52 protein-coding genes and 2 tRNA genes (2 of these 54 cut by a window edge) are annotated in these 57671 nt (G+C 70.7%); 34 read left to right on the forward strand and 20 right to left on the reverse strand.

From position 1 onward, the window contains the following. The 4 genes from BLS56_RS22725 to BLS56_RS22740 form a co-directional block, all read left to right on the forward strand. On the forward strand, window positions 1–2798 hold the 3' portion of the coding sequence (locus tag BLS56_RS22725) for an NAD-glutamate dehydrogenase (protein ID WP_091454550.1). It extends 2176 nt beyond the left edge of the window; only the last 2798 of its 4974 coding nucleotides appear in the window; the start codon falls outside the window, past its left edge; it ends in the stop codon at window positions 2796–2798. 247 nt (window positions 2799–3045) lie between these two features. Then, window positions 3046–3624, forward strand: coding sequence for a hypothetical protein (locus BLS56_RS22730; protein WP_091454553.1), 579 nt, complete (start codon window positions 3046–3048; stop codon window positions 3622–3624). Window positions 3625–3690: 66 nt separating this feature from the next. After that, window positions 3691–4122 (forward strand): acyl-CoA thioesterase, encoded by a 432-nt coding sequence (locus BLS56_RS22735; protein ID WP_091454731.1) that lies wholly within the window; start codon window positions 3691–3693, stop codon window positions 4120–4122. Next, window positions 4115–4747, forward strand: a complete 633-nt coding sequence (locus BLS56_RS22740) for a hypothetical protein (RefSeq protein WP_091454555.1) — start codon at window positions 4115–4117, stop codon at window positions 4745–4747. The genes BLS56_RS22735 and BLS56_RS22740 overlap by 8 nt, the downstream gene beginning before the upstream one ends. A 22-nt stretch (window positions 4748–4769) precedes the next feature. Here BLS56_RS22740 and BLS56_RS22745 read toward each other — a convergent pair whose 3' ends face one another. The 3 genes from BLS56_RS22745 to BLS56_RS22755 all read right to left on the reverse strand — a co-directional run bounded on the left by BLS56_RS22745 (window position 4770) and on the right by BLS56_RS22755 (window position 7866). Continuing rightward, window positions 4770–6365, reverse strand: coding sequence for a glycoside hydrolase family 13 protein (locus BLS56_RS22745; RefSeq protein WP_228771848.1), 1596 nt, complete (start codon window positions 6363–6365; stop codon window positions 4770–4772). Between the two features lie 91 nt (window positions 6366–6456). Beyond that, the gene (locus tag BLS56_RS22750) at window positions 6457–6840 is read right to left on the reverse strand and encodes a globin (protein WP_091454562.1); all 384 of its coding nucleotides are present in this window, start codon (window positions 6838–6840) and stop codon (window positions 6457–6459) included. A 24-nt stretch (window positions 6841–6864) separates the two neighbouring features. After that, a complete protein-coding gene (locus BLS56_RS22755; RefSeq protein ID WP_091454565.1) occupies window positions 6865–7866 on the reverse strand; it encodes a mechanosensitive ion channel family protein in 1002 nt (333 codons plus the stop codon). A 161-nt stretch (window positions 7867–8027) separates the two neighbouring features. Between BLS56_RS22755 and BLS56_RS22760 the strand changes: the two genes are divergently transcribed. After that, entirely contained in the window at window positions 8028–8693 is a 666-nt protein-coding gene (locus tag BLS56_RS22760; RefSeq protein WP_175482986.1) for an HNH endonuclease, read from the forward strand. On the opposite strand, the gene BLS56_RS33100 is transcribed toward BLS56_RS22760, so the two are convergent. Beyond that, window positions 8690–9769 carry a hypothetical protein gene (locus tag BLS56_RS33100; RefSeq protein WP_228771849.1) on the reverse strand — a complete coding sequence of 360 codons (1080 nt, stop codon included), beginning with the start codon at window positions 9767–9769 and terminating at the stop codon, window positions 8690–8692. The genes BLS56_RS22760 and BLS56_RS33100 overlap by 4 nt on opposite strands. Before the next feature lie 527 nt (window positions 9770–10296). On the opposite strand from BLS56_RS33100, the gene ctaJ reads away from it, so the two are divergent. Both ctaJ and BLS56_RS22780 read left to right on the forward strand, forming a co-directional pair. Further along, a complete protein-coding gene (ctaJ, locus tag BLS56_RS22775) occupies window positions 10297–10551 on the forward strand; it encodes an aa3-type cytochrome oxidase subunit CtaJ (RefSeq protein ID WP_091454570.1) in 255 nt (84 codons plus the stop codon). Continuing rightward, window positions 10541–11035: a DUF5130 family protein gene (locus BLS56_RS22780; RefSeq protein WP_175482987.1), complete on the forward strand. Its 495-nt coding sequence runs from the start codon at window positions 10541–10543 to the stop codon at window positions 11033–11035. The genes ctaJ and BLS56_RS22780 overlap by 11 nt, the downstream gene beginning before the upstream one ends. Before the next feature lie 191 nt (window positions 11036–11226). On the opposite strand, the gene pepN is transcribed toward BLS56_RS22780, so the two are convergent. Continuing rightward, window positions 11227–13794 (reverse strand): aminopeptidase N, encoded by a 2568-nt coding sequence (pepN, locus tag BLS56_RS22785; protein WP_091454572.1) that lies wholly within the window; start codon window positions 13792–13794, stop codon window positions 11227–11229. 241 nt (window positions 13795–14035) lie between these two features. Between pepN and BLS56_RS22790 the strand changes: the two genes are divergently transcribed. After that, window positions 14036–14674 carry a DsbA family oxidoreductase gene (locus BLS56_RS22790; protein WP_091454574.1) on the forward strand — a complete coding sequence of 213 codons (639 nt, stop codon included), beginning with the start codon at window positions 14036–14038 and terminating at the stop codon, window positions 14672–14674. 133 nt (window positions 14675–14807) lie between these two features. Next, window positions 14808–16235: an aldehyde dehydrogenase family protein gene (locus BLS56_RS22795; protein WP_091454576.1), complete on the forward strand. Its 1428-nt coding sequence runs from the start codon at window positions 14808–14810 to the stop codon at window positions 16233–16235. 358 nt (window positions 16236–16593) lie between these two features. Here the strand turns inward: BLS56_RS22795 and BLS56_RS22800 are convergent, their stop codons facing one another. Continuing rightward, on the reverse strand, window positions 16594–17388 hold the full coding sequence (locus tag BLS56_RS22800) for an MBL fold metallo-hydrolase (RefSeq protein ID WP_091454579.1): 795 nt from the start codon (window positions 17386–17388) through the stop codon (window positions 16594–16596). Window positions 17389–17524: 136 nt separating this feature from the next. Continuing rightward, window positions 17525–18196, reverse strand: a complete 672-nt coding sequence (locus BLS56_RS22805; RefSeq protein ID WP_091454582.1) for a DUF429 domain-containing protein — start codon at window positions 18194–18196, stop codon at window positions 17525–17527. A gap of 111 nt (window positions 18197–18307) precedes the next feature. Here BLS56_RS22805 and BLS56_RS22810 point away from each other — a divergent pair, with 111 nt between their 5' ends. After that, window positions 18308–18781, forward strand: coding sequence for a ribose-5-phosphate isomerase (locus BLS56_RS22810; RefSeq protein ID WP_091454585.1), 474 nt, complete (start codon window positions 18308–18310; stop codon window positions 18779–18781). Beyond that, window positions 18781–19590: an Fpg/Nei family DNA glycosylase gene (locus BLS56_RS22815; protein ID WP_091454588.1), complete on the forward strand. Its 810-nt coding sequence runs from the start codon at window positions 18781–18783 to the stop codon at window positions 19588–19590. Before BLS56_RS22810 ends, BLS56_RS22815 begins: the two co-directional genes overlap by 1 nt. A 335-nt stretch (window positions 19591–19925) precedes the next feature. On the opposite strand, the gene BLS56_RS22820 is transcribed toward BLS56_RS22815, so the two are convergent. Further along, window positions 19926–19999, reverse strand: a tRNA-Pro gene (locus BLS56_RS22820). 64 nt (window positions 20000–20063) lie between these two features. On the opposite strand from BLS56_RS22820, the gene BLS56_RS22825 reads away from it, so the two are divergent. Together BLS56_RS22825 and BLS56_RS22830 are read left to right on the forward strand one after the other, a co-directional pair. After that, a tRNA-Gly gene (locus BLS56_RS22825) sits at window positions 20064–20134 on the forward strand. Window positions 20135–20344: 210 nt separating this feature from the next. After that, complete coding sequence (locus tag BLS56_RS22830) at window positions 20345–20686, forward strand: NUDIX hydrolase (protein WP_175482988.1); 342 nt, start codon at window positions 20345–20347, stop codon at window positions 20684–20686. A gap of 9 nt (window positions 20687–20695) precedes the next feature. Here the strand turns inward: BLS56_RS22830 and BLS56_RS22835 are convergent, their stop codons facing one another. Next, entirely contained in the window at window positions 20696–21208 is a 513-nt protein-coding gene (locus tag BLS56_RS22835; RefSeq protein WP_175482989.1) for a GNAT family N-acetyltransferase, read from the reverse strand. 220 nt (window positions 21209–21428) lie between these two features. On the opposite strand from BLS56_RS22835, the gene BLS56_RS22840 reads away from it, so the two are divergent. After that, window positions 21429–22190, forward strand: a complete 762-nt coding sequence (locus BLS56_RS22840; protein WP_091454598.1) for a hypothetical protein — start codon at window positions 21429–21431, stop codon at window positions 22188–22190. A gap of 513 nt (window positions 22191–22703) precedes the next feature. Here the strand turns inward: BLS56_RS22840 and BLS56_RS22845 are convergent. Beyond that, on the reverse strand, window positions 22704–23090 hold the full coding sequence (locus BLS56_RS22845) for an SCO5389 family protein (RefSeq protein WP_091454599.1): 387 nt from the start codon (window positions 23088–23090) through the stop codon (window positions 22704–22706). Window positions 23091–23238: 148 nt separating this feature from the next. Between BLS56_RS22845 and BLS56_RS22850 the strand changes: the two genes are divergently transcribed. The 6 genes from BLS56_RS22850 (at window position 23239) to BLS56_RS22875 (ending at window position 29316) form a co-directional block, all read left to right on the forward strand. Further along, on the forward strand, window positions 23239–24255 hold the full coding sequence (locus BLS56_RS22850) for an LLM class flavin-dependent oxidoreductase (protein WP_091454602.1): 1017 nt from the start codon (window positions 23239–23241) through the stop codon (window positions 24253–24255). A gap of 73 nt (window positions 24256–24328) precedes the next feature. Next, the gene (tig, locus tag BLS56_RS22855) at window positions 24329–25702 is read left to right on the forward strand and encodes a trigger factor (RefSeq protein ID WP_091454604.1); all 1374 of its coding nucleotides are present in this window, start codon (window positions 24329–24331) and stop codon (window positions 25700–25702) included. 130 nt (window positions 25703–25832) lie between these two features. Then, on the forward strand, window positions 25833–26441 hold the full coding sequence (locus BLS56_RS22860) for a ClpP family protease (protein WP_091454607.1): 609 nt from the start codon (window positions 25833–25835) through the stop codon (window positions 26439–26441). Window positions 26442–26473: 32 nt separating this feature from the next. Continuing rightward, window positions 26474–27103: an ATP-dependent Clp protease proteolytic subunit gene (locus tag BLS56_RS22865; RefSeq protein WP_091454609.1), complete on the forward strand. Its 630-nt coding sequence runs from the start codon at window positions 26474–26476 to the stop codon at window positions 27101–27103. A gap of 288 nt (window positions 27104–27391) precedes the next feature. Next, window positions 27392–28693, forward strand: coding sequence for an ATP-dependent Clp protease ATP-binding subunit ClpX (gene clpX / locus BLS56_RS22870; protein WP_091454612.1), 1302 nt, complete (start codon window positions 27392–27394; stop codon window positions 28691–28693). Window positions 28694–28701: 8 nt separating this feature from the next. Further along, entirely contained in the window at window positions 28702–29316 is a 615-nt protein-coding gene (locus tag BLS56_RS22875; RefSeq protein ID WP_091454613.1) for an RBBP9/YdeN family alpha/beta hydrolase, read from the forward strand. On the opposite strand, the gene BLS56_RS31690 is transcribed toward BLS56_RS22875, so the two are convergent. Beyond that, complete coding sequence (locus BLS56_RS31690) at window positions 29313–29486, reverse strand: hypothetical protein (protein WP_175482990.1); 174 nt, start codon at window positions 29484–29486, stop codon at window positions 29313–29315. The genes BLS56_RS22875 and BLS56_RS31690 overlap by 4 nt on opposite strands. A 42-nt stretch (window positions 29487–29528) precedes the next feature. Then, complete coding sequence (locus BLS56_RS22880) at window positions 29529–30428, reverse strand: alpha/beta hydrolase (protein ID WP_091454615.1); 900 nt, start codon at window positions 30426–30428, stop codon at window positions 29529–29531. A 214-nt stretch (window positions 30429–30642) separates the two neighbouring features. Here BLS56_RS22880 and BLS56_RS30835 point away from each other — a divergent pair, with 214 nt between their 5' ends. Next, window positions 30643–30852: a hypothetical protein gene (locus BLS56_RS30835; protein ID WP_139190913.1), complete on the forward strand. Its 210-nt coding sequence runs from the start codon at window positions 30643–30645 to the stop codon at window positions 30850–30852. A gap of 227 nt (window positions 30853–31079) precedes the next feature. Here BLS56_RS30835 and BLS56_RS22885 read toward each other — a convergent pair whose 3' ends face one another. Beyond that, complete coding sequence (locus tag BLS56_RS22885) at window positions 31080–32261, reverse strand: CaiB/BaiF CoA transferase family protein (RefSeq protein WP_091454617.1); 1182 nt, start codon at window positions 32259–32261, stop codon at window positions 31080–31082. After that, a complete protein-coding gene (fdhD, locus tag BLS56_RS22890; protein WP_091454619.1) occupies window positions 32258–33079 on the reverse strand; it encodes a formate dehydrogenase accessory sulfurtransferase FdhD in 822 nt (273 codons plus the stop codon). Before fdhD ends, BLS56_RS22885 begins: the two co-directional genes overlap by 4 nt. Before the next feature lie 42 nt (window positions 33080–33121). Here fdhD and BLS56_RS22895 point away from each other — a divergent pair, with 42 nt between their 5' ends. Beyond that, on the forward strand, window positions 33122–33919 hold the full coding sequence (locus tag BLS56_RS22895; RefSeq protein ID WP_091454620.1) for an SDR family NAD(P)-dependent oxidoreductase: 798 nt from the start codon (window positions 33122–33124) through the stop codon (window positions 33917–33919). A 552-nt stretch (window positions 33920–34471) separates the two neighbouring features. Continuing rightward, window positions 34472–34774, forward strand: a complete 303-nt coding sequence (locus BLS56_RS22900; RefSeq protein WP_091454622.1) for an SCO4225 family membrane protein — start codon at window positions 34472–34474, stop codon at window positions 34772–34774. Window positions 34775–34841: 67 nt separating this feature from the next. On the opposite strand, the gene BLS56_RS22905 is transcribed toward BLS56_RS22900, so the two are convergent. The 4 genes from BLS56_RS22905 to valS all read right to left on the reverse strand — a co-directional run bounded on the left by BLS56_RS22905 (window position 34842) and on the right by valS (window position 42118). Continuing rightward, the gene (locus BLS56_RS22905) at window positions 34842–35093 is read right to left on the reverse strand and encodes a mycoredoxin (protein ID WP_091454624.1); all 252 of its coding nucleotides are present in this window, start codon (window positions 35091–35093) and stop codon (window positions 34842–34844) included. A gap of 783 nt (window positions 35094–35876) precedes the next feature. Next, window positions 35877–38258, reverse strand: coding sequence for an FdhF/YdeP family oxidoreductase (locus tag BLS56_RS22910; protein WP_091454627.1), 2382 nt, complete (start codon window positions 38256–38258; stop codon window positions 35877–35879). Window positions 38259–38365: 107 nt separating this feature from the next. After that, window positions 38366–39286, reverse strand: coding sequence for a hypothetical protein (locus tag BLS56_RS22915; protein WP_091454630.1), 921 nt, complete (start codon window positions 39284–39286; stop codon window positions 38366–38368). A gap of 339 nt (window positions 39287–39625) precedes the next feature. After that, the gene (valS, locus tag BLS56_RS22920; protein WP_091454735.1) at window positions 39626–42118 is read right to left on the reverse strand and encodes a valine--tRNA ligase; all 2493 of its coding nucleotides are present in this window, start codon (window positions 42116–42118) and stop codon (window positions 39626–39628) included. A gap of 70 nt (window positions 42119–42188) precedes the next feature. Between valS and BLS56_RS22925 the strand changes: the two genes are divergently transcribed. The 4 genes from BLS56_RS22925 to BLS56_RS30840 all read left to right on the forward strand — a co-directional run bounded on the left by BLS56_RS22925 (window position 42189) and on the right by BLS56_RS30840 (window position 47049). Continuing rightward, window positions 42189–44819 carry a valine--tRNA ligase gene (locus tag BLS56_RS22925; RefSeq protein ID WP_091454633.1) on the forward strand — a complete coding sequence of 877 codons (2631 nt, stop codon included), beginning with the start codon at window positions 42189–42191 and terminating at the stop codon, window positions 44817–44819. A 59-nt stretch (window positions 44820–44878) separates the two neighbouring features. Beyond that, on the forward strand, window positions 44879–46252 hold the full coding sequence (gene folC, locus BLS56_RS22930) for a bifunctional tetrahydrofolate synthase/dihydrofolate synthase (protein ID WP_091454635.1): 1374 nt from the start codon (window positions 44879–44881) through the stop codon (window positions 46250–46252). After that, on the forward strand, window positions 46249–46626 hold the full coding sequence (locus BLS56_RS22935; protein ID WP_091454638.1) for a DUF4233 domain-containing protein: 378 nt from the start codon (window positions 46249–46251) through the stop codon (window positions 46624–46626). Before folC ends, BLS56_RS22935 begins: the two co-directional genes overlap by 4 nt. A gap of 75 nt (window positions 46627–46701) precedes the next feature. Beyond that, on the forward strand, window positions 46702–47049 hold the full coding sequence (locus tag BLS56_RS30840) for a hypothetical protein (protein WP_139190914.1): 348 nt from the start codon (window positions 46702–46704) through the stop codon (window positions 47047–47049). Window positions 47050–47479: 430 nt separating this feature from the next. On the opposite strand, the gene BLS56_RS22945 is transcribed toward BLS56_RS30840, so the two are convergent. Beyond that, the gene (locus tag BLS56_RS22945; RefSeq protein WP_091454641.1) at window positions 47480–47989 is read right to left on the reverse strand and encodes a hypothetical protein; all 510 of its coding nucleotides are present in this window, start codon (window positions 47987–47989) and stop codon (window positions 47480–47482) included. A 149-nt stretch (window positions 47990–48138) separates the two neighbouring features. Here BLS56_RS22945 and ndk point away from each other — a divergent pair, with 149 nt between their 5' ends. Together ndk and BLS56_RS22955 are read left to right on the forward strand one after the other, a co-directional pair. Continuing rightward, window positions 48139–48549 (forward strand): nucleoside-diphosphate kinase, encoded by a 411-nt coding sequence (ndk, locus tag BLS56_RS22950; RefSeq protein WP_091454643.1) that lies wholly within the window; start codon window positions 48139–48141, stop codon window positions 48547–48549. 98 nt (window positions 48550–48647) lie between these two features. Then, window positions 48648–50618, forward strand: a complete 1971-nt coding sequence (locus BLS56_RS22955) for a TIGR03960 family B12-binding radical SAM protein (protein WP_091454646.1) — start codon at window positions 48648–48650, stop codon at window positions 50616–50618. Window positions 50619–50657: 39 nt separating this feature from the next. Here BLS56_RS22955 and BLS56_RS22960 read toward each other — a convergent pair whose 3' ends face one another. Further along, the gene (locus BLS56_RS22960; protein WP_091454738.1) at window positions 50658–52046 is read right to left on the reverse strand and encodes a S8 family peptidase; all 1389 of its coding nucleotides are present in this window, start codon (window positions 52044–52046) and stop codon (window positions 50658–50660) included. Window positions 52047–52263: 217 nt separating this feature from the next. Between BLS56_RS22960 and BLS56_RS22965 the strand changes: the two genes are divergently transcribed. From BLS56_RS22965 to obgE, 5 genes are all read left to right on the forward strand, one after another. Further along, complete coding sequence (locus BLS56_RS22965) at window positions 52264–53019, forward strand: TIGR03936 family radical SAM-associated protein (RefSeq protein WP_091454649.1); 756 nt, start codon at window positions 52264–52266, stop codon at window positions 53017–53019. Between the two features lie 182 nt (window positions 53020–53201). Then, entirely contained in the window at window positions 53202–55961 is a 2760-nt protein-coding gene (locus BLS56_RS22970) for a translation initiation factor IF-2 N-terminal domain-containing protein (protein ID WP_091454652.1), read from the forward strand. A 182-nt stretch (window positions 55962–56143) separates the two neighbouring features. Next, the gene (gene rplU / locus BLS56_RS22975) at window positions 56144–56452 is read left to right on the forward strand and encodes a 50S ribosomal protein L21 (protein ID WP_091454655.1); all 309 of its coding nucleotides are present in this window, start codon (window positions 56144–56146) and stop codon (window positions 56450–56452) included. Window positions 56453–56467: 15 nt separating this feature from the next. Continuing rightward, window positions 56468–56725 (forward strand): 50S ribosomal protein L27, encoded by a 258-nt coding sequence (gene rpmA / locus BLS56_RS22980; protein ID WP_091454656.1) that lies wholly within the window; start codon window positions 56468–56470, stop codon window positions 56723–56725. A gap of 90 nt (window positions 56726–56815) precedes the next feature. Then, a protein-coding gene (gene obgE, locus BLS56_RS22985; protein ID WP_091454659.1) for a GTPase ObgE crosses the window boundary here: on the forward strand, window positions 56816–57671 show its 5' portion. The gene runs 581 nt beyond the window's last position; the window shows 856 of its 1437 coding nt (coding positions 1–856); it begins with the start codon at window positions 56816–56818; its stop codon lies beyond the right edge, outside the window.

The following is a 57671-nucleotide window of genomic DNA, read 5'->3' on the forward strand; positions in this document are numbered from 1 at the left end:
TGGCGCACACGCGCGTGGCCACGGCTTTGGTGCGGCTGTTCGAGACCTGCTTCGACCCGTCGTCGTCCGAGGAGACCCGCAAGGGCCAGGCCGCCACCCAGCTCGCCGAGATCACCGAGCTGATCGACGGCGTGACCAGCCTGGACGAGGACCGCATCCTGCGCAGCCTGCTCACCGTCATCCGGGCGACGCTGCGCACGAACTACTGCGTCCGCGACGCGAACGGAGAACCGCGCCCGTACCTGGCGATCAAGCTGGAGCCGGGGGCGGTGCCGGACCTGCCCGAGCCGCGGCCGCGGTTCGAGATCTTCGTGTACTCGCCCCGGGTCGAGGGCGTGCACCTGCGGTTCGGGCCGGTGGCCCGCGGCGGGCTGCGCTGGTCGGACCGGCGGGAGGACTTCCGCACCGAGGTGCTGGGGCTGGTCAAGGCGCAGGCGGTGAAGAACGCGGTGATCGTGCCGGTCGGCGCGAAGGGCGGGTTCGTGGTGAAGCGCCCGACCGCGCCCACCGGCGACCCGAGCCTGGACCGCGAGGCGCTGATGGCCGAGGGCGTCGCCTGCTACCGCATGTTCATCTCCGGCCTGCTCGACCTGACCGACAACCTCGACGCGGACGTCGTGGTGCCCGCGCCGAACGTGGTGCGCTACGACGGCGACGACACCTACCTCGTCGTCGCCGCGGACAAGGGCACGGCCACGTTCTCCGACATCGCCAACGAGGTCGCCAAGGACTACGGGTTCTGGCTGGGCGACGCGTTCGCCAGCGGCGGCTCGGTCGGCTACGACCACAAGGCCATGGGCATCACCGCCAAGGGCGCGTGGGAGAGCGTGAAGCGGCACTTCCGCGAACTGGGCGTGGACACCCAGTCCGAGCCGTTCACCGTGGTCGGCGTCGGCGACATGTCCGGCGACGTGTTCGGCAACGGGATGCTGCTCTCCGAGCACATCCGGCTGGTGGCCGCGTTCGACCACCGGCACATCTTCCTCGACCCCGACCCGTCCGCGGCGGTGTCCTTCGCCGAGCGCAAGCGCCTGTTCGAGCTGCCCCGCTCGTCCTGGGACGACTACGACCGCGCCCTGATCAGCGAGGGCGGCGGCGTCTGGCCGCGCACCCTCAAGGCGATTCCGATCAGCTCGCAGGTGGCCAGGGTGCTCGGCCTGCCCGCCGACCTGACCAAGCTCTCGCCGCAGGAGCTGATGAAGTCGATCCTGCTCGCCGAGGTCGACCTGCTGTGGAACGGCGGCATCGGCACCTACGTCAAGGCCAGCACCGAGTCGCACGCCGACGTGGGCGACAAGGCCAACGACGCGGTGCGCGTGGACGGGGCCGCGCTGCGGGTCAAGGTCGTCGGCGAGGGCGGCAACCTGGGGCTCACCCCGCGCGGCCGGATCGAGTTCGCGCGGGCGGGCGGCAAGGTCAACACCGACGCCATCGACAACTCCGCTGGCGTGGACTGCTCCGACCACGAGGTCAACATCAAGATCCTGCTGGACAAGCTGGTCCGCGACGGCGACCTGGGCCGCGAACGGCGCGACGCGCTGCTGGCCGAGATGACCGACCAGGTCGGCGACCTGGTGCTGGCCGACAACTACCGGCAGAACGCGGTGCTCGGCGTCAGCCGCGCACACGCCGCGCCGATGCTGCCGGTGCACGCGCGGCTGGTCGAGTCCCTGGAGCAGGAAAGCGGTCTGGACCGCGGCTTGGAGGCGCTGCCCTCCCGCGAGCGGTTCAAGGCGATGGACAAGGCGGGCGAGGGCCTGAGCTCCCCGGAGCTGGCGACGCTGCTCGCGCACGTCAAGCTCTCGCTCAAGGAGCGGGTGCTGGCCAGTGAGCTGCCCGACCAGGACGTGTTCGCCCGCAGGCTGCCGGAGTACTTCCCGACGCAGCTGCGCGAGCAGTTCGGCCCGAGCATCCAGGGCCACCCGCTGCACCGCCAGATCACCACGACGCTGCTGGTCAACGAGGTGGTCGACGGCGCGGGCGTGTCGTACGCGTTCCGGCTGGCCGAGGAGATGAGCGCCAGCGCCACCGACGCCGTGCGGGCGTTCGCGGTGGCCACCCGGGTCTACGACCTGCGGTCGATCTGGCGGGAAATCAGCGCCCTGGACAACGTGGTGCCGACCGACGTCGCCGACGGCATGGTGCTGGAGACCCGGCGCCTGCTGGACCGCGCGTCCCGGTGGCTGCTGTCGAACCGGCCGCAGCCGCTGGCGGTGGGCGCGGAGATCAGCCGCTTCCAGGACGTGGTCCGCGACCTGGTGCCCCAGGTCGGCGACCTGCTGCGCGGCCGGGCCCGCGAAGAGGCCGCGGCCGACGCCGACCGGATGATCCAGGCCGGGGTGCCCGCCGATCTCGCCAAGCGGGTGTCCGCGCTGCTCGACGCGTTCGGGCTGCTCGACATCACCGAGGTCGCCGAGCTCGCCGAGCGGGACAGCGGCCTGGACGAGCGCAGCCCGCTGGAGACCGCGGAGCTGTATTACGCGCTGTCCGAGCACCTGGATATCGATCTGATGCTGACGTCGATCAGCGCGCTGGAACGGGGCAACCGCTGGCACGCGTTGGCGCGGTTGGCGTTGCGTGACGATCTCTATGGGTCGTTGCGGGCGATCACCTTGGATGTGCTGGCGCAGAGTGATCCGGATGAGCCCGCCGCGGTGAAGATCGCCTCGTGGGAGCGCACGAACGCGTCGAGGCTGAGCCGGGCGCGGGCGTCGCTGCAGGAGATTCGCGCGGTCGGCAAGCTCGACCTGGCCACCCTGTCCGTGGCGGCTCGCCAGGTGCGCAGCATGGTCCGCTAACCCGCCGCTCGTTTCCCCAGAGGCCGCCTTCACCGTCGTGGAGGCGGCCTCTGGGGTCAGATGGAGGGCGCGGCGGGTAGCGGCTTCCTGGCCAAGAACGTCCTGGCCGCCTTCGGCAGGAGCAGCAGGGCGATCACGGCGCCCCCGGAGGCCACCGAGAACAGTGTTGCCGGCGAGCGGTGCGAGCAGCACGCTGAGCGCGGCGAGCGCGAGGGTGCTGCACGCCAAGACTCCGGTCTAGACGGTCGTGGCCGAACTCCGCCGCTGGGACGCGCGGTGGACCGCGGTCGTCGCGGGCAGCGGGCAGCCGCCGATCACCTGTATCGAGCCAGAGCCAGAGCCCGAGTCGGAGCCCGAGTCGGAGTCGGAGTCCGGGGGCGAGCCCGAGCCCTCGCCCGCCCGCGGCCGGGTCCGGCTCGCGGTCCTCGCGCTGGCTTCCGCTCTCGCGGGCGCCCTGGCCGCGACGGCGGTCGCCGGGGTGTGGCCGTGGACGGTGTTCGACCCGACCCCGGACCTGCGGGCCGAAGTCGGCAGGCCCAAACCGGGCGGCTCGGCCGAGGGCTGCCCGTCGCGGTCCACCGACGTCCGCGACCGCCGCGACGACTCGGCGGGCTCGCTCTGGTACCGCGAGTGCGCAGACCACCTGGAGTTCTGGCTCACCGACCACATGAAGGACGGCCGCTGCGTCTGGGCGGTGGTGCACTGGTCCAACGGCGCGACGGACACGACGTCGCGGGCCTGTCCCGCTGGCAAGGTGGATCACGACAAGATCCCCCGGCTGACCGATGACTACCGGGTCGAGTTGATCGCTCGGACTACCGGTTAGCGGATAGCGGTCGGTTCGGCGCTAGGGTTGACACCTAAGCGAATCCGCATGTGGGAGGGGCGTCCGTTGGGTGTGTTCGTCGCCGAGGTGCGGCCCCGCTGGTCCGACATGGACCCCTACGGGCACGTCAACCACGCGAACACGGTGACTCTCCTCGAAGAGGCCCGGGTCGACCTGCTGTTCCACGAAGCCGCCCTGCGCGGCGCGGAGGACCTCGCCCGCGGGGTGGTGGTGGCCAAGCTCGCCGTCGACTATCGCGCGCCGTTGTTCGCCAACGGCCGCTCTCTGCGCATCGCCATGGGTGTGCGGGAGATCCGCGCCGCTTACTTCGTTCTCGACTACCAGGTGCACAGCGGGCCGTCGGCGGGTGATCCGGTCGCGGTGACCGCGTCCACCACCCTCGCCCCGTATGACCTGTCCACCGGCAAACCGCGGCGCATCACCGACGTCGAACGCGACTTCCTCGCCGCTTGGCACAGTGGGGGCAACGGTGCCTGAACTGGTCTTCGACGACCCGTCCGAGCGGGACGACCTCGGCGCGTTCGTCGCCCGGGCGGTGCGGCTCGACCAGCAGGCCGTCGTCCGGCTGCGCGGCCGAGAGGGCGGTCTGATCGATGCCTGGGTCGCCACGCCCTTCGACGTCCTGGCCACCCGGACGGCCCGGGGCGTCATCGAGCCGGGTGACATGACCGTCTCCGGCGGTGAGCTGCTTGCCGCCCTCGCGGTAGTCCGCGGCGACCGCCTCGACCCGGGCGCGCCCCGCGACATGATGTGGCGCTCGGCCCTCCCCCCGACCAAGCACTGGCAGGTCGTGGACCGCGTGCCCGCGAGCATGGTCTCCGACCTCGCCGACAAGGGCTTGGCGGTGGCCAAGGAGAACGTCGGCCCGCAGGGCACCCCGCCCGCGTCTCTCTTGGACCAGACAGTGCTGACGGTCAGCGGAGACGGCCTGGAGATCAAGGTCCCCTTGCGCTGTCTGTTCGCCCTGTCCGGCATGGGTTTCCTGACCGGCGGCGCCGACGAGCACATCAGGGTGACCGCCACCGACGCGTGGCTGCGCCTCGACGCCCGCTACGGCGCCGTGGTGCGCCGCAGGCACGCCCTGCTTCCCCTGCTGGTCTGACCCGGCCCGCTTCCCGGGAAGGTCAGACCAGCCAGACCGACGTCTCCGGCGGCAGGTAGTCGCTGTCCATGGGGCCGCTGGCCAGCAGGATGTCGCCAGGCGGCAGCGGCACCGGCGCGCCGGAGGTGTTCAGCGCGCAGATCAGGCCGCCGCCCTTGCGGCGGAACGCGAAGCAGCCGGGGGGCGCGCCGTACCACTCCAGCTCGGTGCCGTCGAACGCCTCGATCGTCTTGCGCAGTTCCAGCGCGTGCCGGTAGAGCGACAGCATCGACGCCGGGTCCTCCAACTGCGCCTCGACCGTCAGCGACGCCCACTCGTGCGGCACCGGCAGCCACGTCCCGGCTGACGACGAGAAGCCGAACGGGGGCGTCTCGCCCTCCCAGGGCACCGGCACCCTGGCGCCGTCGCGGCCGCGTTCGGTGTGCCCGGAGCGTTCCCACATCGGGTCTTGCCGCGCCCACTCGGGCAGGTCGACGTCGGGCAGGCCCAGTTCCTCGCCGTTGTACAGAAACGACACGCCCGGCAGCGCGAGCAGCACCAGCGCCATCGCCCTGGCCCGGCGCACGCCCAGGTCGCCGCCGCCGTAGCGGGTGACGTGGCGGGGGACGTCGTGGTTGGACAGGGTCCAGGTGGGCGGGGCGGGCGAGTCCGCGACCGCGGCCAGCGAGTGGTCGATCGCGCTGCGCACCGTGTCGGCGTCGAAGTCGGCGTCGACCAGCTTGAAGTTGAAGCCGAGGTGCAGCTCGTCCGGGCGCACGTAGCGGGCGAACCGCTCGTCGCTGTCCACCCAGATCTCGCCGACGGCGATCGTGCACGGGTACTCGTCGACGACCTTGCGGATCACGCGGTGGACCTCGTGCACGCCCTCGTTGTCGAACCGAGGGTCGTCGGCCGGGTGCGACTGGGCCCCCCGTATCTCGATCAGCCTCGGGTCCATGTCCGGCAGCCCGGGTGCCTTGGCCATGCCGTGCGCGACGTCGACGCGGAAGCCGTCGACGCCCCGGTCGAGCCAGAACCGCAGCGTGGCGACCAGGTCGGCGCGGACATCGGCGTTCTCCAGGTTCAGGTCCGGCTGCTCGGGGGCGAACAGGTGCAGGTACCACTGCCCGTCCGGCACGCGGGTCCACGCCGGGCCGCCGAAGACGCTGGTCCAGTTGTTCGGCGGGCTGGCGCCGTCGGGGCCTGCGCCGTCACGGAAGAAGTACCGGTCGCGCTCAAGGCTGCCCGGCCCCGCGCGCAGGGCGGCCTGGAACCACTCGTGCTGGTCGCTGCTGTGGTTGGGCACCAGGTCGACGGTGACCTTGATGCCGTGGGCGTGCGCGTCGGCCACGAGCCGGTCGAACGCGGCCAGGTCGCCGAAGAGCGGGTCGACCTCGCGCGGGTCGGCCACGTCGTAGCCGTGGTCGGCCATCGGAGACCGGTAGAACGGAGTCAGCCACAGCGCGTCCACGCCCAGCAACTCCAGGTAGCCGAGGCGGGAGCGGACGCCCTCCAGGTCGCCGACCCCGTCGCCGTCGGAATCGGCGAACGAGCGGACGTAGACCTGGTAGAAGACCGCGTCATGCCACCAGGGCGGCGCGGGAGCGCCATCTTGTCGGGGGTCGGCGGTTCGTCGCACGATTGTTGATCCTGCCATTCGCCGTTGTCGGACTCCCCGAAGTCCGCACCACTGGGCTGTGATCTTGAACTGGGCTGTGATCTCGCCCGCGTCAGATCCAGCTGTTGAGCATTCCGTTCGCCGCCATCTCCAGGTACTGCCACAGTTGGGCCCGGTGCTTCTCGGACAGCCCCGCGTCGTCCACCGCGATCCGCATACAGCGCAGCCACGCGTCGCGCTGCACCGGGCCGATCGTGAACGGTTGGTGGCGCATCCGCAAGCGCGGGTGTCCCCGCTGGTCGGAGTAGGTGTGCGGGCCGCCCCAGTACTGCATGAGGAACAGCCGCAGCCGCTCCTCGGCAGGCCCGAGATCGGGCTCGGGGTAGAGCGGCAGCAGCACGTCGTCCTTGGCTACCTCGGCGTAGAACCGGGAGACGATCCGGCGGAACGTCTCCTCGCCGCCGACGGCGTCGTAGAAGTTCTCGGGAGTGGCCACGTCTCCATCCTCGCTTACGTCCCGTCAGGCGGGGGACGGGGGGAACAGTCGGCCCATCGGCGGCTGGATTCCCGCCTCTTCGATCGCGCCCATCGCCCGCGCGCGCAGCGCCCGCTGCACCGCCCACTGCCTGCCGGGGCGGACCTTGACCGTCATCCGGACCGTGATGCTCTCCGGGGTCACCTTCTCCACGCCCAGCACCTCGGGCGGCTCGATCACGTCGCTGGCGAACGGCTCTTCTCCGGTGACCTCGGTGGCCACCCGGTCCAGCAGGTCGGTGACCGCGTCGACGTCGACGCTGTAGCCGACCGGCAGGTCGACCACGGCCACCGCGAAGCCCTGGCTGGAGTTCCCGACCCGCAGGATCTCGCCGTTGCGCACATACCAGACAGTGCCGTTGATGTCACGCAGCGTCGTGACCCGCAGTCCGACAGCCTCGATGGTGCCGCTGGCCTCACCGACGTCGACGACGTCGCCGACCCCGTACTGGTCCTCCAGCATCATGAAGATGCCGGACAGGAAGTCCTTCACCAGGTTCTGCGCGCCGAAGCCCAGCGCGACGCCGACGATGCCTGCCGAGGCGATGATCGGCCCCAGGTTCAGCCCCAGCTCGCCCAGGACCAGGATGAACGCCAAGCCGTAGACGATGAACGTCACCATCGACTTGAGCACCGACCCTATGGTCCTCGCCCGCTGCGTGCGCCGCTCCGACAGGATCGAGCCCAGCGCCTGCGGCGCGCGCTCCTTGAGCGGTCTGAGCAGCGCAGGTCTTCTGCCGGTGCCCTCGCCAGCGGCGTCCGCCGCGCCGTTGCCCGCGGTCAGGCGGTCGATCAGCCTGCGCGCGAGCAGCCGGATCGCGAACGCGACCACGAGAATGAGCAGGATCTTGAGCGGCTTGGCCACGAGCCAGCCCGCCGAGGCGGCCAACCACTCGTTGTTCGTCAGCCGCCACACCTCTGCGCACCACGACCCGTCCTCGGCGATGCAGGTGGGCGGTTCCATCGTGAAGGGAAGTGTGGGAGTCATCGGCGCCGACGATAGCCACGCCCCCCAACCGGGTCGAGGTGGGGCTGGAAGGGACAAGTTCACCCTGTATTAGCGGGGTGATCCGGGACACGTCACAGATCACACGTGCACTCAGGGCCTCAGTTGTGGTCGACTTAAGCAGCACTGGTGGAGGTGGTCGAGTGCCAGACCGACAACCGACCCGCTTCGGCGCGCCCTCGGGGCCCGCGCCGCGGACAGCGCTGTGCCCGGAACCGGGCCCGACTGCCGCGCCCGCCCGAGCCGCGCCGAGCTGTGCTCCCCTGTCCAACCCGCCGCCCCCGGTGTCGTCCTGGGGCAGACGCAGGGTCCTGCTGCTCAACACCACCTTCGAGCCGCTGACCGCGCTCTCGCTGCGCCGGGCCGTGGTGCTGGTGGTGTGCGGGAAGGCCGAGGTCGTCCACGGGGACCCCGCGGGGATGGTCGTGCATTCGGCCACGTCGAGCGTGGTGATTCCGTCGGTGATCCGGCTCAGCAGCTACGTGCGGGTCCCGTATCGGGGCCGGGTGCCGCTGACCAGGGCCGGGCTGATGCACCGCGACCGCTACCGCTGCGCGTACTGCGGGGGTCGGGCTGAGACTATCGACCACGTGGTCCCACGCAGCCGGGGCGGCCAGCACACCTGGCAGAACTGCGTCGCGTGCTGCGCCAAGTGCAACCACCGCAAGGCGGACAAACTGCTCTCCGAGCTGGGCTGGCGGCTGCGGGTCGTGCCCACCGCGCCCCGCGGGCCGCACTGGCGGCTGCTGGCGGGAGTGGTCGACGCTGACCCGTTATGGCTTCCGTACCTCGGCGAACCAGCGGCCTAGGCGCAGGTGACGCGCGTGCCCCGGGTGACCCTGGTCCCGCGAGTGACGCGCGTGCCGCGCTCGCGGCCGGTGACGCGGGTGCCGCGGTGCTGAGCGGTGACGCGCGTGCCCCGGGTGCCACGGTCCTGGGAAGTGACGCGCGTGCCGCACACTGCGGTGACGCGCGTTCCGCGAGTCACGCGGGTGCCGCGCTGGGCGGTGACGCGCGTCCCACAGGTGACGCGGGTGCCGCGCTCGCGCGAGATGACTCGGTCGTCGCGAGTGACCCGGGTGCCGCGCTCGCGGGAGGTGACTCGCGTTCCGCGCGTGACTCGTGTTCCACGGGTCACGCGGGTGCCGCGCTCGTCGGCGGTGACGCGGGTGCCGCGCTGCTGAGCGGTGACGCGGGTTCCCCTGGTGACCCTGGTGCCGTGTTCCTGGGCGGTGACCCGGGTGCCGCACTGGGAAGTGACACGCGTTCCGCGGGTCACGCGGGTGCCGAGCTGGGAGGTGACGTGGGTTCCCCTGGTGACCCTGGTGCCAAGCCGGGCGGTGACGCGCGTGCCCCGGGTGACGCGGGTGCCCCGCTCCGCCGCGGTGACGCGCGTTCCGCGAGTGACCCTGGTGCCGCGTTCCTGGGCGGTGACCCGGGTTCCCCTGGTCACGCGGGTGCCGCGCTCTTCCGCCGTGACCCGGGTGCCGCGAGTGACCCTCGTGCCGCGCGTCTGCGCGGTGACCCGCGTTCCGCGTTCCTCGGCGGTGACCCTGGTGCCGCGGGTGACTCGGGTGCCGCGTTCCTCGGCGGTGACGCGGGTTCCCCTGGTGACCCGGGTGCCCCGCTCCGCCGCGGTGACTCGGGTGCCACGGGTGACGCGGGTGCCGCGGTCTTCCGCCGTGACGCGCGTTCCGCGAGTGACCCTGGTGCCGCGTTCCTGGGCGGTGACCCGGGTTCCCCTGGTCACCCTGGTGCCGCGTTCTTCGGCCGTGACTCGGGTTCCCCTGGTCACGCGGGTGCCCCGCTCGTCGGCCGTGACCCGGGTTCCGCGTTCCTCGGCGGTCACCCGGGTGCCCCTGATGCCGCGCTCGTCCGCCGTCACCCTCGTCCCCCGGTTAGCCAGAGTGGCGGTGGTGCTGACGGTGACTCGCGTGCCACGATCGTGTGTCGTGACCCGCGTCCCTCGGGTGACGGTCCACGCCCCTGGGGTGACGCAGGCGCGCCGAAATTCGCACCGGCCTTGCGTCTGGTCGTCCATATGGGTGATGATCATTGCCGCGTCGAGGGAAGCAATGGTGTACATGGAGTGGCCTCCTGGGGGCGGTTGCGCATCAAATGAGCGGAAGGTCGACTTCGCAAGGGCCGTACAGGTGAAAGCTATGACCCTGATGCGTAACCGACAAGACGTCAACCCGCTGGAAGGGCTCCGACGTGCGCAGTTGAGGCCGTTCGCCCCCTGGTGATAGGCCCAACGAGCTACGAGCGCGGACGTCAGTCGGCCGATGCGGCTTACCAGGAGAGCACCAACCGCTCACGAAGCGCGATCATGGCCGGTGGCGTCGCTGCCAGGGGCTTCGCGCGGTGGGAGTCGCCGCTGTGGGCGTGGGCTCGTCGGTTACCGTATCGCCTGTGACGCCCGTCGAGACCATTCTCGTCTTCGCGGCGATCCCGCTGGCCATCTACGGTGTGATCGCCCTACTGACACTGCGTGAGAGGTTCGCCAAGAGCCCGCGCTATCGCCCCGGACAGGAGTGGGAGCACCCGCCGGTCTGGTGGACGGCGAATCCCGCCGGACTGGGGGCTGGCCATTCCGCGGCCGCTCCCGCGCAGGACGACCCGGCGCCCCGGCGCACGGCCAAGGGAGGAGCCCGCGGTGGCTGGTGAGGTGATTCGGGCCGACGCCGACCCGACCGTCGAGGACCCGGAGCACGGCTACGGCGCCGCGGTCACGGCCAGCGGCCGGATCTCGGTGGCCAAGCAGAAGACGCCCCCGCCCGCCGGGCTTCCGTTCACCACGGTCCAGCTGACCAGACTCGACGAGGCCTTGACGCTGTCGGCGCGGGCCACCGGCCTCGGGTTCAGCGTGTACCTCGGCGATCTCGGCGAGGACACCCGCGACCGCGCGGAGGAGCTGCACGCGGGCATCGGCGCGGCCTCGGCCGAGTCGGTGCTGATCGCGGTGTCTCCCGGCCAGCGCAAGGTGGAGATCGTGACCGGCGCGGAAGCCGCGCGCCGCCTGCCCGACCGGGGCTGCAACCTCGCCGTGATGAGCATGGTCGCCTCGTTCAAGGAGGGCGACCTGATCGGCGGGCTCGTCAGCGCTCTGCGGATGCTCAGCGACCAGGCGGGCGAAGCGCACCGGCGCTGAGACAGCGCCCGATCGCCCGTTCGCCGAAGCCGGTTAGCCTGAACAGACTATGGCCGACTCGCCGAATAGCAGCGGGTCCGCTGCTCTGAACGCGAGTTTGGTCACCGCTGATCACTGGACGGTAGCCCTCAGTATGGGGTCATGAAAAGTGCCCCCGCCGACCCGGCGGGGGCACTTTCACGTTTCGGTGGTCAGGAGCCGTCGAACTCCCGGGCCGCCAGGGCGCGGACGATGCCCGCGCGGCCTTCGGTGACCAGCCTGCGCAGCGCGGGCGGGTGCTCGCCCGCCAGCCACTCGTCCGCCGCCGCCACCGTGCTCTGGTCGACCGCCCAGGCCGGGAACAGGCCCAGCGCCACCGACTGCGCCCGCTCGCTGGAGCGCCGCGCCCACACGTCGGCGACGTCGGCGAAGTAGCGGGCCGCATACGGGGCCAGCAGCTCGCGCTGGGCCGGGTGGGAGAAGCCGTTGATGATGGCCTCGTTCACCGCGTTGGGCAGCGCGTCGTCGTGCACCGCGCGCCGCCACGCCTCGGCCTTGTCCGCCTCGGTCGGCCGCAGGGAGCGGGCGCGCTCGGCCTGCCGGTGGCCAGCCGCCGTCGAGTCGGTCTTGAGTTCGGCGCTGATCTCGTCCTCGCCCGCGACGCCGTGCGCGACCAGGGCGTGCAGCAGCCGCCAGCGCAGGTCGGTGTCGACGACCAGGCCCGGCAGCGGAGCCGACCCGTCGAGCCACCCGCGCAGCGTGGCCAGCTTCGCCTCGTCCAGCACCGAGCCGGACAGCGAGTTGACGAACGCGAGCTGGTGGTCCGAGCCGGGCTCTGCCGAGCGGGCCAGCTCCAGGATGCGGTCGGTGAAGACGCCCCAGCCCGTCGGAGCCCACCCCGGGTCGGCGTACGAGCCGAGCGCGGTCTGGGCCTGCAGCAGCAGCCGCTGCACGACGCCGACCTCGGTCTCGGCGGCCAGGCCGTGGCAGACCAGGGTGACGAAGTCGCGCGCCTTGAGCTCGGCCTCGCGGGTCATCTCCCACGCCGCCGACCAGCACAGGGTGCGCGGCAGCGGCTCGGTGATGTCGCCGATCCGGTCGATCAGCGTGGTCAGCGAGCCCGGGTCGAGCCGCATCGTGCAGTAGGTCAGGTCGTCGTCGTTGACCAGCACGAGCTTGCCGCCCGGCACGCCGACCAGCTCGGGCACCTCGGTGCGCTCGCCGTCGATGTCGATCTCCACGCGGTGCGTGCGGACCAGCTTGCCGTCGGCGTCGTCGTAGACGCCGATCGCGACCCGGTGCGTGCGCAGCTCGCCCTTGCCCGGCTTCGCGCCGCCCTGCAGCACCGCGAACTCGCTGAACCGGCCCGCCTCGTCCAGGGCGAACCGGGCGCGCAGCGAGTTCAGGCCGGTCGTCTCCAGCCACTGCGCGCTCCACCAGGACAGGTCGCGGCCCGACGCCTCCTCCAGCGCGCCGAGCAGGTCCGCCAGGGTCGCGTTGCCCCAGGCGTGCTTGCCGAAGTAGACCCGCAGGCCGGACAGGAAGTTGTCCAGCCCCACGTAGGCGACGAGCTGCTTGAGCACGCTCGCGCCCTTGGCGTAGGTGATGCCGTCGAAGTTGACCTCGACCGCCTGCACGTCGGGGATGTCGGCGGCCACCGGGTGCGTCGAGGGCAGCTGGTCCTGCCGGTACGCCCACGACTTCTCGATGTTGGCGAAGCTGGTCCAGGCGTGCTTGTACTCGGTCGCGGCGGCCTGGGCCAAGACGCTGGCGAAGGTCGCGAACGACTCGTTGAGCCACAGGTCGTCCCACCAGCGCATGGTGACCAGGTCGCCGAACCACATGTGCGCCATCTCGTGCAGCACCGTCTCGCAGCGTCGCTCATAGGCGTAGCGGGTCACCCGGCTGCGGAAGACGTAGTCCTCCAGGAAGGTGACACAGCCCGCGTTCTCCATGGCGCCCGCGTTGAACTCCGGCACGAAGCACTGGTCGTACTTCCCGAACGGGTAAGCCACGCCGAAGTTGTCGTGGAAGAACGCGAAGCCCTGCTTGGTCTCGGTGAACAGCCGGTCGGCGTCCATGTGCTCGGCCAGCGACGCGCGGCAGTAGATGCCCAGCGGGATGGCGCCGTGCCCGTCGGTGTACTCGTCCGTCCACTGCGCGTACGGGCCCGCGACCAGCGCGACCAGGTACGTCGACATGGGCTTGGTGGTCTCGAACTCGTGCCGGGCCGCGCCGTCGACACCGCCGGGGACGCTGGTCACGGCCGCCGCCGCCGCGTTGGAGATGACCTTCCAGCCGCGCGGGGCGATCACGCTGATCGCGTAGGTGCCCTTCAGGTCGGGCTGGTCGAAGCAGGCGAACATGCGCTTGGCGTCGGCCGTCTCGAACTGCGTGTACAGGTAGACGCTCTTGTCCACCGGGTCGACGAAACGGTGCAGGCCCTCGCCGGTGTTCATGTAGTCGCAGATCGCGACGACGGTCAGGACGTTGCGCTCGGCCAGGTCGGTGAGCGGGAGACCGCCCTCCTGGGTGTAGCCGGACACGTCCAGCGCGACGCCGTTCAGCTCAGCCGACAGCACCGCGCTCGCGACGATGTCGATGAAGGTCGACGCGCCTACCTCGCGGCTGGTGAAGCGCACTGTCGTGCGTGAGGAGAACGTGCTCTCACCGGGCTGGCCGACGCCATCGGTGAGGTCCAGCTCGATGGAGTACGACTCCACCTCCACCAGCGCGGCGCGCTGCTGGGCTTGGTCTCGGGTCAGGTTGGGCGCGGCCACGGAACACCTCGGCGGACTCGTCGGTGGGTAAAGGGCTGGGGAACTGGAGGACAACTTCGGAACTGACAATCGCATCCAATCACGACCTACCTGACGCCGGTGGCGAGGAGGCTCGGGAAGCTTTGCCGTGGGGATGACGTTGCAGCGTCGCGGGGGGACTGGCTGCCCGCCGAGTGGGTGAAGATCCGCGCAAGATGCTGACAAATCTTCGTCGGAAGATCAAAATTTTGGGAGTGAGTCCATGACCGCAGTGCAGGAAGTGCCCGCGTCCGCGCCCCGGACCAAGGTCGACTTCTACTTCGACCCGATCTGCCCGTTCGCCTGGATCGCCTCCCGGTGGATCATCGAGGTCGAGAAGCAGCGGGACATCGATCTGCGCTTTCGGGTGATGAGCCTGTCGGTGCTCAACGAGAACCGCGACGAGCTTCCGGAGTCCTACCGCGAGCTGCTCGCGGCGGGCTGGGGGCCGGTCCGGGTCCTCATCGCCGCCGCGCAGGCGCACGGCGACGAGGTGCTGCGCGATCTCTACACCGCGATGGGCACCCGCTTCCACAACCAGGGACGCGGCGACCGCATCGAGGTGGTCGAGGCCGCGCTCGCCGAGGTCGGTCTCCCCGCCGAGCTGATCGCGGCCGCCACCAGCACCGAGTACGACGAGGCGCTGCGCAAGTCCCACCACGAGGGCATGGACCCGGTCGGCGACGAGGTCGGCACCCCGACCATCCACATCGACGGGGTCGCGTTCTTCGGCCCGGTGCTCACCTCCATCCCCAAGGGCGACGACGCGCTCAGGGTGTTCGACGGCGCGCGCCTGCTGGCGGGCTACCCGGACTTCTTCGAACTCAAGCGCAGCCGCACCGGCGAGCTGGACTTCACCTGAGCAGGGGAGCGGTCACATGCGGCGCGCCCGCGCCGCGTGTGACTTTCCCGGTCGTGCGCCCCGCGCGTTAGGTATGCCACCCTGGCTCGCGGGCCCGGCTTTCCGGTGCCCTACCCCGCTTGTTGGAGGATCAATGGCTGCTCCCGTCACCACCCGCGCGGGCCACGTCATCGGCGGCGAGCTGATCGACACGGCGACCGACCGGATCGATGTGGTCAACCCGGCCACAGAAGAGGTCATCGCCAGCGTCCCCGCGGGCGACGCGGCCGACGTCGACGCGGCCGTCGCCGCCGCCCAGCGGGCGTTCGGCCCCTGGTCCGCCCTCGACCCGATCGAGCGGGCTGCGGTCCTGCGCCGCGTCTCCGCAGGCCTGACCGCCCGCCGCGACGAGCTGGCGGCGACCATCACGGCCGAGATGGGGTCCCCGCTCGCCTTCGCCACCAAGGTCCAGGCGAGCCTGCCCGCGACCATCACCGCCAGCATCGCGGACCTCGTCGAGAGCGGTTTCTCCTTCACCGAGGAGATCGGCAACTCCCTGATCGTCCGGGAGCCGGTCGGCGTCGTCGGCGCCATCACCCCGTGGAACTACCCGCTGCACCAGATCGTGGCCAAGGTCGCCCCGGCGCTCGCGGCGGGCAACACGGTCGTGCTCAAGCCCAGCGAGGTCGCCCCGCTCAACGCGAACCTGCTCCTGGAGATCCTCGCCGAGGCAGGCGTCCCCGACGGCGTGGTCAACCTGGTGCACGGCACCGGCCCGGTCGTCGGCGAGGCCATCTCGGCGCACCCCGGCATCGACATGGTCTCCTTCACCGGCTCCACCAACGCGGGCAAACGCGTCTCGGCCGTGGCGGCGGAGACCGTCAAGCGCGTCGCCCTGGAGTTGGGCGGCAAGTCGGCCAACGTGATCCTCGACGACGCCGACCTGCTCCGCGCCGTCAAGATCGGCTTGGCCAACACCTTCATCAACGGCGGCCAAACCTGCACCGCGTGGACCCGGATGCTCGTCCCCGCCGCCCTGCACGACCAGGCCGTCGAACTGGCCACCGCCGCCGCCGCGAAGTACACCGTCGGCGACCCCCTGGACCCCGCCACCCGCATCGGCCCGATGTCCTCCCCAGCCCAACGCGACCGCGTCCTGGACTACCTCAAGATCGGCGTCGCCGAAGGCGCCACCCTCGCCTACGGTGGAAACACCGAAAACCTCCCCGAACGCGGCGCATACGTCCCGCCCACAATCTTCGCCAACGTCCGCCCCGAAATGCGCATCGCCCAAGAGGAAATCTTCGGCCCAGTCCTCACCATCCTCCCCTACACCGACGAGGACGAAGCCGTGGCGATCGCCAACTCAACCATCTACGGCCTCTCCGGAGCCGTCTTCGCAGGCGACCCCGACCGAGCCCTGGCCGTGGCAAAACGCCTACGCACCGGCCAAATAGACATCAACGGCGGCGCCTACAACCCCCTGGCCCCCTTCGGCGGCTACAAGCAATCCGGCAACGGCCGAGAAATGGGCCGCTTCGGCCTGGAGGAGTTCACCGAGGTCAAGTCCATCCAGCGCTAACCCCACCCCCGAGTCCGGGCCCCTTTCGAGGGATGGCACCCCCACCCCCGGCGTGTCGCGACACCTGCCCGGCGAGTTATCCACAGGCGCGACCTGCCCCCTTCCCTGTGCTGACCTGCGGCGATAGACTGGAGCGGGGTCAGCCCCCAGGGTGGGTGGGGCTTTGTTGTGGGGCTGCGAGGCGGCGAAAGCAGTCGTTGAGGGCTGGTCGGAGCGGTCGGGTGGCCTTGTTGGGGCTTGCTGCTCACCAGGCACACCCGCCCTTCTGCCAGGCCGCGCCTGAGGGCAGCCCGTCCTTCTGCCGGGCGGCACTAGCCCGTCGAGCCAACCCCCAAGCCGACTCCAGGAGAAGCCACGATCAAGCGCCAAGCTCCAGAGCAGGCCGAGTAGCAGCCTCAGAGTAAGGAGAATGCGCGACTGCCTCCTCAACAGTGATGCTCCCGCTACGCACCCCGTCGCAAAGGCTCGCCACAGTCGCCAGCTCCGCCCGCTGCCCACGCACGAACCCGGCGTCCACCGGCTCACCATGGCCGGGCACGACGGTCCGCGGCCCCAAGTTCAGCAGGACGTCCAGAGTCCCAGGCCATTCCAGCGGGAAACTGTCCGCCCCGATCGAGGGCGGTGCCCCCTGCTCGACCGTGTCCCCGGCGAAGACCACCCCCGCGTCCGGCACGTGCACGACCACGTCGTGATCGGTGTGTCCCCGCCCAGGGTGCAGCAGTGTCACCGTCCGATCCCCGAGGTCCAGGTCCGTCGATCCCGGCACGCTGTGGTCAGGAAGCACGACCGGGGCGCGCAACAGCCGGTCGGCGAGGTCGTCGCGGCCGGATTCGCGGTACTTCTCCGCCCAGGTTTTGGTTTGCTCCGCCGCGCCCGACTCCATCGCGGCCAGGCAGCCGGGGTGCGCCCAGACCGGGGCCGCCCCGAACGCCGTGGTGCCCAGGAAGTGGTCCCAGTGCGCGTGGGTGATGACCACCGTCCAGGGCAGGGGGGTGATCTCTCTGATCGCCGCGGCCCAGTCCGCGCCGTGCTGCTCGTCGGTGCCGGTGTCGACGACCAGGCAGCGGTCGCCGCCGACGACGAGCCCCAGCGTCTGGTCCAGTTCGGCGTAGCGGCGGGCGAACACTCCGTCGGCGAGCTCGATCCACGTCATCGCCCGGTTCTACACGACAATCCGCTTCCGCGGCCCGGTGAGTGGTGTCACAGGAGTTCACGGCGAAAGTATTCCGTCAAGAAACGCGGTTTCCGGCCATCCGGGTGCGCTGCATTCCGCCGGAGAATTCGGCCGGCTAAACAATCACGCGCATCGGCCGCTTGGTGACCGGGTCCGGTTCCCCGCCGATGATTTCCGCCTGCCGCGCGGACCAGCGCCGTGCCGACCAGGCCGCCACGAGCGCGTCCAAGGCGTCGTCGGCGCCCGCCCGGGCGGGCGCTGTGGTCAGCGCGCGGGCGGCGTCGACGAACGGCAGCAGGGCCGCGATGCGCTGGCCGAGGCCCAAGGCGGTCTTCTTGGAGACGAAGGCCACGTCCGGTGCCAGCGCCCGGAAACTCACCTCGGGGTGCACCTCGACCACCCGGTCGCCCTCGTCGTGGGCGTCCCAGTCCCTGATCTTGTGCAGGATGCTCCACAGTTGCACGCTGATCCCGGAGCCGGTGACCGCCCGGCTGATCGCGTTCGCGTGCGCGTGGCTGGTCCCGTCGAGCACCGCCCGCACGGGCGCGAAGAACACCGACGAGCGGGCGTTTCCCAGCCGCAGCCGCGCCACCCGGTCGCAGTCGCGGATGTGCCGGTCGGACAGCCCCATCGGGATGTCCACGCCCACCGCGACGCAGTCCCGGGTCTGCGCCAGCACCGATTCCGCGTTCTCGGCGATCCGCCAGTCCACCGAGCCGTCGGGGCGCACGACCGCGATCACCCAGCCGCCCGGCACGCCGTCCACGCCCGCCACCGGGCCCGTCATCGCTCTCCGTCCATGCCCACGCCGTCGGTGATCGACACCGCGGTGTTACCCAGACCACGCCCGCCGCGCCCGTTTGGGCCGAACGGGTGAGGGGATGGCACACTGCCGGTCGTGCGCGTCTACCTGGGTTCCGACCACGCGGGCTTCGAGTTGAAGGCCCACCTCGCCGACCACCTCGCCGCCGAGGGCCATGACGTCGTGGACGTCGGCCCGCACGTCTACGACGCGCAGGACGACTACCCGCCGTTCTGCGTCGAGACCGCGCTGCGCGTCGTGGCCGACGAGGGCAGCCTCGGCGTGGTGATCGGCGGCTCGGGCAACGGCGAGCAGATCGCGGCGAACAAGGTGACCGGCTGCCGCGCCGCGCTGGCCTGGAGCGTGGAGATCGCCAAGCTGTGCCGGGAGCACAACGACGCCCAGGTGATCGGCGTCGGCGCGCGGATGCACTCCCTCGACGAGGCGACCGCGATCGTGGACGCGTTCCTGGCCACCCCGTTCTCCGGCAACCCCCGGCACGCCCGGCGGATCGGCCAGCTGACCGAGTTCGAGCGGACCGGCGAGCCACCCGCCCTGCCCACCGCCTGATGCCGGAGGGCCACACCCTGCACCGGCTGGCGCGGCTGCACCAGCGCCGGTTCGCGGGCGCCCCGGTCGAGGTGTCCAGCCCGCAGGGCCGGTTCGCCGCCGGTGCGTCCCTTGTGGACGGCCAGGTGCTGCGCCGCGCGGAAGCGCACGGCAAGCACCTGTTCCACGTCTACGAGCCGGACAGGGTCGTGCACATCCATCTCGGCCTCTATGGCACGTTCGATGACGCGCCGCTGCCCGCGGCGACCCCGGTCGGCGCTGTCCGGATGCGGATAGTGGGCCGCACCCACTGGGGCGATCTCCGCGGTCCCACAGCCTGCGAGGTCCTTACCGGCGCTGAGGTAAACGCTCTGCGCGCCCGTCTCGGCCCCGATCCGCTGCGCCGCGACGCCGACCCGGACCGGGCATGGGACCGCATCTCCCGCTCCCGCACCCCGATCGCGGTGCTTCTGCTCGACCAGTCAGTGCTGTCGGGCGTAGGCAATGTCTACCGCGCGGAACTGTTGTTCCGCCACGGCGTGCACCCCTTGACGCCCGGCCGTTCCCTGGACCGCGCCCAGTGGGACGAGATGTGGCCCGACCTGGTCGCCCTGATGCGCCTGGGCGTCCGCCGAGGCCGAATAGACACGGTCCGCGACGAGCACCTGCCGTCGGCCACCGGCCGTCCGCCGCGCCAGGACCGCCACGGCGGCGAGGTCTACGTCTACCGCCGCACCGGTCAGCCCTGCCTGATCTGCGGGACCCCGGTCAGGTCCGAGCCCCTGGCCACGCGGAACAACTACTGGTGCCCCACCTGCCAGCCCGCCTGACCCACTGAAGCCACGCACCGTCCCGATAGCACTGTTTACCGGGGACGCACGGTTTCAACCCGCGGATACTTGTTCAAGCGCGGTTGCGACATCGGCGAGCACCAGCAGTTCGACGACCCGGCGCGCAACCGCCTGTTCATGCACCCAGATCACCGCGCTCGTCGTGCTGGCGCGCTACATGCGGATCCCTACCGCCAACCCTACGACCGCGGGGTGGAGTTCGTCGGCGCCGCCTCCCGTCGCCGGTCGCGTGTGACATGGATCGCGCACGACCCGCGGACATGGAGAACCCCGGTCACGTGAACCGTGACCGGGGTTCGTACATCGACACTCTGTCGGGCTGACAGGATTTGAACCTGCGACCCTCCGCTCCCAAAGCGGATGCGCTACCAAGCTGCGCCACAGCCCGGGGTGGTGCGCGCACAGCGTATCCCTACCGCTAAGCTTCCTCTCGCGGCGGGGGACCGTCGTATGCGGGCGTAGCTCAATGGTAGAGCCCTAGTCTTCCAAACTAGCTACGCGGGTTCGATTCCCGTCGCCCGCTCAGCGCGGCCGGGTTCCTGACCGGGAGCCCGGCTGCTTTCTGTGACCGAGTGGCCTGCGACACAGCCAGCCGAGTGATTTCGGCGCTCGGGCGTGAACATCGCGCGAAGGCGCTTGGCGTTGCTACTCGCGAGTCGGTAGTCAGTAGGGCATGGCGCGAACCGGTTTTTCCGAGGCGTCCCCGGATCACCGCACCTTGGTCGGGGCGAGCATGCTCGTTGTGGATGACGCGGGGCTGGTGTTGATGGTGCGCGACGGTGGCGGGCACCGGCTTCCGGGTGGGCCGCAGGCGGCGGGGGAGACGCTGCCGCAGGCGGCGGTGCGGGCGGTGGCGGCGCGGACCGGTGTGCGCGCCGAGGTCAGCGAGCTGATCGGGATCTACAGCGACCCGACGGAGCCGTGGAGCGCGGACCTCGCCGTGTGTTTCCGTGGGCGGCCGGTCAGCGGGCCGCTGCGGGACGGCGCGGTGTGGGTGGAGCCGGAGCGGTTGGGCGAGTTGGGCATCCCGGCGGCGTCCCGGTCGGTGATCGAGCAGGGGTTGGCCGCGGACTGACCGCGCTGGTCAGGTGATTCCGGGCCGCCGCGCGAACTCGATTTCCAGGACCGGCCTGCCGTCGCCGTAGTCGCGCTCGCGGATCAGGCCGGTCTCGGTGTAACCGATGCGCAGGTAGAACCGGCGCGCGCGGGTGGAGCCCGCCAGTGTCCACAGCCGCATCCGGCGGATGTCCTCGCAGTTGTCCCACACGCCGTGCATGAGCGTCTCGGAAACGCCGGTGCCCCAACAACTCGGGTGGGTGTAGAACGCGCGCAACTCGCCGTCGCTCGGGTTGTCCGGGTGCGTGCCGAACCGGGCGAAGGCCACGATCCCGTCGCCGCGCTGGGCGACGAGCACCGAGTCGGCGCCGAGGTCGGCGAACTGGGCTGTCCACTTGGTCCGCCGCTCTTCGACGAATCTGGGCAGCCAGCGGTTCTCGAAGAGATCGCCGTACGCCAGCCGCCACGCCTCGGCGTGGACCTCGCCGATGGCCGCGGCGTCCTCGGCTGTCGCTTCTCGGACCAGGACGGGTGCGCTCACTCTCACGGAGAGCACTCCGGACGCGCGGTGGGGAACCACATGGCGACACCTTATCTGGTGAATCATGCGCGTAAGACGGGAATTCATGCGTTACCTACGGACTCTCGGTAACACCCACATGCCTCCGGCGGGAACCGGAGGGGGACTCGACGGCGTTGTCCCAGTGACGGATTCGGACGGAGTCCGGCGGATCGGCGCAGTGTGCACAGAGGAGGTCGCGATGGACGGCGCTGTCGTGCTGGTGGTGGTCATCCTCGCCTTGGTCGCGATCCTGTTGGTGGCCGCGAGAAACCAGGCAACCGCACGGGTTCGGCGGCTCGACGACGCGAAAGCGGAGGCGCGGCGCTGGGTCGAGCGGCTGGGCGGGCAGGTGATCAACCTGACCGGCTCCGACGAGCCGTCCCGGCAGGCGCTGGCCGACGCGGCGGAGCGCTACACGGCGGCGGGTTCGCAGATGGAGCAGGCGGCCACCGTCGAACAGTGCCGCCTGGTCACCAAGACCGCGATGGAGGGCCTCTACTACGTCCGGGCCGCGCGCACGGCGATGGGGCTCGACCCGGGACCGGAGTTGCCCGCCGACCCGGAGCAGGTGCGCGCCGGGCGGGTCGAGGAGGACCGCAGGGTGACCGTCGAGGGGCGCGACTACGCGGCCTCGCCTGCGCCCGGGCGCGGAACCCCGCACTACTACCCCGGCGGTCGCGTGGCGGGCAGGCCGGTCCCCCAGGGCTGGTACAGCGAGCCGTGGTGGAAGCCCGCGCTGGTGGCGGGCGCGTGGGGCATGGGCTCGGTGCTGCTGTTCAGCGCCATGTTCGCAGGGATGCCCGGGATTCCCGACGCGCAGGCATGGGAGGCGGGCTACGACGCGGGCCAAGCCGACGCAGCGGCCGTCGACGCGGGAGGCGACCCGGGCGCGGACACCGGTGGTGACTTCGGCGGAGACTGGGGTGGTGGCGGCGACATCGGCAGCGGCTTCGACTTCTGAGGCTGCTCGCAGTTGCTCGATGGTTCGGCTGGTCTGCTCGATGGGGTGGAGTGGTTTCTCCGGGGCCCCTGCGAAGGAAGATCGCCCGTGTGAAAGACGGGTGGGAAGCCTTCGGCATCACACGCGCAGCCAGGTTGGCGATCTTGGGGTTGGTGTCCCTGCCGCATGGCAGCGGCTTCGACTTCTGACCCAACCGACTTCTGACCCAACCAGCGACAATCGGCTATTTCGCCGCCCCGCAGCCCCGAAAACAAGCCCCACCCGCCCTGGGGGCCGAGCCCTGTTCCATCCTATCGCCGCAGGTCAGCGGGGCAAAGGGGTAGTGCCGCGCCTGTGGACAACTCGCCGGGCGAGCATGGCGACACGCCGGATCGCAGGCCGCTATCCACACGAAAGTGGCCGCGAAGACGCTGAACGCCCCGAAGCGGGCTTCGGGGCGTTCAGCGGGTGAAGAGGGCAGGGAGGCGGAGCGGGAGGTCGCTTCCCGCGGGGAGTGCCGCGCTCCCTGCCGGGTCAGCAGTCGCGCAGTTCTGGGGACTGGTTGAGCAGTTGGCCCCGGGGCGAGATGAACGCGCGGTAGCGGTCGCTGTCGACGGCGGAGGGGGTGAAGGCCGCGACGCGGTGGCAGTTCTGGAAGGCGAGTTTCACGCCGAAGTGGCGTTCGAGGCCACCGCGGATGGCGTCGGAGGCCAGGGCGCGCAGCAGCTGGCCGCGTTCGGCCTCGCTCGGTGGGGGGACTTCGTTGTCGGCGAAGCCGGAGGAGTCGACCGAGGTGGCGACCTCCGAGATCACCTGCCAGGCGTAGGGCAGGGACTGCCGGACGCAGTCGACGAACTCCGCGTCGTCGACCGGGCCGCGTTCCGCGCGCGCCAACAGGTCCGCGGGCACATCAAGAGACATCGCACCTCCAGGTAGATCTGTCTGTTATTGACTACCGTTTTCTTGAACGCCGAACAAGATCTTAGGGCGCACTCCACCGGTTCGGCCCAGAGGTGATCACCCGGACGCCTCTTGTCCTGACCGGCCGCAGCCAGTAGTAGCCCGAGGAATGCGCCTCGGAGTCTTCGTCCTCGCCCCCCGCTTCCCCGGCCAGACCGACCACGCCGCCCTGGACCGCGCCTTGGGCGTGGTCGTCGCGGCCGACCGCGCCGGGTTGGCCGACGCGTGGGTCGCCGAGCACCACTTCATGCCCTACGGGGTGTGCCCGGACGCCCTGACCTTCGCCGCGCACGCGCTCGGCCGCACCGGACGGATCGCGCTGGGCACCGCTGTCAGCGTCCTGTCCACCACCCACCCGGTCGCCCTCGCCGAGCGGACCCTGCTGCTCGACGCGCTCACCGGCGGGCGCTTCCGGCTCGGCGTGGGGCGCGGCGGTCCCTGGGTCGATCTGGAGGTCTTCGGTTCTTCCCTGGACCGTCTTGAACACGCCTTCCCCGACACACTCGATTTGCTCTTGCGCGCGCTTACCGGCCCCACGGTCTCCGGCGACCGCTGGTTCCCCTTCCGCGAGGTCCCCGTCGTCCCCGCCCCGCGCACACGCCCGCCCGTCCTGGTCGCCTGCACCTCGGACAGGGGCGTCGAGGCCGCGGCGGAACGCGGGCTGCCCATGCTCCTGGGGATGCACATAGGCGACGACGACAAGCGGGCTCTTGTCGAGCGCTACCGGCGGGCGGGCGGCCCTGTCGACGCCGAGCACGTGTCCACTGTCGTCGTCCACATAGCGCGGAGCCGCGAAGAGGCCGTCCGAGAGGTCATGGCCACCGCGCCGGGCTGGCTCAGGGCGGGCCTGGCCGCGCACATCCCGGTGGACGACCGCCCCGGCCCGACCCGCGATCCGGTCGCCTACGCCCGCCTCTTGTGCGACCTGCACCCGGTGGGCGACCCCGACTACTGCGCGCGGCGGCTGCGCGAGAGCGCCGAGCGCAGCGGGATAGCGCACCTCATCGCGATGGTCGAGGCGACCGGCTCGGCGGAGGCCGCCGTGCGGGCGGTGGAATGGCTCGGCGGGCAGGTGGTACCCACCCTGAGCACCCCACTCGGTCCCGAGCACGGCTCGCTCGCCTAGACTCGGGGGTCGTTCCCGACCGCCGTCTCGCGCGGTCGGGCGTCGCCACTGTCAGTCGCACGAGGAGATCACGTTGAAGAGCACCGTCGAGCACCTGAGCCCGACGCGGGTACGGATCAACGTCGAGGTGCCGTTCGACGAGCTCAAGCCGAACTTCGACCGCGCATACCGCAAGCTCGCGAGCCAGGTCCGCATCCCCGGCTTCCGTCCGGGCAAGGCCCCCGCCCGGGTCATCGAGTCCCGCATCGGCCGCGCGCCGATCCTGGACGAGGTCGTCAACGAGGCGATCCCGGCCAAGTACATGGAGGCCGTCACCGCGGGCGAGGTCAAGACCCTCGGCCAGCCCGACATCGAGGTGACCAAGCTGGAGGACGGCGACCACCTCGCGTTCACCGCCGAGGTCGAGGTCCGCCCCGAGATCACCGTCCCGGCCTACGGCGAGTTCGCCGTCACCGTGGACGACCTGGAGCTGACCGACGCCGAGGTGGACGAGCAGCTTGACGAGCTGCGCGCCCGCTTCGGCACCCTCACCGGCGCCGACCGCCCGGTCGAGAACGGCGACTTCGTCTCCATCGACCTCGCGGCCACCGTCGACGGCCAGGACGTCGAGGAGGCCAAGACCAGCGGCCTGTCCTACGAGGTCGGCTCCGGCGAGCTCATCGAGGGCATCGACGACGCGCTCATCGGCACGTCCGCCGGTGAGACCAAGACCTTCACCACCACCCTGGTCGCGGGCGATTTCGCGGGCAAGGAAGCCGAGGTCGCGGTCACCGTGCAGTCGGTGAAGGTCCGCGAGCTGCCCGAGCCGGACGACGAGTTCGCCCAGCTCGCCAGCGAGTTCGACACCATCGACGAGCTGCGCGCCGACCTGCGCGAGCGGCTGACCCGGGTCAAGCGGATGCAGCAGGGCGTGCAGGCCCGCGACAAGGTGCTCGACGCGCTGCTGGAGACCGTCGAGGTCCCGCTGCCGGAGAAGGTCGTCGAGGCCGAGATCGAGTCCCGCCAGCACGACGCGGTGCACTCCTTCGACCACGACCAGGACAAGCTCAACGAGTTCCTGGCCAGCCAGGACCAGACCCGCGAGGACTTCGACGCCGAGGTCCGCGCCGACGCGGAGAAGTCGGTGAAGACCCAGCTCATCCTCGACTCGATCGCCGAGGCCGAGCAGGTTTCGGTCAACGACAGCGAGCTGACCGAGCGCATCATCTACCAGGCGCAGCGCTTCGGCGTGAGCCCGGACGAGTACGTCCAGCGCGCGCAGCAGTCCGGCCAGCTCGGCGCCATCTTCGCCGACGTGCGCCGGGGCAAGGCGCTGGCGTCGGTCGTGCGCCAGGCCGAGGTCACCGACGCCTCCGGCAACAAGGTCGACCTGGCGGAGCTGTTCGGCAAGCCCGCAGAGGAGCCTGAGGAGTCCGCGGTCCCGGCCGAGGAGCCCGCGGCCCCCTGAGGCGAGAAGTCTTTGACGCTCTGAGCGAAAGTGGGCGGTGTCGGGAAGTCGACGCCGCCCGCCTTCGTTAGTGTCGGTCGTGAGATCAGCAGTAGTTCTGGATAGAGACTTTGGGAGAAGGCAGGCAGACGTGACGCAGCACCTCTCGCCCCTGATGCGGTCCGCCACCGCGGGGCTCAACCTGAACGACTCGGTGTACGAGCGGCTGCTCCGTGAGCGCATCGTCTTCCTCGGCTCCGAGGTCGACGACGACATCGCCAACCGGATCACCGCGCAGCTTCTGCTGCTTGCCGCGGAAGACCCCGAGCGGGACATCACCTTCTACATCAACTCGCCGGGCGGCTCGGTGACCGCGGGCATGGCGATCTACGACACCATGCAGCTCATCGACCCCGACGTCGCCACCTGGGGCATGGGCCTGGCCGCATCGATGGGCCAGTTCCTGCTCTCGTCGGGCACTCCCGGCAAGCGCTACGTCCTGCCGCACACCCGCGTGATGATGCACCAGCCCTCCGCTGGCGTCGGCGGCACAGCGTCCGACATCGCCATCCGCGCGCAGGTCTACGCCAAGTGGAAGCACGAGATGGCCGTCATCACCGCCCAGCAGACCGGCCAGACGGTGGAGAAGGTCACCAGCGACGCGGACCGTGACCGCTGGTTCACCGCCGAGGAAGCCAAGGAGTACGGCTTCGTCGACCACGTGGTGAGCCGGGTCAACCAGGCGCCCAACACGAACTGACCGGCCACGGACGCCAGAAACAGGAGTTTCCCGTGAGTGAACTTCACCTCCCGCAGTCCCGGTACGTGCTGCCGTCCTTCGTGGAGCGCACGAGCTACGGGGTCAAGGAGTCCAACCCGTACAACAAGCTGTTCGAAGAGCGCGTGATCTTCGTCGGCGTGCAGATCGATGACGCGTCCGCCAACGACGTGATGGCGCAGCTGATCTACCTGGAGTCCACCGACCCCGACCGCGACATCACGATGTACATCAACTCGCCGGGTGGCTCGTTCACCTCGCTGATGGCCATCTACGACACCATGCAGTACGTCCGGCCCGACATCCAGACGTTCTGCCTCGGCCAGGCCGCCTCCGCCGCGGCCGTGCTGCTGGCCGCGGGCACGCCGGGCAAGCGCTTCGCGCTGCCCAACGTGCGGGTGCTCATCCACCAGCCCTCCACCGAGGGCGTCTACGGCCAGGTCTCCGACCTGGAGATCCAGGCCAACGAGATCCAGCGCGTGCGCCGCCTGCTGGAGACCACCCTGGCCCGGCACACCGGCAAGGACGAGGAGCAGGTGCGCGCCGACATCGAGCGCGACAAGATCCTCACCGCCCAGGAGGCCCAGGAATACGGCATCATCGATGAGGTGCTGCCGTACCGGAAGCTTTCCGCCAAGGGCTGACGAGCAGTCCTGGCGCCCGGCGCGGGCGCGGAGGGCGCGAGAACGACCCGCACGCGCGGCCGAAACGGCCTACCGTGTGCACTAGGTCTTTTCGACCCGATTCGGCCGCGTCGGGCATCCGGTTCTCCCGCGGAGCGGGGGTTGGCGGGTACCGTCGAAGGCAACGGCCGCACTCGGGCCGGAAACGACACACCGGAGGACGTGTCGCGACCGGGCTTCGGGAGCGGTCGGACACACAGCCAGGCGCACTTTCCCCGAGTGCGCCGGAGGGGACAGAGGTCAGCGGTCATGGCACGTATCGGTGACGGCGGAGACCTGCTCAAATGCTCTTTCTGCGGAAAGAGTCAGAAGCAGGTGAAAAAGCTCATCGCCGGTCCCGGCGTGTACATCTGTGATGAGTGCATCGACCTCTGCAACGAGATCATCGAGGAGGAGCTCGCCGAGGCGGGCGACGTCAAACTCGACGAGCTGCCCAAGCCCGCCGAGATCCACGACTTCCTCGACCAGTACGTCATCGGCCAGGACGACGCCAAGCGCTCGCTGGCCGTGGCGGTCTACAACCACTACAAGCGCATCCAGGCCGGCGACCGCGCCCGGCCGGAGGGCCGTGAGGGCCGCGAGTCGCGCGAAGAGACCGTCGAGCTGGCGAAGTCGAACATCCTCATGCTCGGCCCCACCGGCTGCGGCAAGACCTACCTGGCGCAGACGCTGGCCAAGCTGCTCAACGTGCCGTTCGCCATCGCCGACGCCACCGCGCTGACCGAGGCGGGCTACGTCGGCGAGGACGTCGAGAACATCCTGCTCAAGCTCATCCAGGCCGCCGACTACGACGTCAAGCGCGCCGAGACCGGCATCATCTACATCGATGAGGTCGACAAGATCGCCCGCAAGAGCGAGAACCCGTCGATCACCCGCGACGTCTCCGGCGAGGGCGTGCAGCAGGCGCTGCTCAAGATCCTGGAGGGCACCACGGCCAGCGTGCCGCCGCAGGGCGGGCGCAAGCACCCGCACCAGGAGTTCATCCAGATCGACACGACGAACGTGCTGTTCATCGTGGCTGGCGCGTTCGCGGGCCTGGAGCGCATCATCCAGGACCGGGTCGGCAAGCGCGGCCTGGGCTTCGGCGCGGAGATCCGCTCGAAGGCCGACATCGACGCCGCCGACTTCTTCTCCGACACCATGCCCGAGGACCTGATCAAGTTCGGGCTCATCCCGGAGTTCATCGGCCGCCTCCCGGTGCTGGCCAGCGTCACCAACCTCGACAAGCGCTCCCTGGTGCAGATCCTGACCGAGCCGCGCAACGCGCTGGTCAAGCAGTACCAGAAGCTCTTCGAGATGGACGGCGTCGAACTGGAGTTCACCGACACCGCGCTCGAAGCGGTCGCCGACCAGGCGATCCTGCGCGGCACCGGCGCCCGCGGCCTGCGCGCGATCATGGAGGAAGTCCTGCAGTCGGTGATGTACGACATCCCGAGCCGCACGGACGTCGCCAAGGTCGTCATCACCGAGCAGACCGTCCGCGAGAACGTGAACCCCACCATCGTGGCCCGCCAGCCCTCGCGCCGGGAGCGCCGCGAGAAGTCCGCCTGAGTACCGCGATGACGGCGCCGGAGCCCTGGCCGCACGTGCTGCTCCTGCACGGCCTGACCGGCGCCGGTCGCGGCCACTGGCAGTCCTGGCTGGCCCACGAGCTGGCTCAGGCGGGCGCCGAGGTCGACGTCCCCGTGTTCAGCGACCCGGACGCCCCGTCCCTGGACACCTGGCTGGCTGAGCTGGCCCACCACTTGGCGGCCAACCCCAGGGCGGCGCGCCGCGTGGTCGTGGCGCATTCGCTGGGCGCTGCCCTCTGGCTGCACCACGCCACCCGCACCCCGGCTGACGACCACTCGCTACGGGTCGACGCGGTGCTGCTCGTCGCCCCGCCCGGCGCGGCCTGGCGGCACCCCGACGTCCACGGCTTCACCCCGGTGCCGCTGGACCCGGCGGGCATCCGCCGAGCCGCGGGCTGGACCCAACTGGTGACCGGCGAAGACGACCCGGCCCTGCCGGTGGACGAGGCGGTGACCATGGCCGCCACCCTCAAGGTCGACCTGGACGTCATCCGTTCGGGTGGAACTCTGGACCCCCGCACCGGGTACGGACCCTGGCCCAGCCTGCTGGACTGGGTGCGGGACCGCCACACCCGCCTGGCGGCCCGGGAGCCGGTCGGCTAGCAGACGGTGAGCAGGTCGACGTGGCCGAGCTTCTGGCCCTGGGTGTGGCGATCGCCGATCGCGTCGACCACCGCGGAGTCCCGTCCCAGGAACCGCTCACCGGCGGCGGCGATCTCCGGGGCCGCCTTCTCGAAGGCGCAGATGGTGAGCCTGGAAACCCTGATCGCCACCACGGCCGAAGCCCTCGCCGCACTCCGCGCGCGGGCCTGGGGTCAGACCCGCGTGTCCGGCACGTGGCGGCCGAGGAAGGCCAGCAGGTCGGGGACGATGCGGCGGTAGAAGCTGTCGCCGTGGCCGCCGGGGCCGGTGTAGGCGACCTCGGGGGAGGCCAGGCGGATGAACTTGCGGGTGCCCTCGATGAAGTGGTCCTCGGTACCGCACCAGATGCCGATCGGGGTGCGGCCCAGCTTCTCGACGTTGCGCAGCGGGTCCAGCGACGCCCACTCGTGGTTGTTCTTGAACGCGCGCCGGGTGCTCATCTCCCGCCACGACGTCAGCAGGCCGGGCGAGATCGCCGCCGCCGCGGCCAGCGGCCTGCCCTGCTCGTGTCGCCTGCGCGCGTAGAGCAGCGAGCCGAACCCGCCCATCGACACCCCCGCGCACGCGAACGGCGTGCCGGTGGCGTCGCCGAGCCCGCGCTCGCGCAGCCACCGCGGCACCTCGTCCAGCAGCATGGCCATCGAGTTGTCGCCGACCCGGTTCTCGTGCCAGTAGTTGTCGCCCCCATCCACCGCGACAAAGGCGAACGGCGGCAGTTCGCCCGAGCGCACGCCCCGCACCAGCGTTCCCGCCAGCCCCGTCGGAGCCGCCCGCCGGGCGCTGCCGCGCAGACCGTGCAGGAACAGGCAGACCGGCAGATTCCGGGCGGGCAGCTCACTCGGCAGAATTGTGACGAGGTTCACCTCAGCCCCACGCGCGGCGGAACGCACCCGCTCCACCCGCACGACCGGCTCAGCCGCTGCGCCGCCACCGACCGCCTTGGCCACCACGTCGAGCATGGGCACGGACCCGGTCAACGCCCCCAACGCGATTCCGGTGGTCGCGACTCCCGCAGCCCCGGCGATCAACAGCGAGCGCCTGCGCACCAACCGCTCACTTGCCGAGTCCGTCATGGCCCCTCCGTGGTCCCCCCGACTCCACAGGCGTACCAACGCACACCCGTGGCGCGGCCCCTGGCCGCCCCCGACCACCACATCGTGCGAACCCACCACAACGTTTCGCGTCCCGATGACTTACCGTGCGCGGATAGCGGGATAACCGTTCCCCCGGATGGTCCAGTAGCCCAGCCGCGCTCACCCACCGTCAGGTTGACGGCAGATCAGCTCGGTGACGAGCAGGCAGGCGGCGTCCGCCGATTATCAGGTCCCCGGCGGATATCGGCCCAGTGGCGGTGCCGTGCCCGACCGCAGACCGTCTCCCACCACCAACCCGACGTCGGTAAGCACCGCCGACGTGAACCAACACCACCACCACCTCACCCACTACCCCGACAATCGGCCAGCGCCCCCGGCCGACCACGCCGCCACCGCGGCCTGAACCCGCCCCAGTCTGGCAGTTGGTGGGCACGGTTGACGGGGTTCGACCTGCTGGGCCACCACCATCGCGGCCTGATGCCCGCCAGCAACCTGCCTGTCGGGTGCCCGTGGTCGATCGACCAACCGGAGCACGCAGCCTTCGCGGCCTGAACCCGTTCTGGCCTGGCGATCGATAAGCACCACCGATCGCCCTGACCCGTCGTCGAATCGTCGTGTCGGCGGCAGGCGTCAGCCCGCGATGACGGCGCGGTTCCGCAGGTCGGCGATCTTGTCGTCCGGGTAGCCGAGCCAGGTCAGCACGGCCGCGGTGTGCTCGCCGAGGGCGGGCACGGCGGCCGGGTCCCAGCCCCAGGCGTCCGCGTCCACCGGCGGGCGCAGCATCGGGACCTCGACCCCGCCCGGCACCGGCACCGCCGACCACCGGTCCCGCGCGACCAGCTGCGGATGCTCGGGCAACTCGGCCACGCTGCGCGTGCGGGCGGCGGGGACATCGGCCCGGTCCAGCGCCGCCAGCAGGTCGTCCGCGGCGACGGCATCGAAGAACGGCTGCAACCGCGCGTGCAACTCGGCTCGGCGCGCCACCCGGTCGGCGACCGTGCGGAACCGTGGCTCCTCGGCCAAGCCCGGATCGACCACCTCGCACAGCCGCCGCCACTGACCGTCGTTCTGCACCGCGAGGTGGATCGTCTCCCCGCCCGCGCACGCGAACGGGCCGTACGGCGCGATCGTCGGGTGGTGGGCGCCGTGCCGCAGCGGCGCGCGCCCGGTGCCATGGGCGTAGAGCGCGGGCTGGTGCATCCACTCGGCCAACGCCTCCATGAGCGTCAGCCGCAGCGTCGCGCCCTCGCCGGTCCGCCCCCGCCGCACCAGGGCCGCGAGCACCGCCGCGTGCAACTGCACCCCCGCGGCGATGTCGGCCACCGAGATGCCCGCCCTCGCCATCGCGTCACCGTCACCGGTGCTCGCGACTAACCCCGTTTCGGACTGGATAAGAGCGTCGAACGCCTTCCGGTCGCTGTAAGGGCCGCCCTCGCCATAAGAGGACAGTTCAGCCACCACGAGACCAGGATTGGCCGCCCGCAAGCTCTCCGCGTCCAAGCCGAGCCTGCGAGCCGCCGCCGGCGACAGATTGCACAGCACGACATCGGCGCGGCCTGCCAGCGCGGTCACCACCGCGGCCCCGTCGGGGTGCTTGAGGTCCAGCGCCACCGACTCCTTGCCGACGTTGGTCCACGCGAAGTAGCTCGACACCTCGCCGCACGACCGGTCGTAGTGCCGGGCGAAGTCGCCGCCGCCCGGCCGCTCGACCTTGATCACCCGCGCGCCCAGGTCGGCCAGCAACCGGGCCGCGTAGGGCACCGCCACCGCCTGCTCCAGGCTGACCACCACCACGCCGTCGAGCGGCTTCACGCGATCCTCCCGTCGCCGGTGTAGATGTTCATGGTGTCGCCACGCAGGAATCCGACCAGTGTCATTCCTTGTTCCTCGGCGAGGTCGACCGCCAGCGACGACGGCGCGGACACCGCCGCCAGCACCGGAACCCCGGCCATCGCGGCCTTCTGCGCCAACTCGAACGACGCCCGCCCTGACACCAACAGGACAGTCCCGCTAAGAGGGACGCGGCCCGCCAAGAGCGCCCAACCGAGCACCTTGTCGACAGCGTTGTGTCTACCGACGTCCTCGCGGACTACCAGCGGCTCACCGTCCGCGGTGAACAGACCCGCGCCGTGCAGCCCGCCGGTGCTGTCGAACACCTTCTGCCGCGCGCGCAGCACTTCTGGAAGCGCGCCCAGCACCGACGGCGAGATCCGCACCGGGTCGGCGGCTGGGGAGAACCGCGTCTTCAGCCGCACCGCGTCCAGCGCCGCCTTCCCGCACACCCCGCAGGAGGACGTCGTGTAGAAGTTGCGTTCCACGCCCGCCTCCGGCGGCGGAACGCCCTCGGCGAGCGCGACGTCGAGCACGTTGTAGGTGTTGCGGCCCTCGTCGTCCACACCGTCGCAGTACCGGACGATGGAGACGTCGGACCGGTCGCCGATGACGCCCTCGGTCAGCAGGAAACCGTGCACTAGCTCCACGTCGTGGCCGGGCGTGCGCATGGTGACCGCCAGCGCCCGCCCGCCGACGCGGACCTCCAGCGGTTCCTCGGCGGCCAGCACGTCGGGCCGGGAGCGCCGTCCCGCCGCGGTCAACCGGACCACCGGTTTGCGTACCGTCACCCGTCCCATGCACCCAGCCTAGGCAACGGTCGGCGCTGCCATGCTGGGGCGATGAGCGAAACAGTTCCCGCCCCTGTCCCCGGCGGCGCCGTGCCACCCCGGCGAGTCCTGGTGACGGGCGCGTCCGGCGGTGTCGGAGCCGCTGTCGCGCACGCCTTCGCCAGACTCGGCGACCGCGTCGCCCTGCACTACTCGGCCAACCCTGATCGCGCCGAGCGCGTGCGCGCTGACCTCCCCGGCGACGGCCACATCGTCGTCGGCGCCGACTTGGCCGACCCGGCGGCGATAGCGCGGCTTGTCGAGGACTCGGTAAGCGGTCTCGGCGGGATCGATGTGCTGGTGAACAACGCCGCCGCCCCCACACCGTCCCACCCGCCCGCGGACACCTCTTACGCGGACTGGGTAGACACCTGGCAGCGCGTTGTCAGCATCAACCTGCTCGGCACGGCCAACCTCACCCACCAGGTCGCGGCTCGGATGATCGCGCAGGGCACCGGCGGCCGAATCGTCAACATCGGCTCCCGAGGCGCCTTCCGCGGCGAACCGGACCATCCGGCGTACGGGGCAAGCAAGGCGGGCCTGCACTCCCTCGGACAGTCACTGGCGGTGGCCCTCGCGCCCCATGGAATCGCGGTCACCTCGGTAGCCCCCGGATTCGTGGACACAGACCGGGTGGCGAACCGCCTCACCGGCGAACAGGGCCAAGTGATCCGCGCGCAGAGCCCGTTCGACCGGGTCGCCGTGCCGGAGGAGATCGCCGCCGCCGTGGTCTACCTGGCTTCCGGTGAGGCGTTGTGGGCGTCTGGGGCGATCTTGGACCTGAACGGCGCTTCCTACCTGCGAGCCTAGGCACTTCCCCTTCGTGGTGGCCCTGTGGGCTGGGCTGGGTGTGTGGCGTAGCCACGCCAGGGTGTGGCATGGCCTGGCGCGAGGCCGTATGCGTGCGACACCTACGTGTTCGGTGGCCGGGGTGGATGCCCGGTGGTCATTGACACGCAGCATCCGCGCCGTGCTGGACGCCCGTGCGTTGAGCGTCGGTGACGTGCGGGAACCAGGGCGTGTTGTGACGTTGTTGGCGGTGGCGGGTAACTGACGGGTGCGGCGGCTATTGGCAACGGTGCCGTAGTGGTGTCGGCGGCGCGCGGGAGGCGGGTGAGTCGATCGGCGCGCGGCGGGGTGAGGTGAGTGGTGCGCGTGACATCGGCGCGGTGTGGTGAGTGTGCTGGGTGGCCGCGTGGCGAATGGGCGCGGCGTTGAGGGTGTCCTGTGACGGTGCGGCGAGGTCGGGTGGTGTGGCGTGGCGGTGGATGGTTCGGCCGGGTGCGGTGACAGTTGTGCGGGGCGGTGGTGCGAAGTGACCGGAGGGCGCGGCGGACGGCTGGTGCTGGTCGGTGGTGGCCGGTGAGCGGATGGAGCAACCAGCGCGCGGCGCGGAAGGTGGCGTTGGGGTATCTGGTGGTGGTGATCGTGGTTTTCGCCGCGGTCGCTGTCGTGCTGGCTGTCCTTGACGGGCCGGACGCGTCGTTCGCGCCGGTGGTGGCGGTGGGGGTCACGCTGCCGACGTCGCTGGTGATCGTTCTGCTGCCGGAGATGGGCGAGCCGTGGAACGGCATCGCTGGCAGTGCTGCGCTTGTCGGCGCGGCCCTGTTCCAGGCGTGGCTGCTGTGGCTGTTCTTCCGTGGTCGGCGCGGCTTGGCCCAGTGAACGGACCCTGTGAAAGCCACAGTGGGGGCAGCCCGACGGGCAGCCCCCACTGGCCTCTGCGAACGGTTTAGTTGGTCAACTGGGCTTTGACCTGCGCGAGGGACGGGTTGGTCAACGCGGTCCCGTTGGGAAAGTGCAGCGTCGGGACGGTCTGGTTGCCGCCGTTGACCCTCATCACGAAGTCCGCGGCCTCCGGCTTCTCCTCGATGTCCACCTCGACGAACTCGATCCCCTCCGCGTTGAGCTGGGTCTTGAGCCTGCGGCAGAACCCGCACCAAGTGGTCGAGTACATGGTCAGCGTGGTCGGCGCGGACGACATCGAAGACACTCCCGGAATAGCTGACGCGAACAACGGACACCTCCATCAACACCCGCCCGAAGAAGGTCATGCCACCCACGAGTGAGGCGCCCGTCACACCCCCCACTCACCCCCTCGCGCCGACACGCCGTCGACCCAGCACGACGGCCCCACCACTCTGCGCCAAGCCCGGAAGTGGGCGTGCCACGCCCGCGTGCTGCGCCTAAGCCCGGCGGAAGTGGGTGCGCCGCGCCCGGGTGCTGCGCTTGAGCCCGGAAGTGGGCGCGCGCCGGTGCTGCGCTTAAGGCCGGCCAAAATGGGTGCGCCCGAGTGCTGCGCCTGAGCCCGGCGGAAGTGGGTGCGCCGCGCCCGCGTGCTGCGCCTAAGCCCGCAAGTGGGCGCGCCGCGCCCGAGCCCCACCAACCACTTGTGGCAGCCGCGTTCCGCGGCCGCGAGGCGGCAGCCGCGGTTCACTGTGCCGCCAACACGTCGCTTGGCGGCACCCTACCGAGACGTGCCGGGACGCTCTGCCCCTGTGCGGCCGCCTGACCAGCTCGCTTTGCGCCCCTGGTCGCCGGACTGTGCCGCCGGGCGCCGCACCGCCTCCCGCATGGCCGCCGACGCTGACTGACGGCTGCGCAGGACCGCGCCCGCCAAGCCGGGACGAGCGATGTCGAGGCGTGTTTCGGCGGCGCGGGGTACCTCGATGCTGCGCAAGATCCGGCCGGGCGGGCGGTCGCGGAGTGCTCCGCTTGGGCTGAGGTGGCCCCTCACTGGGCGGGTACTCGCTTGGACGGTGGGTGTTCAGGTGCGGGTGTTCGCTCCTTCCTGAGTGGTAGTGGCGGTTGGCGGCGGGGGTGGGTCGTGGGGGTTGGGGACGTGGGGTTCCAGGCGGACCACCACTGACTTCGAGGTGGGGGTGTTGGAGGTTTCGGCGGTCGAGTCGAGGGGGATCAGGGAGTTGGCTTCGGGGAAGTAGGCCGCGGCGCAGCCCCGGGCCGTGGAGTAGGCGACGACGCGGAACTTCTCGGCGCGGCGTTCGGGGTGGCCGGTGGGGTCGTTTGGCCATTCGCTGACCAGGTCGACCAGTTGGCCGTCGGCGAGGCTCAGGGCGGTGATGTCGGCGGGGTTGACGAAGACGACGCGGCGGCCGTCCTTGACGCCGCGGTAGCGGTCGTCCAGGCCGTAGATGGTGGTGTTGTACTGGTCGTGGCTGCGCAGCGTTTGCAGGAGCAGCCGACCTGGGGGGACGTGCAGGACGGTCAGGGGGTTCGCGGTGAACATGGCCTTGCCGGTGCGGGTGCCGGTGAACTCCCGGGAGTCGCGGGGCGCGTGCGGGAGGACGAAGCCGTCCGGGCGGCGGACCTTCTCGTTGTAGGACTCGCAGCCGGGCACGACTCGGGCGATGCGCTCGCGGATGAGGTCGTAGTCGCCCGCGAAGTCCGCCCACGGCACCGGGTGGTCCGGGCCGAACAGCGCCTCCGCCAGCCCGCACACGATGCCGACCTCGGACATCAGGTGCTCGGACGCAGGCTCCAGCCTGCCGCGTGAGCGGTGCACCACCGACATCGAGTCCTCGACCGTGACGAATTGCTCGCCACCGGCCTGGGTGTCGCGCTCCGTGCGCCCTCGGGTAGGCAGGATCAGCGCCGTGCGCCCGTGCACCACGTGCGACCGGTTCAGTTTGGTCGAGACATGCACGGTCAACTCGCACGACCGCAGCGCCGCCTCCGTCACCGCCGTGTCCGGCGACGCCGAGGCGAAGTTGCCGCCGATGGCCATGAACACCTTCGCCCGCCCGTCGCGCATGGCCCGGATCGCGCTGACCGTGTCGTGGCCAGGTTCGCGGGGCACGCTGATGCCGAACTCGGCCTCCAGCGCCGACAGGAACTTCTCGGGCATCTTCTCCCAGATGCCCATCGTCCGGTCGCCCTGCACATTGGAGTGACCGCGCACCGGGCACAGGCCCGCCCCCGGTTTGCCGATCATCCCGCGCAGCAGCGCCACGTTCGCGATCTCGCGGATCGTGGGCACCGAGTGCCGGTGCTGGGTCAGCCCCATCGCCCAGCACACGATCGTCCGCTCGGACTCCGCGAACAGCCGCGCGACGTTCTCGATCTCCGCGCGCGGCAGGCCGGTGGCGGTGTCGACGGCGTCCCAGTCCACCGAGCGGACGTTCTCGGCGTACTCGGCGAACCCTTGCGTGCAGACATCGACGAACGCCTGGTCGACCACCGTGCCCGGTCGCTCCGCCTCCCAGCGCAGCAGCAGGTGCCCGATCGCCTGGAACAGCGCCTGGTCGCCGCCGAGCTTGATCTGGCAGAACACATCGGCCAACTCGGTGCCCTTGCCGAGCACGCCGCGCACGTTCTGCGGGTTCTTGAACCGCAGCAGCCCCGCCTCGGGCAGCGGGTTGACCGCGACGATCCGCGCGCCCGCGGCCTTGGCCTCTTCCAGCGCGGACAGCATCCGCGGGTGGTTGGTGCCCGGGTTCTGCCCGACCACCACGACCAGGTCGGCTTTGGCGAAGTCGGCCAAGGTCACCGAGCCCTTGCCGATGCCCGTCGTCTCGGCGAGCGCCGCGCCGGAGGACTCATGGCACATGTTGCTGCAATCCGGCAGGTTGTTGGTCCCGAAGCCGCGGACCAGCAACTGGTAGAGGAAAGCGGCCTCGTTGCTCGTCCGGCCGGAGGTGTAGAACACGGCCTCGTCCGGAGTGGACAGCGCGCGCAGGTGCGCCGCGATGAGGTCGAACGCCGCGGCCCACGACACCGGCTCGTAGTGCGTCGCCTCCGGCCGCAGCACCATCGGGTGCGTGATGCGGCCCTGCTGCCCCAGCCAGTAGTCGGTGCGTTCGGCCAGCTCCGCCACCGGGTGCTCGGCGAAGAACCGGGGGCCGACGCGCCACCTGGTCGCTTCCTCCGCGACGGCCTTGGCTCCGTTCTCGCAGAACTCGAAGACCTTGCGCTCCGCCCCCTGGGGCTCGGGCCACGCGCAGCCCGGGCAGTCGAATCCGTCGCGCTGGTTGAGCAGCCGCAGGGTCGTCGCCGTCCGCACCGCGCCCATCTGCTCGACGCCGCGCTTCAGCGACACGACGACGCCGGGGATGCCCGCGGCCCACCGCTTGGGCGGGGTCACGTCCAGCGCGGACTCGTCGACGTCCTGCTCGGGGGGTTTGCCTGTCATGGCCCCATCGTCTGCCACCGGGCGAGGGTTTGCCAGAAACTATCCACAAGGCTGAAAACCATCCACAGATCAGTGGAGGAGCTTGACGGCGGGGGCAGGCGGGCGTATTAGGACGGGCAGCCGCTTTCAGCGGGCAGAGCGGCGTTCGGGTCGAAGTATGTGCCGCGGTCCTGCTTCTGCGAGGTGTGGGTCAGACCTTCGTCGCGGTAAGCGGGGGCAAGAAAGCCCTTCTTATACGCGTCGCACGAGATCGAGTAGCCGTAGCCGCCGACATTGCCGTACCAGAGGCCCTGGCTGCCCGCGGTCCAGCGGGGGCCGTCGCGCAGGACGTACTCGACGTCGGCGCGCACGACGACCACGAAGTCCATCGGGTCGACGGGCGACGCGGTCGGATCGGCGGCGAACGCGTAGGCGAAGACGTAGTTGGTGTGCACCACCAGCTCGTCCGGCCCGCCCGCCGCGACGCGCATAGTGCCCTTGACCTTGGGTTCCACGGGGAGCAGTTCGCTGCCGTCGGCGATCATGCTCACCAACGCCTGGGCTTCCGGCTCGCGGCCGGTGCCGAACAGCGGCTGCAACTGTCTTCGCGCGTCCGGGGCGAGCAGGCCGAGGTAGCGGCTCGGGTCGTGCCCGCGCAGCAGCGCCGGGTCGAGCCTGCTGGCGATCAGCGTGTCCCGGACGCGCGCGGCGGCCGAGGCCACCTCATCGGCGCTGAACTCGCCGATGCGCATGGGCGGCGGCGTCTCGATGCCCGCCGCGCCGTCGGCCCAGGCGGCCGCGGGGGTGCGCTCGAACGGCCTGCTGAAGTCGACCGCGGGCACCAGCGAGGTCATCTGCTCGCCGCGGCCGTCCGCGGCGCGCTCTTCGGACTTGGCGAACACCCGGTCGAACATGCCCACGCCGACCATGAGCATGAGCACGGCCACGATCGCCACCAGCACCATGGACGTGACGAGCCACCGCTCGATCCGGCGCCGCCGGGTCGAGCGCAGCATGGCCTTCACATCCGCGCGCGCGGATTCGCGCACGCTGCTCCGCCACGCGGCGTCTTGTAACGCTGCGTGATCACCGAACTCGCGATGGTTCACCGGCCCCCCAAAGGCGCTCCAGACCCGGCGGGCCGGACTGGTTGAGGTGTCGACTGCCTGGTGCACACCACATCGATTCGGCGAGCGTGGGTGTTAGCAAACAGATCCGTACCTCAGCCCGCTCTGCGGTGAACGGCGCCCAACGGCGGACCAACGGTCAGATCGGCGGGCTGTCGTCGCGCAGTGTCACTCGAACGGCCTAAATCGAAAGGAGGACTCCTGGATGGACGTACGGAGAGTGCGCTTTTCCGTGGGGTGGCGACCACTGGCCGTCATGGCTCACTCGGCGTCGAGAACGACCTCGACGGCCATGGGGCCGTGAGCGGCGCGAGTGAAGCGAAACTCACGCACAGCGCCCGCCGCCCGCAGGTCCGCCTCGACCGCGGTCAGCGCGGCCTGCTCACCAGCAGCGCTGGCGATCAGCACCTCGGCGACTGGCGCTCGCATGGACCGCTTGGCCTGGGACTTGGCCCGCCGAATCGCTTCCAGCACGGCGACCACCACCGGCACCAACCCGGCGTTGTCAGCCCTGTCGTCGTTAGTCCTGCCGGGCGTCGTCGGCCAGGGGCTCCGGTGCACCGACCCGTCCTGCCACCACGACCAGGTCTCCTCGGCCGCGAACGGCAGGTACGGCGCGAGCAGCCGCTGGAGCGTGGACAGCCCGGTCCGCAGCGCGGCCCGCGCCGACTCCGCGCCCCGCCCCTCGCCGTACGCGCGGTCTTTAACCAGTTCCAGGTAGTCGTCGCACCAGAACCAGAAGAACCGCTCGACCCGTTCCAACGCGTCGGTGTGCTCGCCCGCCTCCAGCGCTTCGGTAGCCGCGGCGACCACCGCGTCCAGATCGCCGAGGACGGCCACGTCGAGCGGCTCGGTCACCGCGACCGAGGAAGGCGCCGGGAAGCCGAGCGCGAACCGGCTCGCGTGCAGCAGCTTCGTCGCGAGCCTGCGGCCCACCCGCATCTTGGTCTCGTCGAACACCGTGTCCACGCCCGGCCTGCCGGATGCGGCCCAGTAGCGCACCGCGTCCGAGCCGTGCGTGTCGAGCATCGTCTCCGGAGTCAGCGCCGACCCCGACTTCTTGCTCACCTTGCGCCGGTCGGGGGTCACCACCCAGCCTGAGATCGCCGCGCGCCGCCACGGCAGCGAGCCGGTCTCCGACTCCGCGCGCAGGATCGTCGTGAACAGCCAGGTCCGGATGATCTCGTGCGCCTGCGGCCGCAGGTCCATCGGATAGGTCCGCGCGAACAGGTCCGGGTCGTCGTCGGCCCCGCACACCAGCAGCGGCGTGAGCGACGAGGTGGCCCACGTGTCCATCACATCCGGTTCGGCGGCGAACCCGCCCGGCTTACCGCGCTGCTCTTCACGGTAGCCGGGAGGCGTGTCCGAGGCCGGGTCCACGGGCAAGACCTCGGGCAGGATCGGGCGCGCGTGATCCGGCTCGCCGTTGGCGTCGAGCGGGTACCACAGCGGGAACGGCACGCCGAAGAACCGCTGCCTGCTGATCAGCCAGTCGCCCGCCAGGCCGCGCACCCAGGTCTCGTACCGCGCCCGCATGTGCTCGGGCCGCCAGTCCAGCTCGCGGCCGCGCGCCAGCAGGGTTTCCCGGTGCTCGGTCGACCGGATGAACCACTGCCTGCCGGACACGATCTCCAAGGGCTTCTCGCCGCGCTCGTAGTACGCGACCGGACGCTCCACCGGTCGTGGTTCGCCGACAAGCGCGCCCTCTTCGCGAAGCGAAGCCACCATCCGCTCGCGTGCCGTGTGGACGGTCGCCCCTGCCAGCGCGGCGTAAGGCGCCGCGGGCACCCCGGCGGGCGGGTCGGGCCGGAACCGGCCGTCCCGGCCGATCACCGCGCGCACCGGCAGTCCGAGCTCGCGCCACCAGCGCACGTCCGCCAGGTCGCCGAAGGTGCAGCACATCACCAGCCCGCTGCCCCGGTCCGGCTCGGCGTCCGGGTGGGCGAGCACGGGCACGGGCACCCCGAACACCGGCGTGCGGACCGTGGCGCCGACGAGCCCGCGGTGGCGTTCGTCGTCGGGATGGGCGATGAGCGCCACGCAGGCGGGCAGCAGCTCCGGGCGGGTCGTGTCGACTTCCACGCCGTCGGAGAAGCGCAGCGTGTGCCAGGCGCCCCGGCTAGGCCGGTGCTCGACCTCGGCCTGCGCCACGGCCGTGCGGAAACCCACGTCCCACAGGGTCGGCGCCTCGGCCTGGTAAGCCTCGCCCGCCGCGAACAGCCGCAGGAAAGAGCTCTGTGAGAGTCGCCGCGCCCGCTTACCGATCGTCGTGTACGTGCGAGACCAGTCCACCGACAGCCCGAGCCTGCGCCACAGAGCCTCGTAAGAGCGCTCATCTTCGGCTGTCTGCCGCTCGCACAGTTCAACGAAATTGCGCCGCGAGATCGCTGTTGGTTGCCCGGTAGGCGAGAACCGCGGGTCGTAAGGCAGGGACGGGTCGCAGCGCACGTTGTGCACCATCTGCACCCGGCGTTCGGTGGGCAGGCCGTTGTCGTCCCAGCCCATCGGATAGAACACGTCCTTACCGCGCATCCGTTGGTACCGGGCGATGATGTCTGTCTGCGTGTAAGAGAACACGTGCCCGATGTGCAGGTGCCCACTCACAGACGGTGGTGGGGTGTCGATGGAGTAAACCGTCGCGCGAGAGCCATTTCCGGCGAACCGGTAGACGTCCTGGTCGGCCCACCGGCGCGTCCAGGTCTTCTCCAGCCCGTCCAGGGTCGGGCGCTCGGGCACTCGCTCGCTCTCCGCCATGAACGGACGGTAGTCGGGGGCGTGCGCCCGGCTCGACTCGTTTTCGCTGGCCTTCGTAGACTCTTCCACCGTGACCGATACCCCCACCCTGCCCAGCACCGATCTTCCCCCGGCTTGGGAGCCTGCCGCGGTAGAAGCGGAGCTGTACCAGGGCTGGGTAGACGCTGGCTACTTCACCGCCGACGCGTCGAGCGACAAGCCGCCGTTCACCATCGTGCTGCCGCCGCCGAACGTCACCGGCAGCCTGCACATGGGCCACGCGCTCAACCACACGGTGATGGACGCGCTCACCCGCCGCCGCCGGATGCAGGGCTACGAGGTGCTCTGGCTGCCCGGCATGGACCACGCGGGCATCGCCACCCAGAACATGGTCGAGCGCCAGCTCGCCGGTGAGGGGCTCTCGCGGCACGACCTGGGCCGGGAGAAGTTCGTCGAGCGCGTCTGGGACTGGAAGGCCGAGTACGGCGGCAAGATCCTCGACCAGATGCGCCGTATCGGCGACGGCGTCGACTGGTCCCGCGAGCGGTTCACCATGGACGAGGGCCTGTCTCGCGCCGTGCAGACCGTCTTCAAGCGGCTCTACGACGACCAGCTCATCTACCGCGCCGAGCGCATCATCAACTGGTGCCCGCGCTGTCGCACCGCGCTTTCCGACATCGAGGTAGAGCACTCCGAGGACGAGGGGGAGCTGGTCTCGATCCGCTACGGAGAGGGCGAGAACGCGATCGTCGTCGCCACGACCCGCGCCGAGACGATGCTCGGCGACACCGCCGTCGCGGTGCACCCCGACGACGAGCGCTACCGGCACCTGGTCGGCACCGAGGTCGTGCTGCCGCTGACCGGCCGCCGCATCCCGGTCGTGGCCGACGAGCACGTCGACCCGGAGTTCGGCACCGGCGCGGTCAAGGTGACCCCGGCGCACGACCCGAACGACTTCGAGATCGGCCGCCGCCACGACCTGCCGTCGATCACGGTCATGGACACGACCGGTGTGATCACCGCGTCCGGCCCGTTCGAGGGCCTCGACCGGTTCGAGGCGCGTCCCGCTGTCGTGGCCGCGTTGCGCGAAGAGGGCAGGATCGTCGCCGAGAAGCGGCCTTACCTGCACTCCGTTGGCCACTGCTCTCGCTGCGACACCGTGGTCGAGCCGCGGCTGTCCTTGCAGTGGTGGGTCAACGTCGAGCCGCTTGCCCGCGCCGCGGGAGACGCGGTGCGCGACGGCCGCACCCAGATTCACCCGCCGGAGTTGGCCAAGCGCTACTTCGACTGGGTCGACAACATGCACGACTGGACGATCTCGCGCCAGCTCTGGTGGGGGCACCGCATCCCGGTCTGGTACGGCCCGAACGACGAGGTCGTGTGCGTCGGCCCGGACGAGGAACCGCCATCGGGCGAGGGCTGGACCCAGGACCCCGACGTGCTCGACACCTGGTTCTCGTCCGGCCTGTGGCCGGTGTCCACGCTCGGCTGGCCCGCGCGGACCGCCGACCTCGCCAAGTTCTATCCGACGAGCGTCCTGTCCACCGGCTACGACATCCTCTTCTTCTGGGTCGCCCGGATGATGATGTTCGGCCTCTATGCGATGGACGGAAAGCAGCCCTTCGACCACGTCTACCTGCACGGTCTTATCCGTGACGCGCAGGGTAAGAAGATGTCGAAGTCGCGCGGCAACGTTCTCGACCCGCTCGACTGGCTCGACCGCTTCGGCGCCGACGCGACCCGCTTCACCCTCGCCCGCGGCGCCAACCCCGGCAGCGACATGGCGTTGGCCGAGGAGTGGGCGGCGGGCTCGCGCAACTTCTGCACGAAGCTGTGGAACGCGAGCCGCTTCGCGCTCATGAACGGCGCCACCATCGACCGCCCGGTGCCCGACCGCGCCGAGTTGACCGACGCCGACCGGTGGATCCTCGACCGCGCCGACGCCCTGGTGTCCGAAGTGGACGGGCTGTTCGAGGGCTTCCAGTTCGCGAAGCTCTGCGACGCGCTCTACCACTTCACCTGGGACCTCTACTGCGACTGGTACCTGGAACTGGCCAAGACGCAGATCGCCGAGGGCGGCGCGCGCGCCGACGCGACCCGCGCGGTGCTCGGGCACGTGCTCGACACCGTCCTGCGGCTGCTGCACCCGGTGACCCCGTTCGTCACCGAGGTGCTGTGGAAGTCCCTGACCGGTCGGGAATCCCTGGTCGTCGCGGACTGGCCGAGGGCGTCGGGCGCGCCTGCCGACGACGAGGCCGAGCGCCGGATCGATGGCGTGCAGAAGCTGATCACCGAGATCCGCCGGTTCCGCGCCGACCAGGGCGTCAAGCCGGGGCAGAAGGTCGCCGCCCGGTTGTCCGGGGTGGCCGCCGCGGGCCTGTCCGCGCACCAGGCAGCCGTGGCCTCCCTGGCCCGCCTGGAGGCTCCCGGCGAGGCGTTCGCGCCCAGCGCGTCGCTGGAGATCCCGCTCGCCGACGGCACCGTCACCGTCGAGTTGGACCTGTCGGGCACGGTCGACGTCGCCGCCGAGCGCAAGCGGCTGACCAAGGACCTCACGGTCGCCGAGAAGGAACTCGCCCAGTGCGACGCCAAGCTCGGCAACCCGAAGTTCACCGACAAGGCCCCCGCCGACGTCGTGGCCAAGATCCGCACCCGCCGGGACACCGCGGCCGCCGAGATCACCCGCATCCAGGCCCGCATCGCCGCGCTTCCGGCGGGCTGACCGCGCTCGGGAACCCGCACGTAGACTCGTCGGGTGACTGTCGGCTACCTCCAAGGAGAATGAGCGTGCCCAAGCTGGACCCCGGGGCGCTGGAGGAACTGCACCAGGTCGAGTCCGAGCTGGACACCCGGTGGTCGGAGACGAAGATCGAACCGTCGCTGGCCCGGATCGCGGCGCTGGTGGACGTGCTCGCCGACCCGCACAAGGCCTACCCGGTCGTGCACATCGCGGGCACCAACGGCAAGACCTCCACCACCCGCATGATCGACGCGCTGTTCACCCGCCTCGGCCTGCGCACCGGCCGCTTCACCAGCCCGCACCTGCAGATCGTCACCGAGCGCATCAGCCTCGACAACGCGCCCATCGCCCCGGAGCGCTACGTCGAGGTCTACCGGGACGTCGAGCCCTACCTGGAGATGATCGACGCCAAGTCCGACGTGCGGATGAGCAAATTCGAGGTGCTTACCGGCATGGCGTTCGCCGCGTTTGCCGACGCCCCGGTAGACGTCGCTGTCCTGGAGACCGGTCTAGGCGGTTCCTGGGACGCCACCAACGTCGCCGACGCCCGCATCGCCGTGATCACGCCCATCGGCGTCGACCACGTCGAGTACCTGGGCCCCGACATCCTGGGCATCGCCCGGGAGAAGGCCGGGATCATCAAACCCGGCTCCATCGCGCTGCTCGCCGAACAGGACCCCGAGGTCGCCCGCGTGCTGCTCGAGCGCGCCACCGAGGTCGACGCGACCGTGGCCCGGCAGGGCCTGGAGTTCGGCGTGCTCCAGCACGACGTCGCGGTCGGCGGCCAGGTCCTCAAGCTGCAGGGCCTCGGCGGCGTCTACGACGACATCTTCCTGCCCCTGCACGGCGCCCACCAGGCCGCCAACGCCGCGCTCGCGCTGGCCGCCGTCGAGGCGTTCTTCGGCGCGGGCGCCCAGCGCCAGCTCGACGTCGAGGCTGTCCGGGAGGGCTTCGCCTCGGTCGGGTCGCCCGGCAGGCTGGAGCGCGTGCGGACGGCCCCCAGCGTGTTCGTCGACGCCGCGCACAACCCGCATGGCGCGGCCGCGCTGGCCGCGGCCCTGGACGAGGAGTTCGACTTCCGGCGGCTCGTCGGCGTCGTCGCCGTCCTCTCGGACAAGGACGCCACGGGCATCCTCTCCGCGTTGGAGCCGGTCCTTACCGACCTGGTGGTCACCACCAACTCCTCCCAGCGCGCCATGGACCCCGACCGTCTCGCCGCCATCGCCGTCGAGATCTTCGGCGACGACCGGGTGACCGTCGAGGCCCGCCTGGACGACGCCATCGAGACCGCGGTCCGCCTCGCGGAGGAGACCGACGACCCCGACGCGCCCGTCGCGGGCGGCGGCGTGGTCGCCACCGGCTCGGTCGTCACCGCGGGCGAGGTCCGCGCGCTGTTCGGCAAGGAGCCCGCATGACCGAGACCCCGCCCCCCGACCCCATGAAGGGCTTCCGCGGCGTCATGGCCGCGATGCTCATCCTGGAAGCGATCGTGGTGCTCCTGGCCCTGCTCGTCGTCGCCAAGATGGACGGCGGCGTCGCGGGCTGGCAGGGCGGCCTGGTCGGCGGCCTCGCCCTGGCGATGATCCTGGCCTGCGGATTCGTCGGCAGGCCGTGGGGCATCTGGCTGGCGGTGGCGCTGCAGGCCGTGATGATCCTGGGCTACTTCGCCGTGCCCACCCTCGGCGCGGTCGGCGTCCTGTTCGGCCTCGCCTGGGCCTGGATGATCTGGCTGCGCAACGACGTCACCAAGCGGATGGCCGAGGGCAGGCTGCCGAGCCAGCAGCAGTAGCGGCGCGCGGAAACGTCATTCGCAAGACATGTTCGGTTGGCCCGCGCGCGGCGGACCGGGATCACAACGGCGCCATTGTCCGGACCAGGTTCGACCGGCCCGCCCGAATGCTGGTCGAGGTGTCTTGCGACCCGTCGTCCCGGCACGTGCGGGGCGGCTGCCTGCCCGGAGGCCGACGGCATCGGCAAGGTGCGGCTCACCGGTCTGCCGCCAGGCCGCGACGTGCACTACCGGGTGCGCGCGGAGGACCTGGACGGCCGGGCCGCCAGCGAGCCGCTCGTTCCGCACCGCCCCGGTAGGCCGCGCCGACGTCCAATCCACCTGGTCGGGACGTGGCAGGTCAGGGGGCGTCAACCCGGACATCGGCGGCATGACCGCCTACGCCGCGATGGCGGCTCGCCGCCCGACTTCTTCCTGGCTTGACGAGAACGTCCGTGCCTTCGCCGCGCGGATCGTCTCCGCCTCGTCAGCTTTGGTGGATCAGTCGGTCGGGTGCGGTTCGGTGCCGAGCCAAGTCTTGGCCAGCTTGCCCGCTGCTGCGCGGAATACCCCATCGCGATTGCCGTCGTCGGGTGAAATGGTCTCCGCCCGCTTGTCCAGAACCAGGTATCGGTCCGTTTCACCGTCGGTGTGGAACCGGTAACGCCGACGTGCACTAACCCGCGCACCACTGCTCGCCGGATCGGGTCGCGGTGGGGGACTTCGAGCCGTTCTGGGAGTTCGTGTCCGGGCCGCTGGTGGGGTCCCAGCATTTCGGTGAGGTCCAGGTCGACGGGCTGAGTGGCGATCTCACTGTTTACCTGCGCGACGGTAGCGGTGCGTCTCTATGGTCCAAGACCCTGCGGCCGAGCCGCTAGAACGCCGCTGACACGTTGTCGGCAAGCCTCTGCCAGACCTGGAACGCGGTGCCGGAGAAGACCGCGTTCGCGACCTCTTGCGAATACGGTCCCTCCCCGCGCACCTGCATCGTCGGCGTGGAGCCGAGCCAGTCGAAGGAGAACGTGATGGTGCGGTCGCTGCCTTCCCCGTGCCCGGGCAGCGTCCGGAACGTCCATCCCGTCGCGGTTCGCTCGGTTACCTGCACCGGGTTTACCGCGCCCCACATAGCGACGTTCGGGATCGCGTAGAGGTCGCACTTGCCGCCAACCGAGGGCAGGACAGGGCAGTTCGACTTGAACGGGAAGAACCGGGCCAGTTCCGCGGTCACGGCGGTGGTGAGTGATTCCGGTGTCCGCGCGGTCTCCAGGCGCAACGAGTAGCCGAAGTTGTAGGACAGGCCGGACGGCTGGGCGGCGGCGGACCCCGGGACGCTCATGGCGAGCGCCGCGACGAGGGCGAGGACGGCCCGGCGGGCAAGGCGCATAGTGCTCTCCGATCTTGTGCGGGATGAGGCCACCGTGGGGTGTTCGCGGAGGCCCGGCAACCACAGCCACCACACCGGGTTACTCTGCTCACACGCGCGTGCGGCCGTGCACAGTGCGTAGCCATTCCCATGAAGGAGTACGGAAAGCCGTGAGTGAGCGCACCCTGGTCCTGGTCAAGCCCGACGGCGTGAGCCGAGGACTGGTCGGCGAGGTCATCTCCCGCATCGAGCGCAAGGGCCTGACCCTGGCCGCCCTGGAACTGAAGACCGTCGAGCGCGCTGTCGCCGAGCAGCACTACGCCGAGCACGACGGCAGGCCGTTCTTCGAGTCGCTGCTCGAGTTCATCACCTCCGGCCCGGTCGTGGCGCTGGTCGCGGAGGGGCCGCGGGCCATCTCCGCGTTCCGCCAGGTCGCGGGCGGCACCGACCCGGTCGACAAGGCCGTGCCGGGCAGCATCCGCGGCGACTTCGGCCTGGAGGTCCAGTACAACCTGGTGCACGGCTCGGACTCCCCGGAGTCGGCCGAGCGCGAGATCAAGCTCTGGTTCCCCAACCTCTGACCGCGCGGTAGGGCTGTCCGGGAACGGGCAGCCCTGCTGAGGCCGCACGGCTCGCTGCGTGCGAGCGCCATTCGGGTGAAGGGTTACCCTGGTTCACTGTGAGCGTCGAGTCCGTCTTCCCCCGCCTTGAGCCCCTGCTGCCCCGGGTGTCCAAGCCGGTCCAGTATGTCGGCGGAGAGCTGAACGCCACCGTCAAGGACTGGGACAGCGCCGCGGTGCGCTGGGCCCTGATGTACCCGGACGCCTACGAGGTCGGGCTGCCCAACCAGGGCGTCATGATCCTCTACGAGGTGCTCAACGAGATGCCCGACGTCCTGGCCGAGCGCACCTACGCGGTCTGGCCGGACCTGGAGAAGCTCATGCGGGAGCACGGCGTCCCGCAGTTCACCGTCGACGGCCACCGGCCCCTCGGCGCGTTCGACGTGCTCGGTGTCAGCTTCTCCACCGAGCTGGGCTACACGAACATGCTCACCGCGCTCGACCTGGCAGGCATCCCGCTGCACGCGGCCGACCGCACCGTCGAGCACCCTGTCGTCCTCGCGGGCGGCCACGCGGCGTTCAACCCCGAGCCCATCGCCGACTTCATCGACGCCGCCGTGCTGGGCGACGGCGAAGAGGCCGTCGGCGAGATCACCGACATCATCCGGCAGTGGAAGGCGCAGGGACGCCCCGGCGGGCGCGACGAGCTGCTGACCCGGCTAGCGGAGACCGGCACGGTCTATATCCCGCGCTTCTACGACGTCTCTTACCGCGAAGACGGCCACATAGACGCCGTCACACCCAACCGGGATCGCGTGCCTGCCACGGTCGCCAAGCGCACGACCATGGACCTCGACGCCTGGCCGTACCCGAAGCAGCCGCTGGTGCCGCTCGCCGAGAGCGTCCACGAGCGGATGAGCGTGGAGATCTTCCGCGGCTGCACCCGCGGCTGCCGCTTCTGCCAGGCGGGCATGATCACCCGCCCGGTGCGGGAGCGGTCCATCGAGGGCATCGGCGCGATGATCCAGACCGGCCTTGAGGCAAGCGGCTTCGAGGAGGTGGGCCTGCTCTCGCTGTCCAGCGCGGACCACTCCGAGATCGGCGAGATCACCAAGCAGCTCGCCGACCGCTACGAGGGCACCAACACCGGTCTGTCGCTACCGAGCACGCGGGTAGACGCGTTCAACATCGATCTGGCAAACGAGCTGTCGCGCAACGGTAGGCGTTCCGGGCTTACCTTCGCCCCGGAAGGCGGCAGTGAGCGCATCCGGCGGGTCATCAACAAGATGGTGTCCGAAGAGGACCTCATCAAGACGGTAAGCGCCGCGTACGCCAACGGTTGGCGCCAGGTGAAGCTCTACTTCATGTGCGGTTTGCCCACCGAGACCGACGAAGACGTCCTGCAGATCGCCGAGATGGCCAAGAACGTCATCCGCGCGGGCCGGGAAGCCAGCGGGCGCAGGGACATCCGATGCACGATCTCCATCGGCGGGTTCGTGCCCAAGCCGCACACCCCGTTCCAGTGGGCCGCGCAGTGCGATCCGGACACTGTGGACAGTCGGCTGCGGAAGCTGCGCGAGGCCGTCAACTCCGACCGCGACCGCAGCCTCGGCCGCAACATCGGAATGCGCTACCACGACGGAAAGCCCAGCCTCATCGAGGGACTGCTCTCCCGGGGCGACCGCCGCGTCGGCCGCGTGATCGAGCGGGTCTGGCGCGACGGCGGCCGGTTCGACGGCTGGAGCGAGCACTTCTCCTACGACCGCTGGGTTTCCGCCGCGGCGGCGGAACTGGAGCCGCTGCGCGTCTCGCTCGACTGGTACACCACCCGCGAGCGCGACGAGGCCGAGATCCTGCCCTGGGACCACCTGGACTCCGGCCTGGACAAGGAATGGCTCTGGGACGACTGGCAGGACGCGCTCGACGCCCGCGAGCAGGACGACTGCCGCTGGACGCCGTGCTTCGACTGCGGGGTCTGCCCGGCCATGGGCACCGACATCGAGATCGGCCCCACCGGCCGCAAACTCCTGCCGATCAGTCCGGTCGGCGTCGGCTCGCCCACCCGGAACCCGGCGCTTACCGGCCAGTGACAGCGCTGACAGCGCGGGTTACCAGCCTGTAGGTCAGGGCTAAGAGACCGCGGCAAGCGCGTCGACTAACCCGTGCCCGTAGAAGCTGTTGAACGGCGCGTACCCGGAGCAGTAAGCGTCCTGCCCGCCCGTGCCGTCGAGGTCGTAGTCGCCGGGGCACTCGACTGACCGCGCCTGCTCGGTGAGCAGGCGGGCGAGCCGCTGCGGCGACGCGTCGGGGTGCGTCGAGGCCAGCAGGGCCGCGACACCGGTCGCGTGCGGGGCGGCCATCGACGTGCCGCACGCCTTGGCGTAGCCGCCGGGGACCGTGGAGAGCACGCAGCCGTCGTGGGCCTGGTCGCCGCCGGGAGCGGTCACGTCGATCACCCCGAGGCCGTAGGCGCTGTACCCGGCCTTGAGCCGGTCGGCGCTCACCGCGGACACCGCGACGACCCCGCGCAGCCCGCCGGGCAGCACCTTGCACGAGCCGTCGAGTTCCCGCCGCTCGCCGTCCGGACCCGCGGTCTGCCCGTGCGGGTCGGCGAGGTCGACCGCCTCGTTGGACGCCGCCGCGACGGTCAGCACGCCCGCCTTCGTGGCGTGCTCGACCGCGCGGCGCACCGCCTCGTAGACGACGTGCTCTTCGCCCCGGTCGCAGGTCAGCGGCCACGGGTCGACGAAGTAGCTGTTGTTGGTCAGTGTCATGCCGGTGGCCGCGGCCCACATCAGCCCGCAGACCACGGCTTCCGGGCGCACATACCCGTCGTCGCCGACGACCTTGACCGAGGCCACCCGCGCGCCGGGGGCGACGCCGGTGACGCCGCGCCCGTCGTCCGCGGCGGCGATGAGCCCCGCGACGTGCGTGCCGTGCGGCGAAGTCGTCGGCCGCCACGCTGCGGGCGCCGGGTCCGCCTTGCCGGTCAGGCACCCCGCCGAGCGCGTCGGGTCGACGGCCGCGGCCAGGTCGGGGTGGTCCGGATCGATGCCCGAGTCGAGGACGCCGACGACCACGTCGCCGCTGCCCCGGTTGAGCGCCCGGGCCGCGTCGGCCCGGATCATGCCCATGTCCCACTGCTCGTCGGTGCGGTCTCTTGTGTCCACCCCGCCGCTCGCGCCTGTCGTAAGAGAGGCCTTCTTAGCCGACTTACCGAGCGCCGCTTGAGCGCTGAACGCCCGGTGACGGCCGATCCGGTCCGCGAACCTCGGCTCAGCCGAAACGACGACGGCGACCGCGATCTCGGGGTGGTAGACCACGGTCGAGCCACAGGCCGAGGTGGTCTCGGCGGCCGCTTCCACCGCGCTGGTACCCGGGTCGAACAGGACGAGATAGCTCAGGTCGGGGCCGTTTCCGAGGCAGGACGTCGCCCCCTCTTCCAGCGGCGCGCCCACGGCGGTCCCGGGGACTGCGAGCACGGCCGCGACTACCGCGACGCTTGCCGCTGCCGCCATCGTGCGGCGGAACAGAGGCACGGGGGACCTCCCAGTCGGGGCTGACCACTTTCGTGCGGACGCTAGCCAGACGGAGAGTCGGAAACAACCCGACGGCCTGAATTGGCGACCCCGGTACGGTGCCACTATCCCGGTTCACTCACCATCGGGATAAACGAGACCAGCAGAAGGAGTAGTCCTGAGCCGCCAGGATCAGCCCAACCCGTCGGCGCCGCCAGTGCAGAAGATCCGCCTGCGTTACGCCAAACGCGGCAGGCTCCGCTTCACCTCGCACCGCGACGTCGCCAGGGCGTTCGAGCGGGCCCTGCGCCGCGCGGGCGTGCCGATGGCCTACTCGCAGGGGTTCTCCCCGCACCCGAAGATCTCCTGGATCGGCGCGGCGCCGACCGGGGTCGCCAGCGAGGCGGAGTACGTCGAGATCCAGTTGGTCGAGGCCGTGGACCCGGTGCGGCTCGCCGAGGTGCTCGACGCCGCGCTCGCCCCCGGCCTCGACGTGCTGGAGGCGGTCGCCGCGGGGCCGGGCGGGCTCGCGGAGCGGATGGAGGCCAGCCGCTGGCGCATCGAGCTGCCCGGGGTGGGCGTCGCCGAACTCCAGTCGGCGGTCGACTCGCTGCTCGCGCAAGAGCATGTCGAGGTGGAGCGGCTGACCAAGGACGGCAGACGGCTGATAGACGCCCGACCTGCGGTTATCCGGGCCGAAGTGCTGGCACCCGGCGGCCCCGGCGACGACGCGCCCGAGGGTGTGGGCACTGACATGTCCTACCCACAGGATTCGTGTGGGATACTACGTGTGGTCGTTCGGCAGACAACACCAGCCGTGCGACCCGACGACGTACTGAGCGCGCTCCGCGTCGTCGCCGCCCTGGAACCGCCGGTGCCCGCGAAGGCGACCCGGATGGCCCAGGGACGGCTTGACGACGATGGCGGTCTGTCCGACCCGCTGGCCCTCGACAGGCAGGCGGCACTCGGTTAGCCCACCGCGGAGTCGGAGCGCCTCACCCGTGGTCGAACGACCTGCCGTCAGCAGGCTCCGGTCCCATGTCCGGAGCCGGGACGGTGACAGGCGAGGATTCCCGCCGCCTCGCGCGGTGGAAATGACAACTAGGCCCCTGAGCGGCCGCGTCTGGACGACGCGCCCGGGGGCGGAGGAGCTACATGTCGGATATGTCGACCCCTGCCGGATCCACCGGCGGGGCTGCCACCACACCCACCAACGCCGCCTTGGCCGACCTACCGGCCAAGGTGCGCGTCCACGCGCTCGCCAAGCTGCTCGAGGTGAGCAGCAAGGACGTCATCGCCGCGCTCGCCGACCTCGGTGAGCCGGTGCGCGGCGCGCAGTCCAGCGTCGCCAAGGACACCGCGCTGCGGGTCGCCGCCGCGCTCACCGCCGACACGCCGTGGGAGGTCGAGACCGCCGATGTCGAGCCGGAGGTCGTCGACGCCGCGACCGCTGCGGTGCTCGCGCCCGAACCGGAGAGCGCTCCCCGGCGCGTCCCGCCGACCCCGGTGTTCGCATCGGCGTCGCCGCTGTTCCTGCCGCCGGAGCCCCCGGCGGCTGCCCCCAAACCCGCCCGCGAGCCCGTCCGGGAGCCGATCCGCGAGCCGGAGCCGGAGCCGGTCGATGCCGAGGAGCACGCCGGGGACGAGGAGGACGAGGGCTCGGCCAGCCGCCGCCGCAGGCGCGGCCGCCGTGGCCGAGGCCGCGGCAAGGGCGCCGCGGACGAGGGCGTCGAGCAGACCGAGGACGAGCAGCGCGGCAAGTCGGAGCCCGAGGCCGAGGAACCCGAGGCCGAGTCCGCCGACGTCGGAGACGACCAAGCGGAGGAGACCGGCGAGGGAGCCACCCGTCGCCGTCGCCGTCGCCGCCGCCGCAAGGGCGGGGACGACAACGAGGCCGAGGCCACCGTCGACGACCCGCCGAACACCGTCGTGCACGTCCGCGAGGTCCGTGAGTCCCGCGAGGCGCGCGACGAGAAGACCGAGTCGGCCAACGCCCGCGACGAGGTGCGCAGCGTGCGCGGCTCGACCCGGCTGGAGGCCAAGCGCCAGCGCCGCCGCGACGGCAGGGAGGCGGGCCGCAGGCGCGCCCCGATCCTGTCCGAGGCGGAGTTCCTGGCCCGCCGCGAGGCGGTCGACCGGGCGATGGTCGTGCGCGAGCACGGCGACCGCACGCAGATCGGCGTCCTGGAGGACGGCGTGCTCGTCGAGCATTTCGTCACATCGTCTGGCACCGGGTCGCTGGTCGGCAACGTCTACCTGGGCCGGGTCCAGAACGTGCTGCCCAGCATGGAGGCCGCGTTCGTCGACATCGGCCGGGGCCGCAACGCCGTGCTCTACGCCGGTGAGGTCGACTGGGACGCCGCCGGTCTCGAAGGCAAGGCGCGCAAGATCGAGCAGGCTCTCTCCACCGGCGACAGCGTGCTCGTCCAGGTCACCAAGGACCCGGTCGGCCACAAGGGCGCCCGGCTGACCACGCAGATCAGCCTGCCCGGCCGCTTCCTGGTGTACGTGCCCGGTGGCGGGGCGACCGGCATCTCCCGCAAGCTGCCGGAGAACGAGCGGCGCAGGCTCAAGGACGTCCTCAAGCGGATCGTCCCCGAGGACGCGGGCGTGATCATCCGCACCGCGTCGGAGGGCATCAGCGAAGAGGAACTCGGCCGCGACGTGCGGCGCCTGCAGGCCCAGTGGCAGGTCATCAAGGACAAGGCCGAAGGCGCCAACGGCGTCAAGAAGGCAGGCGCTCCCTCGCTGCTCTACGAGGAGCCCGACCTGCTGGTCAAGGTCGTCCGCGACCTGTTCACCGAGGACTTCACCTCGCTGGTCGTCCAGGGCGAGACCGCCTGGGAGACCATCGACGCCTACGTCCGCCACGTGGCCCCCGAGCTGCTTGAGCGCGTGCGCAGGCACGTCGGACCGAAGGACGTGTTCGCCGAACACCGCGTCGACGAGCAGCTGCTCAAGGCTCTCGACCGCAAGGTCTGGCTGCCTTCCGGCGGTTACCTGGTGATCGATCGCACCGAGGCCATGACGGTCATCGACGTCAACACCGGCAAGTTCACCGGGTCCGGCGGGAACCTCGAAGAGACCGTCACCCGGAACAACCTGGAATCGGCTGAGGAGATCGTCCGGCAGCTTCGACTGCGCGACATCGGCGGCATCATCGTCATCGACTTCATCGACATGGTGCTCGAATCCAACCGCGACCTGGTGCTGCGCAGGCTCACCGAATGCCTCGGCCGCGACCGCACCCGCCACCAGGTGGCCGAGGTCACCTCGCTCGGCCTCGTGCAGATGACCCGCAAGCGGGTCGGCACCGGCCTTCTCGAGGCGTTCAGCACCACCTGCGAGCACTGCAAGGGCCGTGGTGTCGTGGTCTCGACCGAGCCCAAGATGTCGGCGCCCACAGCCGCGGTGGCGCAGGCTCCCCAACCCAGCGGTCAGCAGGACAACCGCCAGCAGGACAACCGCCAGCAGGAGAGCCGCCAGCAGGACCGGGGACAGCAGCAAGGCAGGCGCAACCGCGGCCGCGGCGGCTCGGACGAGCCCAAGGACCAGGGCCGGGGCCAGGTCAAGGACCTGGCGAAGGACCCGGTCAAGGACGAGGCAGCCAAGGTCGCCGTCCGCGACATCGCCAAGGCGACCAGCAAGGCCGCGGAGCAGGCCGCGGCCGAGCCGGTGGCCGCGGAGCACGCCGAGCGCAACGGGTCGGTTCCCGAGCCGGTCGTGGAGCGCGACCACGGCCGCAACGGCCAGCAGGCGCGGGTGAGCGAGCCACAGCCGGTCGCCGAGGCCGCGCCGGTGGCAGCGGAGCCCCGGCCAGCGGCCGTGGCGTCCGCCGCGCCGCGCCGCAGGACCGCTCGCCGGGCCGCGTCCCGGCCAGCGGGCCCGCCGGTCGCGGTGACCCAGGAAGGGTGATGGCAGGCATCACGCTCCGGTTAAGCCACCCCGGTTTGACCCTGATTGGATAAGGCACGTAACCTGTGACACGGCCCGCCGCTCGGTGGGCTGTGTCGTGCGAAGCCCGGTTCGGAGATTTACTGCCGAACATCAGGGCGCGCATGGCCCCCATCGTCTAGTAGCAGGAGACTTCCGTCCCGATGTACGCGATCGTCAAGACCGGCGGCAAGCAGTACAAGGTGGCTGTCGGCGACGTCGTCGAGGTCGAGAAGCTCGAGGGCGCGCCGGGCACTGAGCTGAGCCTCGCCGCGGTGCTCGTCGTCGACGGCACCGACGTCACCACGGACGCGGGCGCTTTGGCGAAGGTCTCGGTGACCGGCAAGGTCGTCGAGCAGACCAAGGGCCCGAAGATCCGCATCCACAAGTTCAAGAACAAGACCGGGTACCACAAGCGACAGGGTCACCGTCAGAAGCTGACCCGCGTCGAGGTCACCGGCATCACCAAGTAGAGGACCTGAGCAGCCATGGCACACAAAAAGGGCGCATCCAGCTCCCGTAACGGGCGCGACTCCAACGCCCAGTACCTCGGTGTGAAGCGCTACGGCGGCCAGGTCGTCAAGTCCGGCGAGATCCTGATCCGCCAGCGCGGCACCAAGTTCCACCCCGGTGTGAACGTCGGCCGCGGCAAGGACGACACGCTGTTCGCGCTGACCGCTGGCGCGGTCGAGTTCGGCTCGAAGCGCGGTCGCAAGACCGTCAACATCGTCCCGGTCGAGGTCTGAGTAGCGACCGGACCGACGCTAGACCCCCGACGAGGGGCGGGCTGGAGCGCATCCGGCCCGCCCCTCGTTCGTGTTTTCTGAGAGGAACCCCTGGTGTCCCGATTCGTCGACCGAGTGGTCATCCATGTTGCCGCGGGCAGCGGCGGCAATGGCTGCGCCTCGGTGCACCGCGAGAAGTTCAAGCCGCTCGGCGGCCCTGACGGCGGCAACGGCGGCAACGGCGGCAACGTCGTGCTGGTCGTGGACAGCAACGTGCACACGCTGCTCGACTTCCACTTCCGCCCGCACGCCGACGCCGCCAGCGGCAAACAGGGCCAGGGCGCGAACCGCGACGGCGCCACCGGGGAAGACCTTGAGCTGAAGGTGCCCGACGGCACCGTCGTCCTCGATGAGAACGGCGAGATCATCGTCGACCTCGTCGGCCACGGCACCCGGTTCGTCGCCGCCCAGGGCGGTCGCGGCGGCCTCGGCAACGCGGCGCTGTCCTCGAAGGCCCGCCGCGCGCCCGGGTTCGCCCTTCTCGGCGAGCCGGGGGAGACCCGCGACCTGGTGCTGGAACTGCGCTCGGTTGCCGACGCGGGCCTGCTCGGCTTTCCGTCGGCGGGTAAGTCGTCGCTGATCTCAGTCTTGTCCTCGGCCAAGCCGAAGATCGCCGACTACCCGTTCACCACGCTCGTGCCCAACCTCGGGGTCGTCACCGCGGGGGAGTCGGTCTACACCATCGCCGACGTGCCCGGGCTGATCCCGGGCGCCAGCCAGGGCAAGGGCCTCGGCCTGGACTTCCTGCGCCACATCGAGCGCTGCTCGGTGCTGGTGCACGTGATCGACTGCGCCACCTACGAGGCGGACCGCGACCCGATCTCCGACATCGACGCGCTGGAGGAGGAGCTGGCCCGCTACACCCCGGCCCTCGGCGGCGACCTCGCCGACCGGCCCCGGCTCGTCG

Origin of the sequence: Actinokineospora iranica (assembly GCF_900101685.1) — a bacterium.
In the GTDB taxonomy this organism is placed as follows: Bacteria; Actinomycetota; Actinomycetes; order Mycobacteriales; family Pseudonocardiaceae; genus Actinokineospora; species Actinokineospora iranica.

Coding starts and splice junctions, on each gene's coding strand:
- BLS56_RS22815 (WP_091454588.1), top strand. CDS start 18,781: ATGCCGGAGGGCCACACCCTGCACCGGCTGGCGCGGCTGCACCAGCGC.
- BLS56_RS22845 (WP_091454599.1), bottom strand. CDS start 23,090: ATGTCTCTTGATGTGCCCGCGGACCTGTTGGCGCGCGCGGAACGCGGC.
- BLS56_RS22795 (WP_091454576.1), top strand. CDS start 14,808: ATGGCTGCTCCCGTCACCACCCGCGCGGGCCACGTCATCGGCGGCGAG.
- rplU (WP_091454655.1), top strand. CDS start 56,144: ATGTACGCGATCGTCAAGACCGGCGGCAAGCAGTACAAGGTGGCTGTC.
- BLS56_RS22905 (WP_091454624.1), bottom strand. CDS start 35,093: ATGTCGTCCGCGCCGACCACGCTGACCATGTACTCGACCACTTGGTGC.
- valS (WP_091454735.1), bottom strand. CDS start 42,118: ATGGCGGAGAGCGAGCGAGTGCCCGAGCGCCCGACCCTGGACGGGCTG.
- BLS56_RS22875 (WP_091454613.1), top strand. CDS start 28,702: ATGACGGCGCCGGAGCCCTGGCCGCACGTGCTGCTCCTGCACGGCCTG.
- BLS56_RS22800 (WP_091454579.1), bottom strand. CDS start 17,388: ATGACGTGGATCGAGCTCGCCGACGGAGTGTTCGCCCGCCGCTACGCC.
- clpX (WP_091454612.1), top strand. CDS start 27,392: ATGGCACGTATCGGTGACGGCGGAGACCTGCTCAAATGCTCTTTCTGC.
- BLS56_RS22910 (WP_091454627.1), bottom strand. CDS start 38,258: ATGACAGGCAAACCCCCCGAGCAGGACGTCGACGAGTCCGCGCTGGAC.
- BLS56_RS22790 (WP_091454574.1), top strand. CDS start 14,036: ATGACCGCAGTGCAGGAAGTGCCCGCGTCCGCGCCCCGGACCAAGGTC.
- BLS56_RS22960 (WP_091454738.1), bottom strand. CDS start 52,046: ATGGCGGCAGCGGCAAGCGTCGCGGTAGTCGCGGCCGTGCTCGCAGTC.
- BLS56_RS22970 (WP_091454652.1), top strand. CDS start 53,202: ATGTCGGATATGTCGACCCCTGCCGGATCCACCGGCGGGGCTGCCACC.
- BLS56_RS22755 (WP_091454565.1), bottom strand. CDS start 7,866: ATGACTCCCACACTTCCCTTCACGATGGAACCGCCCACCTGCATCGCC.
- folC (WP_091454635.1), top strand. CDS start 44,879: ATGAGCGTGCCCAAGCTGGACCCCGGGGCGCTGGAGGAACTGCACCAG.
- BLS56_RS22805 (WP_091454582.1), bottom strand. CDS start 18,196: ATGACGGGCCCGGTGGCGGGCGTGGACGGCGTGCCGGGCGGCTGGGTG.
- BLS56_RS22935 (WP_091454638.1), top strand. CDS start 46,249: ATGACCGAGACCCCGCCCCCCGACCCCATGAAGGGCTTCCGCGGCGTC.
- BLS56_RS22880 (WP_091454615.1), bottom strand. CDS start 30,428: ATGACGGACTCGGCAAGTGAGCGGTTGGTGCGCAGGCGCTCGCTGTTG.
- BLS56_RS22850 (WP_091454602.1), top strand. CDS start 23,239: ATGCGCCTCGGAGTCTTCGTCCTCGCCCCCCGCTTCCCCGGCCAGACC.
- BLS56_RS22895 (WP_091454620.1), top strand. CDS start 33,122: ATGAGCGAAACAGTTCCCGCCCCTGTCCCCGGCGGCGCCGTGCCACCC.
- BLS56_RS22830 (WP_175482988.1), top strand. CDS start 20,345: ATGCTCGTTGTGGATGACGCGGGGCTGGTGTTGATGGTGCGCGACGGT.
- fdhD (WP_091454619.1), bottom strand. CDS start 33,079: ATGGGACGGGTGACGGTACGCAAACCGGTGGTCCGGTTGACCGCGGCG.
- rpmA (WP_091454656.1), top strand. CDS start 56,468: ATGGCACACAAAAAGGGCGCATCCAGCTCCCGTAACGGGCGCGACTCC.
- BLS56_RS22945 (WP_091454641.1), bottom strand. CDS start 47,989: ATGCGCCTTGCCCGCCGGGCCGTCCTCGCCCTCGTCGCGGCGCTCGCC.
- BLS56_RS22840 (WP_091454598.1), top strand. CDS start 21,429: ATGGACGGCGCTGTCGTGCTGGTGGTGGTCATCCTCGCCTTGGTCGCG.